The 57,073-nt window shown below is 66.4% G+C and carries 49 protein-coding genes and 2 pseudogenes; 14 read left to right on the forward strand and 37 right to left on the reverse strand.

All coding sequences use genetic code 11. The features are described 5' to 3' along the window. Positions 1-124 precede the first annotated feature (124 nt). From ULB03_RS13655 to ULB03_RS13705, 10 genes and pseudogenes are all read right to left on the reverse strand, one after another. Entirely contained in the window at positions 125-1,693 is a 1,569-nt protein-coding gene (locus ULB03_RS13655; protein ID WP_322483634.1) for an ATP-dependent nuclease, read from the reverse strand. Positions 1,694-1,971: 278 nt separating this feature from the next. Then, positions 1,972-3,165: a vWA domain-containing protein gene (locus tag ULB03_RS13660; RefSeq protein WP_322483635.1), complete on the reverse strand. Its 1,194-nt coding sequence runs from the start codon at positions 3,163-3,165 to the stop codon at positions 1,972-1,974. A gap of 100 nt (positions 3,166-3,265) precedes the next feature. Beyond that, positions 3,266-4,605, reverse strand: a pseudogene (locus ULB03_RS13665) (carbohydrate porin). A gap of 112 nt (positions 4,606-4,717) precedes the next feature. Continuing rightward, a complete protein-coding gene (locus ULB03_RS13675; protein ID WP_322483638.1) occupies positions 4,718-6,406 on the reverse strand; it encodes a methyl-accepting chemotaxis protein in 1,689 nt (562 codons plus the stop codon). A 526-nt stretch (positions 6,407-6,932) separates the two neighbouring features. Beyond that, positions 6,933-8,603 carry a methyl-accepting chemotaxis protein gene (locus ULB03_RS13680; protein WP_322483824.1) on the reverse strand — a complete coding sequence of 557 codons (1,671 nt, stop codon included), beginning with the start codon at positions 8,601-8,603 and terminating at the stop codon, positions 6,933-6,935. A gap of 163 nt (positions 8,604-8,766) precedes the next feature. Next, positions 8,767-9,360, reverse strand: coding sequence for a hypothetical protein (locus ULB03_RS13685; RefSeq protein ID WP_322483639.1), 594 nt, complete (start codon positions 9,358-9,360; stop codon positions 8,767-8,769). A 211-nt stretch (positions 9,361-9,571) separates the two neighbouring features. Further along, positions 9,572-10,417 carry an AAA family ATPase gene (locus ULB03_RS13690; protein WP_322483640.1) on the reverse strand — a complete coding sequence of 282 codons (846 nt, stop codon included), beginning with the start codon at positions 10,415-10,417 and terminating at the stop codon, positions 9,572-9,574. 122 nt (positions 10,418-10,539) lie between these two features. After that, complete coding sequence (gene alaS, locus ULB03_RS13695; RefSeq protein WP_322483641.1) at positions 10,540-13,197, reverse strand: alanine--tRNA ligase; 2,658 nt, start codon at positions 13,195-13,197, stop codon at positions 10,540-10,542. A gap of 242 nt (positions 13,198-13,439) precedes the next feature. Further along, on the reverse strand, positions 13,440-15,005 hold the full coding sequence (locus tag ULB03_RS13700; protein WP_322483642.1) for an AlbA family DNA-binding domain-containing protein: 1,566 nt from the start codon (positions 15,003-15,005) through the stop codon (positions 13,440-13,442). 51 nt (positions 15,006-15,056) lie between these two features. Then, complete coding sequence (locus tag ULB03_RS13705) at positions 15,057-16,115, reverse strand: TrbL/VirB6 family protein (RefSeq protein ID WP_322483643.1); 1,059 nt, start codon at positions 16,113-16,115, stop codon at positions 15,057-15,059. 195 nt (positions 16,116-16,310) lie between these two features. Here ULB03_RS13705 and ULB03_RS13710 point away from each other — a divergent pair, with 195 nt between their 5' ends. After that, positions 16,311-16,811 (forward strand): DUF2867 domain-containing protein, encoded by a 501-nt coding sequence (locus ULB03_RS13710; RefSeq protein ID WP_322483644.1) that lies wholly within the window; start codon positions 16,311-16,313, stop codon positions 16,809-16,811. Between the two features lie 73 nt (positions 16,812-16,884). On the opposite strand, the gene recA is transcribed toward ULB03_RS13710, so the two are convergent. From recA to flgB, 9 genes are all read right to left on the reverse strand, one after another. Continuing rightward, positions 16,885-17,961, reverse strand: a complete 1,077-nt coding sequence (gene recA, locus ULB03_RS13715; RefSeq protein WP_004272910.1) for a recombinase RecA — start codon at positions 17,959-17,961, stop codon at positions 16,885-16,887. Positions 17,962-18,371: 410 nt separating this feature from the next. After that, complete coding sequence (locus tag ULB03_RS13720; RefSeq protein WP_322483645.1) at positions 18,372-20,387, reverse strand: hybrid sensor histidine kinase/response regulator; 2,016 nt, start codon at positions 20,385-20,387, stop codon at positions 18,372-18,374. Further along, on the reverse strand, positions 20,384-20,884 hold the full coding sequence (locus tag ULB03_RS13725; protein WP_322483646.1) for a PAS domain-containing protein: 501 nt from the start codon (positions 20,882-20,884) through the stop codon (positions 20,384-20,386). The genes ULB03_RS13720 and ULB03_RS13725 overlap by 4 nt, the downstream gene beginning before the upstream one ends. Positions 20,885-21,128: 244 nt before the next feature. Continuing rightward, complete coding sequence (gene flhB / locus ULB03_RS13730) at positions 21,129-22,211, reverse strand: flagellar biosynthesis protein FlhB (RefSeq protein WP_322483647.1); 1,083 nt, start codon at positions 22,209-22,211, stop codon at positions 21,129-21,131. 11 nt (positions 22,212-22,222) lie between these two features. Beyond that, entirely contained in the window at positions 22,223-22,984 is a 762-nt protein-coding gene (gene fliR / locus ULB03_RS13735; protein ID WP_145733756.1) for a flagellar biosynthetic protein FliR, read from the reverse strand. Continuing rightward, the gene (fliQ, locus tag ULB03_RS13740) at positions 22,984-23,262 is read right to left on the reverse strand and encodes a flagellar biosynthesis protein FliQ (protein ID WP_145733757.1); all 279 of its coding nucleotides are present in this window, start codon (positions 23,260-23,262) and stop codon (positions 22,984-22,986) included. The genes fliR and fliQ overlap by 1 nt, the downstream gene beginning before the upstream one ends. A 99-nt stretch (positions 23,263-23,361) precedes the next feature. After that, a complete protein-coding gene (fliE, locus tag ULB03_RS13745) occupies positions 23,362-23,667 on the reverse strand; it encodes a flagellar hook-basal body complex protein FliE (RefSeq protein ID WP_322483648.1) in 306 nt (101 codons plus the stop codon). A 25-nt stretch (positions 23,668-23,692) separates the two neighbouring features. Beyond that, entirely contained in the window at positions 23,693-24,103 is a 411-nt protein-coding gene (flgC, locus tag ULB03_RS13750) for a flagellar basal body rod protein FlgC (protein WP_145733759.1), read from the reverse strand. Positions 24,104-24,209: 106 nt separating this feature from the next. Continuing rightward, positions 24,210-24,614: a flagellar basal body rod protein FlgB gene (gene flgB / locus ULB03_RS13755; protein WP_322483649.1), complete on the reverse strand. Its 405-nt coding sequence runs from the start codon at positions 24,612-24,614 to the stop codon at positions 24,210-24,212. 531 nt (positions 24,615-25,145) lie between these two features. On the opposite strand from flgB, the pseudogene ULB03_RS27435 reads away from it, so the two are divergent. From ULB03_RS27435 to ULB03_RS13785, 6 genes and pseudogenes are all read left to right on the forward strand, one after another. Next, positions 25,146-25,280 (forward strand): annotated as a pseudogene (locus ULB03_RS27435) (EscU/YscU/HrcU family type III secretion system export apparatus switch protein); the annotation flags it as partial. Positions 25,281-25,473: 193 nt separating this feature from the next. Then, positions 25,474-25,809, forward strand: a complete 336-nt coding sequence (locus ULB03_RS13765) for a hypothetical protein (RefSeq protein ID WP_145733761.1) — start codon at positions 25,474-25,476, stop codon at positions 25,807-25,809. Then, positions 25,799-26,173 (forward strand): FliO/MopB family protein, encoded by a 375-nt coding sequence (locus tag ULB03_RS13770; protein WP_322483650.1) that lies wholly within the window; start codon positions 25,799-25,801, stop codon positions 26,171-26,173. The genes ULB03_RS13765 and ULB03_RS13770 overlap by 11 nt, the downstream gene beginning before the upstream one ends. Positions 26,174-26,175: 2 nt before the next feature. Then, positions 26,176-26,982 (forward strand): flagellar type III secretion system pore protein FliP, encoded by an 807-nt coding sequence (fliP, locus tag ULB03_RS13775; protein WP_416211132.1) that lies wholly within the window; start codon positions 26,176-26,178, stop codon positions 26,980-26,982. 51 nt (positions 26,983-27,033) lie between these two features. Further along, on the forward strand, positions 27,034-27,504 hold the full coding sequence (locus ULB03_RS13780) for a hypothetical protein (RefSeq protein WP_322483651.1): 471 nt from the start codon (positions 27,034-27,036) through the stop codon (positions 27,502-27,504). A 135-nt stretch (positions 27,505-27,639) separates the two neighbouring features. Then, on the forward strand, positions 27,640-28,095 hold the full coding sequence (locus tag ULB03_RS13785) for an STY0301 family protein (RefSeq protein ID WP_322483652.1): 456 nt from the start codon (positions 27,640-27,642) through the stop codon (positions 28,093-28,095). Positions 28,096-28,166: 71 nt separating this feature from the next. Here the strand turns inward: ULB03_RS13785 and ULB03_RS13790 are convergent, their stop codons facing one another. From ULB03_RS13790 to ULB03_RS13840, 11 genes are all read right to left on the reverse strand, one after another. Beyond that, complete coding sequence (locus tag ULB03_RS13790; RefSeq protein WP_322483653.1) at positions 28,167-31,631, reverse strand: tetratricopeptide repeat protein; 3,465 nt, start codon at positions 31,629-31,631, stop codon at positions 28,167-28,169. Beyond that, complete coding sequence (locus ULB03_RS13795) at positions 31,628-32,374, reverse strand: OmpA/MotB family protein (protein ID WP_322483654.1); 747 nt, start codon at positions 32,372-32,374, stop codon at positions 31,628-31,630. Before ULB03_RS13795 ends, ULB03_RS13790 begins: the two co-directional genes overlap by 4 nt. Further along, positions 32,371-32,994 (reverse strand): hypothetical protein, encoded by a 624-nt coding sequence (locus tag ULB03_RS13800; RefSeq protein WP_322483655.1) that lies wholly within the window; start codon positions 32,992-32,994, stop codon positions 32,371-32,373. Before ULB03_RS13800 ends, ULB03_RS13795 begins: the two co-directional genes overlap by 4 nt. A gap of 115 nt (positions 32,995-33,109) precedes the next feature. Next, a complete protein-coding gene (locus ULB03_RS13805) occupies positions 33,110-33,769 on the reverse strand; it encodes a protein phosphatase CheZ (RefSeq protein ID WP_322483656.1) in 660 nt (219 codons plus the stop codon). Between the two features lie 99 nt (positions 33,770-33,868). Further along, on the reverse strand, positions 33,869-34,270 hold the full coding sequence (locus ULB03_RS13810; protein WP_322483657.1) for a MotE family protein: 402 nt from the start codon (positions 34,268-34,270) through the stop codon (positions 33,869-33,871). A 538-nt stretch (positions 34,271-34,808) separates the two neighbouring features. After that, positions 34,809-35,678: a DUF6468 domain-containing protein gene (locus ULB03_RS13815; protein WP_322483658.1), complete on the reverse strand. Its 870-nt coding sequence runs from the start codon at positions 35,676-35,678 to the stop codon at positions 34,809-34,811. Continuing rightward, a complete protein-coding gene (gene fliM, locus ULB03_RS13820) occupies positions 35,675-36,754 on the reverse strand; it encodes a flagellar motor switch protein FliM (RefSeq protein WP_145733769.1) in 1,080 nt (359 codons plus the stop codon). Before fliM ends, ULB03_RS13815 begins: the two co-directional genes overlap by 4 nt. A gap of 114 nt (positions 36,755-36,868) precedes the next feature. Next, positions 36,869-37,405 carry a flagellar basal body-associated FliL family protein gene (locus ULB03_RS13825; RefSeq protein WP_322483659.1) on the reverse strand — a complete coding sequence of 179 codons (537 nt, stop codon included), beginning with the start codon at positions 37,403-37,405 and terminating at the stop codon, positions 36,869-36,871. A gap of 214 nt (positions 37,406-37,619) precedes the next feature. Beyond that, positions 37,620-39,032 carry a flavin monoamine oxidase family protein gene (locus ULB03_RS13830; protein ID WP_322483660.1) on the reverse strand — a complete coding sequence of 471 codons (1,413 nt, stop codon included), beginning with the start codon at positions 39,030-39,032 and terminating at the stop codon, positions 37,620-37,622. A 153-nt stretch (positions 39,033-39,185) separates the two neighbouring features. Continuing rightward, positions 39,186-40,799 carry a peptide chain release factor 3 gene (locus ULB03_RS13835; RefSeq protein WP_322483661.1) on the reverse strand — a complete coding sequence of 538 codons (1,614 nt, stop codon included), beginning with the start codon at positions 40,797-40,799 and terminating at the stop codon, positions 39,186-39,188. 82 nt (positions 40,800-40,881) lie between these two features. Beyond that, positions 40,882-42,576: a DEAD/DEAH box helicase gene (locus ULB03_RS13840; RefSeq protein WP_322483662.1), complete on the reverse strand. Its 1,695-nt coding sequence runs from the start codon at positions 42,574-42,576 to the stop codon at positions 40,882-40,884. 1,796 nt (positions 42,577-44,372) lie between these two features. Between ULB03_RS13840 and ULB03_RS27440 the strand changes: the two genes are divergently transcribed. Together ULB03_RS27440 and ULB03_RS13850 are read left to right on the forward strand one after the other, a co-directional pair. Further along, a complete protein-coding gene (locus ULB03_RS27440) occupies positions 44,373-44,753 on the forward strand; it encodes a CidA/LrgA family protein (RefSeq protein WP_416211150.1) in 381 nt (126 codons plus the stop codon). Continuing rightward, positions 44,750-45,475, forward strand: coding sequence for an LrgB family protein (locus ULB03_RS13850; RefSeq protein ID WP_322483664.1), 726 nt, complete (start codon positions 44,750-44,752; stop codon positions 45,473-45,475). Before ULB03_RS27440 ends, ULB03_RS13850 begins: the two co-directional genes overlap by 4 nt. 6 nt (positions 45,476-45,481) lie before the next feature. Here the strand turns inward: ULB03_RS13850 and ULB03_RS13855 are convergent, their stop codons facing one another. Both ULB03_RS13855 and ULB03_RS13860 read right to left on the reverse strand, forming a co-directional pair. Then, positions 45,482-45,952, reverse strand: a complete 471-nt coding sequence (locus ULB03_RS13855) for a class I SAM-dependent DNA methyltransferase (protein ID WP_322483665.1) — start codon at positions 45,950-45,952, stop codon at positions 45,482-45,484. Then, a complete protein-coding gene (locus ULB03_RS13860; RefSeq protein WP_322483666.1) occupies positions 45,916-46,812 on the reverse strand; it encodes a tetratricopeptide repeat protein in 897 nt (298 codons plus the stop codon). The genes ULB03_RS13855 and ULB03_RS13860 overlap by 37 nt, the downstream gene beginning before the upstream one ends. Before the next feature lie 474 nt (positions 46,813-47,286). Between ULB03_RS13860 and ULB03_RS13865 the strand changes: the two genes are divergently transcribed. From ULB03_RS13865 to ULB03_RS13875, 3 genes are all read left to right on the forward strand, one after another. Further along, on the forward strand, positions 47,287-47,991 hold the full coding sequence (locus ULB03_RS13865) for a transglycosylase SLT domain-containing protein (protein ID WP_322483667.1): 705 nt from the start codon (positions 47,287-47,289) through the stop codon (positions 47,989-47,991). 111 nt (positions 47,992-48,102) lie between these two features. Then, positions 48,103-48,969 carry a 23S rRNA (adenine(2030)-N(6))-methyltransferase RlmJ gene (locus ULB03_RS13870; RefSeq protein WP_322483668.1) on the forward strand — a complete coding sequence of 289 codons (867 nt, stop codon included), beginning with the start codon at positions 48,103-48,105 and terminating at the stop codon, positions 48,967-48,969. Between the two features lie 71 nt (positions 48,970-49,040). Further along, a complete protein-coding gene (locus ULB03_RS13875; protein ID WP_322483669.1) occupies positions 49,041-49,790 on the forward strand; it encodes a protein phosphatase CheZ in 750 nt (249 codons plus the stop codon). A 291-nt stretch (positions 49,791-50,081) separates the two neighbouring features. Here the strand turns inward: ULB03_RS13875 and ULB03_RS13880 are convergent, their stop codons facing one another. Next, positions 50,082-50,825, reverse strand: coding sequence for a response regulator transcription factor (locus tag ULB03_RS13880; protein WP_322483670.1), 744 nt, complete (start codon positions 50,823-50,825; stop codon positions 50,082-50,084). Between the two features lie 596 nt (positions 50,826-51,421). Between ULB03_RS13880 and ULB03_RS13885 the strand changes: the two genes are divergently transcribed. After that, the gene (locus ULB03_RS13885; RefSeq protein WP_322483671.1) at positions 51,422-52,084 is read left to right on the forward strand and encodes a response regulator transcription factor; all 663 of its coding nucleotides are present in this window, start codon (positions 51,422-51,424) and stop codon (positions 52,082-52,084) included. 219 nt (positions 52,085-52,303) lie between these two features. Here the strand turns inward: ULB03_RS13885 and ULB03_RS13890 are convergent, their stop codons facing one another. From ULB03_RS13890 to ULB03_RS13900, 3 genes are all read right to left on the reverse strand, one after another. After that, a complete protein-coding gene (locus ULB03_RS13890; RefSeq protein WP_322483672.1) occupies positions 52,304-53,377 on the reverse strand; it encodes an OmpA family protein in 1,074 nt (357 codons plus the stop codon). A gap of 341 nt (positions 53,378-53,718) precedes the next feature. Continuing rightward, positions 53,719-54,033: a hypothetical protein gene (locus ULB03_RS13895; protein ID WP_322483673.1), complete on the reverse strand. Its 315-nt coding sequence runs from the start codon at positions 54,031-54,033 to the stop codon at positions 53,719-53,721. 207 nt (positions 54,034-54,240) lie between these two features. After that, positions 54,241-54,975 (reverse strand): hypothetical protein, encoded by a 735-nt coding sequence (locus ULB03_RS13900; RefSeq protein ID WP_322483674.1) that lies wholly within the window; start codon positions 54,973-54,975, stop codon positions 54,241-54,243. 275 nt (positions 54,976-55,250) lie between these two features. Here ULB03_RS13900 and ULB03_RS13905 point away from each other — a divergent pair, with 275 nt between their 5' ends. Beyond that, positions 55,251-56,225, forward strand: a complete 975-nt coding sequence (locus ULB03_RS13905) for an ROK family protein (RefSeq protein WP_322483675.1) — start codon at positions 55,251-55,253, stop codon at positions 56,223-56,225. Between the two features lie 15 nt (positions 56,226-56,240). Here ULB03_RS13905 and ULB03_RS13910 read toward each other — a convergent pair whose 3' ends face one another. After that, complete coding sequence (locus ULB03_RS13910; RefSeq protein ID WP_322483676.1) at positions 56,241-56,513, reverse strand: hypothetical protein; 273 nt, start codon at positions 56,511-56,513, stop codon at positions 56,241-56,243. Positions 56,514-57,073: the final 560 nt, after the last annotated feature.

Below are 57,073 nucleotides of genomic sequence, written 5' to 3' on the forward strand. Positions count from 1 at the left end.
GCCGGGACACTCGGCGGGGCAACTGTGCTTTGGGCGCCCCTGCCCCAGCGCCTGCGCGGAACGCATCACCTTGTTTTGTCAACAAACTGACAGAATGACGGCTGGTTCGCATTGGCGGGGCTAGCTAGTTGTTCGCTGCTTGGATCATCTTCACTAAGCGAGCGACGCGATCTCGCAGATCTAGGACGTCCAAATTCGCCGGCGCAGCACTTACAGCTCTAGCAACCTTCACCTTATCGGCCACCGCTGGTTCATCAACGTCCGTCGCTCCAACCCGCCGATACCACAGAGCGTGACTGAAAGGATCACCTGTGCTCGCAACTTGTCCAAACGCCTTCGGATGCACTTCTGCAATCACAGCGCTAAGCGCTGAGAATTCAATATAGTTCTCAATCTCCCGCCCTTGGGTGACCCAGGCCACGCCATCACCTTTGGCAAACTCTTCACAGATCCGCTGCTTGGTCGCGTTCAGCGGGTCATCTTCCGCATTTCGATCGCTGTCGATCAAGATCGCTGAGTTACGATTGAGCGCCTTTAGCGAGATGAAGTCTCCAACTTCGTCATCATCAACGGTGAGATGACTTAGGTTACGTCCGCCATAGAACATAATCGAATAATGTATACCCTCTTGAAGACCGGCATCCAATGCACTAATCCAATGCTTCAAATAGATTCGATCACTGGGGCCTTCACACCAGATCACTGCATTCGCTTGTACGATGTCTGAAGCCTTATAGCCAAGATCTTGGCAGATTGCGTAGCGGGATGAACGTAGTGACGCCTCCATAATCCGGGTCTGGCCATCTTCCTGGCGGACATGGAAGATTGCTGCACCCGGCGTATCTATGAACGCAGCTGAATGAGTGGCAATAAAATATTGGTTGTCCGTATAATCCATTAAATAACGTAAAAGCTTGCGCTGCAGAATTGGATGAAGATGCAATTCAGGCTCCTCAATACACGCGATCACCCCTTTATTTATGGTGCAATAGGAGGCAATCATTATAACCTCCTGGAGACCAGTACCAAGAGCCCAAAGCGGCAACACCTTTCCATCAATATGGACTAAAATATGCTCCCTATTGTGCGGTATCTCAATATACGCGCTACTATTCCCAGTGACTGTCTGCAGAAATATATTTATCTTGTCAAAAATCTTACGCTCATCGCGTTTATCGATATCAGGGATTTGCATTTCAGCAAGGCGATCAATCAATCCTTGACCACCATGCGCTTCAAATTTCTCGCCCTTCGGCCCAACCTCACGGATAGCTGGTATTAAGATCGGCTGAGGTAGGCTTTTAGATATAACTGCAAATATAACTTCTTTAATTTGGCCCAACGTCTCCGGTATCCAGTGCTCTACCAACCCACCACCTGACTGACGAGTCAGGCCATTCCAGAGCGATCGCCATTCTTCCGGAAGAAGTAATTCCCGAAAAGAAACATCAGATACCAGAAAATCTATTCTATCACCATACGGAACCGGGCCGGTTATCCAAATTAAACCATCCTTAGATAGTGCATTTATCACCGCCTCGAGATTTCCTCTATTGGACGGATGAAGATTCCGACTCAGCCGGTCCTCAATTACACTTTCGAGGACGTCGCTTTTCAGCAAGCCAAATGCCACCTCCGGTTGGCCGAAGATGCCATTTAGATAGACTTCCATCGATCCCAGTGACTGTCGCATGCCATGAAAGCCTGCGGCGTTTATAGGAAGCCACTTGCTGATAAAATTTAGGACAATCGACTTCCCGGTATTGTTCGCCCCGACAAAAAAATTAAATCCACAAAATGGTGATATTAGCTGCCAAGATGGCCCGATTCCCCGATAATTCCGAAGACCAAGACCCCTTACGTAAATCGCCATCATTTCTCCATTTTATTGTCATGTTCAATTTTCGAAGCGATTTCACGAGAAAAATTAGTAATTAAATACTTAATTGGACTACATAACAAAGCAAAAGCTTAATAACTTAACTCCCGCATGCCCGCTTCGAGGCCTTGCAGGGTCAGGGGATACATACGGCCCTCCATCAAATTTTTAATCAGGCCGATGCTGGCGGTATAGGGCCAATGACCTTCCTGCACCGGGTTCAGCCAGATGGCGCGGCGGTAGACATCCAGCAGGCGCCTCAGCCACACCTGCCCCGCCTCCGCGTTCCAATGCTCCACCGCCCCGCCGGGATGGGTGATCTCATAGGGGCTCATGCTGGCGTCGCCCACGAAGATCAGCTTGTAGTCCGCCGGGTAGGTGTGCAGCACGTCGACGGTCGACATCTGTTCCGTGCGCCGACGACGGTTGTCCTTCCACACGCCCTCATAGACGCAGTTGTGGAAGTAGAAATACTCCAGGTGCTTGAACTCCCCCTTGGCGGCGGAGAACAGCTCCTCGCACAGGCGGATGTGGTCGTCCATGGAGCCGCCGACATCCAGGAACAGCAGCACCTTGACCGCGTTGTGCCGCTCGGGGCGCAGCTTCAGGTCCAAATGGCCGGCGTTGGCCGCCGTGGCGCGGATGGTGTCGGGCAGGTCCAGCACCTCGGCCGCGCCGGTGCGGGCGAACTTGCGCAGGCGGCGCAGCGCCACCTTGATGTTGCGGGTGCCCAGTTCCACCGTGTCGTCCAGATTGCGAAACTCGCGCCGGTCCCAGACCTTCACGGCGCGGCGGTGGCGGCTGCCCTCCTGCCCGATGCGCACACCCTCCGGATTGTAACCATAGGCGCCGAAGGGCGAGGTGCCGGCCGTGCCGATCCATTTGCTGCCACCCTGGTGGCGCCCCTGCTGCTCCTTCAAGCGCTGGGCCAATGTCTCCATCAGCCTGTCCCAGCCGCCCAGCGCCTGGATCTGCGCCTTCTCCTCGTCGGTCAGATGGCGCTCGGCCAGCTTGCGCAGCCATTCCTCGGGCAGGTCGCGGGCGGCGATGTCAGCGCCCTCCCCGCCAGCCGTCCCTTCCAGCCCCTTGAACACCTGGCCGAAGACAAGGTCGAACCGGTCCAGGTTGCGCTCATCCTTCACCAGGATGGTGCGGGACAGGTGGTAGAAATCCTCCACGCTGTAGCCCGCGACATGGGCCGACATGGCCTCCATCAAGGCCAGGTATTCCCGCAGGGTGACGGGAATACGGGCCTGGCGCAGCTGGAAGAAGAAGGTGGTGAACATGGGCTTCCGTGTCTGGGACCTTCCGGGGATGACGCCTGCGGCTCCGAAATGTACGCGAGCACGGAGGCCCCAGCCAGGGAAGAAGCGCCCAGAACGGCCCTTACGGCCGGTGCCGAGGCGCCAGCCCCAGGATATCCGCGACGTCCACGGTGAACTTCAGCCCGACGACGACGGCGTCCTGGGGATTGTCGCGGGTGAAGGGGCGGCCGGTGACGTCGGGGTTGATGATGTATTGCAGGTTGGGCGAGAGGCGCACGCTGCGCGTGACCTGCATCCCGTAGGCCAGTTCCATCATCACCTCATGCCGGGCCGGCGCCACAGTGCTGCCGACACTGGCCCTGGCCGCGGTGACGCGGGCCAAGGTCATGTCGCTGAATTGCTGATCGGTGACGACGAAGCCCAGGGTGTCCTGGTCCCGTCCTTCGAATAGGCCGGTCTGCACCACGCCCAGGGCGTAGTAGCGATCCTCGACCGCGCGGCCCGAGACGTTGGCCATCGCCACGCCAAAGACGGACAGGGTTTGCGCGGGATTGGCGGAGGAGCGCCAGACGACCTGATCAAACCGGCCGAACGCGCCCCAGCGCCCCCGTTCGGTCACGCCGGGCTGGCCCGTGAGCACGGACGGGCGGCCCGACGCGTCGCTCAGGGGATCGGCGTAGGTCGAGCTGTCGTACCAGCCGCCCACCTGGTAATGGCCAGGCCGGCTGGACGCCGGGCCGCCGGGCGCGTAGCCCAGTTCGAACGGCACGACCACGCCGGTGGCGCCATCCGTGCTGAAATGCAGGCCGTGACCGGTGGGGGACTGATCCCGGGGATTGGCCTCATAGGCGCCGACATGGGCGTACACGGTATCGGTCAGCTCCGCCTTGACCCGCCCCGCCCAACTGCTGCCGGGCGCCGAGGTATAGTTGCTGACGTGGTTCACGAACACCGGATTGCCGCAGATGGCGTTGGTCTGGAAGTGACAGTACAGGGGGCCGTTCAGGAAAGAGGCGTTGGCCACCATGCGGCCCGCCTCCATATCCACGCGCCCGTCGAGCAGCTTTTTTCCAGGGTCAAGGCCAGCAGGTGCAGGTTCTGCAGGCCATAGACCTCCTGCACCGAGGTGTTGTTGCCGATGGCGTCGGCGGCGAGGTTGCGGCCATGCCGCCGGGTCAGCGCCGCGTGGAGGACGGTGGCGTCCAGACCCAGAATCCGCTCAAGATCGGCATCGACGCCGGCATGAACCTGGCCGGCGTAGGCGCTGCCCTGCCGCAACCCGCCGCTGGGATTGGCCGCCGCCTCCCCGGTGTAGTCCAACGCCAGGGACAGGCCCGCGTTGGCGAGGCGGTCGCCCAGGGACGGCGCATCCGGGGTTTCGGCGGCACCCGCCAGGGCGGGCATGAACAGGCCGGCGGTCAGCAGCAGGCCGGCGATACGGGGCAAAGAATTGGGGCGCATGGGAACTCCACCGTCCACTGGACGAAGCGGGGGCTGGGGCGCACCCGCCAGGGGCGCGCCTTCGCCAGGAGAAAAGAAAGGACAGGGAAAGGCAGCGGACGGGGACGCCGCCTTAGGCGGCGCGGATTTCCCGCAGGAAGCTGTCCACCTGCTGCTTCAGCAATTCGCCGTTCTTGCTGAGGTCATTGGCGGCCGAGTGCACCTCACCGGCACCGACGCCGGTTTCCTGGGCCGCGTCGCTGACTTGCCCGATGGTCTGGGAAACGTCGTTGGTTCCCTGGGCGGCCTGCTGGACGTTGCGTGTGATCTCGTTCGTGGTCGCCGCCTGCTCCTCCACCGCCGAGGCGATGGTGGTCGAGGCCTGGCTGACCTGGTTGATGATCTCCGCGATGCCCTGGATGGATTTGGCCGAGGTTTCCGTGGCCGCCTGCATGCCCGCGATCTGCGCCCGGATCTCATCCGTCGCCTGCGCCGTCTGGGTGGCCAGGGATTTGACCTCCGACGCGACGATGGCGAAGCCCTTGCCGGCGTCGCCGGCGCGCGCCGCCTCGATGGTGGCGTTCAGGGCCAGCAGGTTGGTGCGGCTGGCGATGTCGTTGATCAAGGTCACCACCTCCCCGATGCGCTGCGCCGACTGCATCAGGCCCTGCACCTCGGCGTTGGTGCGATCAGCCTGGCCAACGGCGCTGGAGATCATTTGCGTGGAGCGCGACACCTGCGCCGTGATCTCCTGGATGGAGGCGGACAGTTCCTCCGTGGCCGCCGCCACCGTCTGCACGTTCTGCGTCGCCTGCAGCGAGGCCGCCGCCACCGTGCCGGCCTGGCGGGCGACGTTGTCCGACGAGGAACTCAGGGTCTGCGCCGTGGCCAGCAACTCGGTGGCCTGCGCCGTGACGCCGTTGACGATGCCGCCCACGCGGTTCTCGAAGGCGCTAGCCAGATCCAGCATCGCCTGACGGCGCTCCTTCTCCGCCCGCTGCTTCATCGCCTCCTGCTCCGACCGCAGGCGCTCCGCCTCGATCATATTGTCCTTGAACACGCCGACGGCCTGGGCCATGCCGCCGATCTCGTCCTGGCGCTCACGCGCCGGGATGTCCACGCCGGTATTGCCACCGGCCAGGGTCTGCATCGCCGCCGTCATGTCCACGATGGGCCGCGCCACGGACCGGGTCAGGCTCCACGCCATGATGATGGCGAGAAGAACCGACAGGCCGCTGCTGACCAGGGCCACGGTGGTCGCGGTGCCCAGCGCATCGGCCTGGAGCACGGCGCGTTGCCCCAGCAGATCGCGTTCCACCTTGTCCATTTCCGCGACCTTGGCGCGGATGGCGTCCATGGACGCCTTGCCGGCGCCGCTGGCCTCCAGCTTGCGGGCCTGCTCCACCGTCTCCGGCTTGGCCATCAGGGCGATTTCCTTTTCCGCCACATCCTGGCGCCAGGTCTGCTCGAAACGGCGCACATCATCCAGGCGCGCCTGCTGGGCGGCGTTGTCCGCCGTCAGGGACTTCACCTCCGCCATAGCCGCGTCAAACGCCGTCTTGCCCTTGTGGTAGGGTTCCAGGAACTTGGGATCGGTGCCGACGAGATAGCCGCGCAGCCCCGTTTCCCCATCGACCATGGCCGCCATGACGTTGTTCAGCCGCTCCAGCACCTTATAGGTATGGTCTGTCCACCGCGTCGTGTCCTGGATGGTGGACAGCGCGCGATAGTTGATGCCGGAGGCGATGAGCGTGACGGCGACGATGAGCGCGAAGGCGGCCGCCAGCTTCCGCCCCACCTTCATGGACGATAAGAAACCCATAACCATAATCCTTTCAGGCTATAACATTTGGCTAATGTCTATAGCTTGGAGGATTAACAGAATGATAACGCTCTCAACGAAAGCCTGCGATTCAGCAATATACTGAAGCATACATAAGATGTATTTGTATTGAATGTTATATATTCACTTATCTTTTACTCGATGAGGCGGCGGGATATTCCAGAAAAAACAAATAAAATACATATGTAGGGATTTAGCATCGCAAGAAAAAGAACGCGACATCGAGTAAAAGAGATCTATTAATAATTGAACACATCCGATTTTCTATTCGCATCGGCCACGATCATCCCCGCCCAGCCGCTGGCCAAGGTCGGGCGTTCCAAGGGTGGAGCATCAGGCCGTGAAGGGCCATGGCGCCTCCCCGAGGAACGCCATGGCCCTTTATCGCAGCCGGCATGACCGCCGTCTTAGAGTGCGATCGCGTCAGGTGGACTCAACTGAAGCGATCACACGATGGAACAAAAGCTGAGAGTTTCCCTAACGCTTCAACGAAAGTCAGAAGACTCTAAGCGGCACGGATTTCCCGCAGGAAGCTGTCCACCTGCTGCTTCAGCAATTCACCGTTCTTGCTGAGGTCATTGGCAGCCGAATGCACCTCGCCGGCACCGACGCCGGTTTCCTGGGCCGCGTCGCTGACCTGCGCGATGGTTTGGGAAACGTCGTTGGTCCCCTGGGCCGCCTGCTGGACGTTGCGCGTGATCTCGTTCGTGGTCGCCGCCTGCTCCTCCACCGCCGAGGCGATGGTGGTCGAAGCCTGGTTGACCTGGTTGATGATCTCCGCGATGCCCTGGATGGACTTGGCCGAGGTTTCCGTGGCCGCCTGCATGCCCGCGATCTGCGCCCGGATCTCATCCGTCGCCTGCGCCGTCTGGGTGGCCAGGGACTTGACCTCCGACGCGACGATGGCGAAGCCCTTGCCGGCGTCGCCGGCGCGCGCGGCCTCGATGGTCGCGTTCAAGGCCAGCAGGTTGGTGCGGCTGGCGATGTCGTTGATCAGCGTCACCACCTCCCCGATGCGCAGGGCCGATTGCATCAGGCCCTGCACCTCGGCATTGGTGCGGTCGGCCTCGGTGACGGCGTTGGAAATCATCTGGGTCGTGCGGGACACCTGCGCCGTGATCTCCTGGATGGAGGCGGACAGTTCCTCCGTGGCCGCCGCCACGGTCTGCACATTCTGCGTCGCCTGCATGGAAGCGGCCGCCACCGTGCCCGCCTGGCGGGCGACGTTGTCCGACGAGGAATTCAAAGTCTGCGCCGTTGCCAGCAACTCGGTGGCCTGGGCCGTGACGCCGTTGACGATACCGCCCACGCGGTTCTCGAAGGCGCTGGCCAGGTCCAGCATCGCCTGACGACGTTCCTTCTCCGCCCGCTGCTTCAGCGCCTCCTGCTCCGACCGCAGGCGCTCCGCCTCGATCATGTTGTCCTTGAACACGCCGACGGCCTGGGCCATGCCGCCGATCTCATCCTGGCGCTCGCGCGCCGGGATGTCCACGGTGGTATCGCCGTTCGCCAGGCGCTTCATGACGGCGGTCATGGTCACAACGGGCGTGGCCACGGCCCGGGTCAGCCCCATGGCCATGACGACCGCCAGCAGAATGGACAGGCCGCTGCTGCCCAGCGCCACGGTGGTCGCCGTGTTGAGCGCGCCGGTCTGAAGCACGGCCCGCTGCGCCATCAAATCGCGTTCCACCTTGTCGATTTCGGCCACCTTGGCGCGGATGGCGTCCATGGACGCCTTGCCGGCGCCGCTGGCCTCCAGCTTGCGGGCCTGCTCCACCGTCTCCGGCTTGGCCATCAGGGCGATTTCCTTCTCGGCCACGTCCCGGCGCCACGTCTGCTCAAAACGGCGCAAGTCATCCAGGCGCGCCTGCTGGGCGGCATTGTCGGATGTCAGGGACTTCATCTCCGTGAAAGCCGCCTCGAACACCGCCTGGCTCTTCTGGTAGGGCTCCAGGAATTTGGTGTCGGCGCCAATGAGATATCCCCGCAGCCCCGTTTCCCCATCGACCATGGCGGCCATGGCGCCACTGAGCCGCTCCAGCACCCTGTAGGTGTGCTCCGCCCACCCGGTCGTATCCCGGATGGTGGACAACGCGCGGTAGTTAAGGCCGGAGGCGATCAGGGTGACGGCGACGATGACCGAAAACGCGGCCGCGAGCTTCCGCCCCACGCTCATCGCGGATAGAAAATTTGCCATGTAAGCCCCATCGGTTCTGTTGAGGCCTAATGGGTAATCCTTAAGGGTTAACAACCCACTAATTTGCGAATAATTTTAGATAATTAATCATATTTTTTAAGGTTTATCCCCCATAAGTTCAGCTATTAACCAAGTTGGCGCCTCAGGGGCTCACCGTCTCCGCATCCGGACGCAGCAGGCGGGCCATCCGGACCCGGCCGGTTTCTGACGAGGCGGGTTTATCCTTGGCCTCCGACAGGATCGCCACGGGGCGGTAAGCGCTGGCGGCCAGGCTTTCGCCAATCACCATCAACTGGACCGCCGCCGCGGCGCGCACCCGATCCCCGCGCACCGCCAAATCGGCGGGCAGGCTGGCCAGCAGGGCGCCGACATAATGGGTGTAGAGGCCCAGCGCGCGCCGCTCCCCCGCCAAGTCCCGGGGGGCGGCCGGTTCACCAGGGGTCGGGATGGCGGTGGCCGGTGGGGTAGCGGCGGCGGGCACCGCCGCCGGAGGCGACACCAGCGCCTCATACCCCTTCAGGCACAGGGCCGTGGGCACCGGCGTCGGGTGCGCCGGCATGAGGCCCAGCAGGCGCGCGAAGGGCGGAATGCGGTCCGGCATGGGCGCGGCGTTCACCGCGTCGGCGCACACCATCTCCAGCCCCAGGCCGGCCCCGGCCTGAGCCATCTGCGGCGCCACGGCCAGCCCAGCCAGAATGAAAGCCACCATCCACCGCCGCACGACACCGGCACCCATGACCGCGATCCTTCGCCCACTGTTGATAGATCAACAGTGTTACCGCAAACATGTCCGGATGTACTGTGATGAATGTTGCGTCGCACACAAGGCGACAAAGCCGCGAAGCCGGCACGCCCTTGATTATCCGCCGTTTTCCTGCCGTCTTGCAGTGACTGAAAGGCTGGCTTGCGCCCGACACACATGCGGCAGCGCAGCAAAAGACGCCGGTTTAATCCCGCTCCCGCCGCGCCAGGAAGGCCAGGCGCTCGAACAGATGCACGTCCTGCTCGTTCTTCAGCAGGGCGCCGTGCAGCGGCGGGATGGCTTTCTTGGGATCGCGCTGGCGCAGCACCGCCGGGTCGATGTCCTCGATCATCAGCAGCTTGATCCAGTCCAGCAGTTCGGAAGTGGAGGGCTTCTTCTTCAGGCCCGGCACCTCCCGCACCTCATAGAACAGGGTCAGGGCGTCGCGCAGCAGATCCTGCTTCAGCTTGGGGAAGTGCACCTCGACGATGCGGGCCATGGTCTCCGCATCGGGGAAGCGGATGTAATGGAAGAAGCAGCGGCGCAGGAAGGCGTCCGGCAATTCCTTCTCATTGTTGGAGGTGATGATGACTACCGGCCGCTGCCGCGCCGTGATGGTCTGCCCCGTCTCGTAGACGAAGAATTCCATGCGGTCGAGTTCCTGCAGCAGGTCGTTGGGAAACTCGATGTCCGCCTTGTCGATCTCATCAATCAGCAGCACCGGGGCCACGTCGGCCTCGAACGCCTCCCACAGCTTGCCCTTGCGGATGTAGTTGGCGATGTCGTTGACGCGGGCGTCGCCCAACTGGCCATCGCGCAGGCGGCTGACGGCGTCGTACTCATACAGGCCCTGCTGCGCCTTGGTGGTGGACTTCACATGCCATTGCAGCAGTGGGCGGCCCAAGGCGTTCGCCACCTCCTGCGCCAGCACGGTCTTGCCCGTCCCCGGCTCCCCCTTCACCAGCAAGGGGCGCTGCAAGGTGACGGCGGCGTTGACGGCGACCCGCAGGTCATCGGTCGCGACGTAGTTTTCCGTCCCTTGGAATTTCATGGTTCTTGTTCCCTCAAGCGCCGGCAGATGCAGTCGCATCCCACATTAAAGATCGCTGGATGGGAGGGCCAGAAACAAGATCGGCGTGAGGTCGCCCCCACGCCGATGTCCTGGTTCGTACTTTAACCGGCGAGCGCCGCTTCGACCGCCGCCACGGCGGCGTCGGCCTTGTCGGGCTCGCTGCCGCCGGCCTGGGCCATGTCGGGGCGGCCGCCGCCGCCCTTGCCGCCGACGGCCGCCGCCGCGACTTTCACCAGGTCAACGGCGTTGAAGCGGCCCGTGAGGTCGGCGGTCACGCCGGCCACCAGGGTCACCTTGCCCTCACCCTTGGCCACCAGCAGCACGATGCCGCTGCCGATCTGGCCTTTGATCTCATCGGCCAGGGGCTTCAGGTCCTTGGCCTCGATACCGTCCAGCACGCGGGCCGACAGCTTCACGCCGTTGATCACCTTCTCCGGCGCGGCGGCGGCACCGCCGCCCCCGCCCAGGGCCAACTGGCGCTTCAGGTCGGCCACTTCCTTTTCCAGGCGGCGGCGCTCCTCCACCAGGGTGGCGACGCGGGCCGGCACCTCCGCGGCGGAGACCTTGAGGGCGCCGGCGGCGGCCAGCAGGCGGCCCTCCTGCCCTTCCAGGTACTCGAACGCGCCCCGGCCGGTCAGCGCCTCGATACGGCGCACGCCGGCGGAGACCGCCCCCTCCGACACGATCTTGAACAGGCCGATGTCGCCGGTGCGGCGCACATGGGTGCCGCCGCACAGCTCCACGGAATACTGGCGGTTCAGGCCTTCGTCCTGGCCACCCATAGACACCACGCGAACCTCGTCGCCGTACTTCTCGCCGAACAGGGCCATGGCACCCTGCTCAATGGCCTCGGCCGGGGTCATCAGGCGGGTGACGACCTCGCTGTTACCCAGGATGCGGGCGTTCACCGCCGCCTCGACCACGCGCACGTCGTCATCAGACAGCGGCGTCGGCTGGCTGATGTCGAAGCGCAGGCGCTCCGCCGACACGAGCGAGCCCTTCTGCGTGACATGCTCGCCCAGGCGCTGGCGCAGGGCCTCATGCAGCAGGTGGGTGGCGGAGTGGTTGGCGCGGATGTCGCCACGACGGCGGCCGTTCACGCGCAACTCGACCAGTTGCCCCGGGGCCAGGGCGCCGTGGGTGACGGTGCCGATATGGGCGAAGACGGCGCCCAGCTTCTTCTGCACGTCGCTGACGGCCACCTCGACGCCACCGGCACCAAAGATCACGCCGCTGTCGCCCACCTGGCCGCCGGACTCGCCATAGAACGGCGTCTGGTTCACCAGGACGATGACTTCCTGGCCGGCGGTCGCCTTGTCCAGCTTGTTGCCCTGGCGGTCCAGCACGGCCGTGACCTTGCCCTCGGCGTTCTCGGTGTCGTAGCCCAGGAACTCGGTGGCGCCCAGCTCATCCTTCAGCTCGAACCACACGCGCTCGGTCGCGGCCTCGCCGCTGCCGGCCCAGGCCTTGCGCGCCTCGGCCCGCTGGCGCTCCATAGCGGCGGTGAAGCCGTCGACCTCGACGGCGCGGTTGCGGCCGCGCAGCACGTCCTGCGTCAGGTCCAGGGGGAAGCCGTAGGTGTCGTACAGCTTGAACGCCACCTCGCCCGGCAGCGGCTGGCCGGCGCCCAGCTTGTCCTCTTCCTCGTCCAGCAGCTTCAGGCCGCGATCCAGCGTCTGCTTGAACCGGGTTTCCTCCAGCCGCAGGGTCTCGGTGATCAGGGCCTGGGCGCGCTGCAACTCCGTGTAGTGGCCGCCCATCTCGCGCACCAGCGCCGGCACCAGGGTGTGCATCACCGGATCGCGGGCGCCGATCATGTGGGCGTGGCGCATGGCGCGGCGCATGATGCGGCGCAGGACGTAACCCCGCCCCTCGTTCGCCGGCAGCACGCCGTCGGCGATGAGGAAAGAGGAGGCGCGCAGATGGTCGGCGATCACGCGGTGCGACACGGCGTGCGCGCCGTTGGGGTCGGAATTGGTGGCATCGGCCGACGCGACGATCAGGGCGCGCATCAGGTCGGTGTCGTAGTTGTCGTGCACGCCCTGCAGCACCGCCGCCAGACGCTCCAGCCCCATGCCGGTGTCGATGGAGGGCCGGGGCAAGGACACCCGCTCCTCCTTCGTCACCTGCTCATACTGCATGAACACCAGGTTCCAGATTTCGATGAAGCGGTCGCCATCCTGGTCCGGGCTGCCGGGGGGGCCGCCGGGAATGCCCTCGCCATGGTCGTAGAAAATCTCGGAGCACGGGCCGCAGGGGCCGGTGTCGCCCATGGCCCAGAAGTTGTCGGCCGTGGGGATGCGGATGATGCGGTCGTCCGACAGGCCGGCCACCTTCTTCCACAGGCCGTGGGCCTCGTCATCGGTGTGGTAGACCGTGACCAGCAGCTTGTCCTTCGGCAGGGCGAAGGTCTTGGTGATCAGGTTCCAGGCCAGCTCGATGGCATCGGCCTTGAAATAGTCGCCGAAGGAGAAGTTGCCCAGCATCTCGAAGAAGGTGTGGTGCCGGGCGGTATAGCCCACGTTCTCCAGGTCGTTGTGCTTGCCGCCGGCGCGCACGCACTTCTGCGAGGTGGTGGCGCGGGTGTAGGGGCGCACCTCGTTGCCGGTGAAGACGTTCTTGAACTGCACCATGCCGGCGTTGGTGAACATCAACGTCGGATCGTTGCGCGGCACCAGCGGGCTGGACTCCACCTCCGTGTGGCCGTTCTTCACGAAGTAGTCCAGGAAAGCGGAGCGGATCTCGTTGGCGGTCTTCATCGGGCAACAGCCTTAAGCATGCGACGGAACACCCCGGGTATCAGACCCCGGGACAGGGTTTGTAGCGTGTAGACGCGCCCAATGTCCATGGGGGCAGAAACCACATTCCTCGCTTTTACCAACTCAGCAGCTCGAAGGACCTCTCCTCGAATGTCTATAACGGGATTAAGGCTTAGCTGTCGCGATTTCTCAACTAAGCCATTGATATTTCTCAACTAAGCCATTGATTATCTTTAAAATATTCACTGCCTCAGTGGATAGAATAGCTCATCAATTTGGCATAGCGCCCTTCGCAACCAACTCATAGCCGTCGCGTCATGAGCATGATGCGCAATTTCCATGGAGTTCTTTAATATTTCCAAGATATATTCTAGATTTATATTGTTAGTATTTGAAAAACCAAGCACAGCGTGAGCAATATCTGCAGGCCCAGCGGTAGCTATAATGGTAGAATTCCGACATTCTATAGCGTCCATTATTTTACTTGGCGTCCCAGTTGCTTTCTTATATGCTTTCTTCTTACCAGAGGCTCTGTCATTGAAAATCTTCTTACGCCCTTCGGGCGCTTGACTAAGTTGAATCAAATCCAACAATTCAGCATGCCCAATGCGCGCCGCCTGACAAAAAAAGTATATGGGCAACCAATCTCCTTGGCAGCTCTCTAAGGCTGCCCTAATATACTCCTTAGGCCCATAAGTTATCTTTTGATTTATAAAATCATTAATGAGGTCAGATCTAGTAACAACACCGGACTTCACGACTACGACGCTGTCTGATTTAGGAATAACATCACCAACTAGCTTCAGTGTCGGCGCTCCGTCCGTTTGATTGAAATCGCCATCTTTAATGAACTTCACCTTACTTAATAAGTCATCATCAATCATAATTACATTTTTTGTGTCGCCAATAACCCCTTCTTGCAAATCGAGAATCATTGATCGTTCTGGACCGAGAGAAAGAAGCCGGCTTACCATCGGAATAATCTGACTTCTGGCAAGCGCGTCTCGTTCATCAAAAATTGCTCGAAGATCGCTATATTTAATTCTGCCAGACTGTCCTGGATATCTAAAAAATATATCGCCTTCTTTGACCTGATCACCATCCTGACCTGTCGCAATTACAGGCCGACTATTATGCTTCTCGACGTGGAATACTCCTATCCCCCTACCACCAACCTCAACATATGTGCTCGAGATTCTAGGGGTTGGATCGAGAATTGATTTTATTTTCTTTGTAAAATCAGCCGGATCTGCATCCCTAAAGGAATTGCTCTCTAAACCAACGACAGCATAACTCATGTCTACATCCGAGCTAATTACTTTCTCCTTATCCCTCACACCAAAGAAAATATAGCCGCCTCTGTTATTTGCAAGAGCGGCAACCGCGCGCACCCAGGCTCCACTATACTTGAAACCGAAATTCTCCTTGCACTCATGCTGATCACTTTCACCGCGCTGAAATCGCCAAATACCAGAGGAGTCTGGCGCGAAAAGCTTCAATATATTTCGATGACTCAAAGGGTCACCATCCTGGACATCAGCTACAATTTGAGGGACATCAATTGCTGCAGAGACCTCCGATGCTTTAAACCCTGCCAGAAATTGTTCTAGAGCCTCATCAGATGAAGGCTGTATAGTGGAAGAATTGCTATATGTTCCAGATTTTATCCCGGTAATTCTCCCAGAATTAACCGACCGATCTGGCCTATTAAAAAAGAATTGAATATCCTTGTTCCTCATACCCCTAGACAACATGGCCTTAATGTGCGCTATTTCCCAGTCATCGATGCTTCTTTTCGACATAACCATCTCTTCTACTTCATATATTCGCAATATTATACAATAAATAGTCGATAATTATTAAACTAGCAGCAGCGTGTTGTTCGGCGTGGCGACGACCGTGGGCGCCGTGGGCGTGGCGGGGGTGGTGCCGGCGGCCAGGTCCTGGTCGGCGGCGTCCACCTGCTTGGCGGCGTCGGCGATGTCCCGGGCGCTGTGGTCGGCGTCCTGGGGATCGCCGGGCTTGCGCTTGCGCTCCAGGATGTTCTTGGCCTGGGCATAAACGCTGCGCGCCTGGTCCATCAGGGTCCGGACGTTGCCCATGAACTCCATGCGCTCCTTCCGCGCCGCCGTCTCCTCCTCCGTGCTGGGGACCTGGATGACGCCGGGCTTGTCGGTCTTGCCGTCGTTGGCCGCGGCCTGGGCGTCGCCCGTCTGCAGGGTGGCGTCGGCGCCGGCCCCATTGACGGCTTGAGCGGTGGCGGCCTGGCTGCCCGCCTGTGGGGTGGAGGGGTTCTGGGTACCGGCGGCGGTGGCCTGGATTTGGGCGGCGTCGCTGCCCACGCCGGCCACGTCGGTGGCGGCGCCACCGGTGGCCGCCCCGCTGGTGCCCGCCCCACTGGCACCCGAGGCGTCGGTGGCGGCGGAGGAGTCGCCGCCGGTGGTGCCGACCGTGGCGCCGTTCTTCACGGCGCCGGCATACTCTTGCGCGGCGGAGCCCAGGGACTTGGCCACGTCCGCCGCCTCGCGCGCGATGCGGGCGGCGGCCTGCTTGTCGCCCATGGCGGCGGCCAGCTGGGCGCGCATGCGCAGGGCCTTCAGTTGGCGCTTGGCGTTGTCGACCTTGTCCTGGGCCGCCTTCTTGTCGTTGTCGGCGGCCTTCTGCTTGATCTGCTTGTCCAGCTTGGTGGCGTCGGACTGCAGCTTGGTCAGCTTCTTCAGCGTCTTTTCATCGACGAAGGCGCCGATGGCGCCGGCGGTGTCCCCCCGCTGCAGGGCGTCGGCGACCTTCTGCGCCGTGATCTGGGGAGCGGGGGTGGTGGATGTGGTGGAGCGGAACAGCGACGTCTGTTGAGTCGCCGAGGACGCCAGGCTTTGCGCCTGGGAATAGACGGAGGTGCCCGAGGTCGTAACCATCATCCGCTCCCCATTTTGGGTAAGGCATTTCTCGCATTCATGCGAGGACCTGGATGATACGCTTTTTATGTCATTTATGCAACCAATGGCGGCTGCGTCGCCGGCTTCATTGCCGTGCGCTCGTCCCACGCCCTATGGTGTCGGAAACGTTCTGACCGACAGCCCTCAGACAGTCCGCAACCCCCAGGAGCACGCCGCATGTCCGTGCAGGAAGTCACCCCCGAGGCCGGCCTTTGGGCGCTATTGCCGGGCGCCCAGTTCGCCGACGCCTTCCGGCTGGTAATGCCAACGCCGGCATCCGATACGCCCGCGCTGGATGCCCTGGTGGCGGCCCGCCGCATGATGGGCACCTCCCCCGCCTGGGTCCGCTGGCTGCTGGCCCTGCGCAACGCCCTGGTGGCCCCCTTGGGCCTGAAGGCACCCCACCCGCCGGCGCCATCGGAACCCGGTGCTGCCGATCATATCGGCATCTTCCCCATCCTAAGCCGCGGACCGGACCGAGTGGTGCTGGGCATGGCGGACAAGCACCTGGATTTCCGCGCCGTGGTCGATGTGCGCCAGGACGCCGCCGGCCGCCATGTCACCGCCACCACGCTGGTGCGCACCCACAATTGGCTGGGGCGGACATACCTGGCGCTGATCATGCCCTTCCACCGCCAGGTGGTGCGGACCATGCTGAAGCAGGTCACGGCCCCCTGAGCCTCCTGCGGCCGAAATGGAAAAGGCGGACCGTCACCGATCCGCCTTTCTGCTCATCAGATGATCAGCCTGATCACTCGGGGCTGTCGGCGTCACCGTCTGCCTCGGGGGAGCCCACCATCATGGCGCCGGCCACCAGGCCGGCGTTGGCGCGGACCTTTTCCTCGATGGCCTTGGCGATGGCCGGGTTGGTGCGCAGGAACTGCTTGGCGTTCTCGCGGCCCTGTCCCACGCGCTGGCCGTCGTAGGAGAACCAGGCGCCCGACTTTTCGACCACGCCGGCCTGGATGCCCAGGTCGATCAGCTCGCCCACCTTGGACACGCCCTCACCGTACATGATGTCGAACTCGACCACGCGGAACGGCGGGGCCAGCTTGTTCTTCACCACCTTCACGCGGGTCTGGTTGCCGACGACGTTGTCGCGGTCCTTGATGGCGCCGATGCGGCGGATGTCCAGGCGGATGGAGGCGTAGAACTTCAGCGCGTTACCGCCGGTGGTCGTCTCCGGGTTGCCGAACATCACGCCGATCTTCAGGCGGATCTGGTTGATGAAGATGACCAGGCAGTTGGACTTGGAGATGGACGAGGTCAGCTTGCGCAGCGCCTGGCTCATCAGGCGGGCCTGCAGGCCGACGTGGCTGTCGCCCATCTCGCCTTCCAGTTCGGCGCGCGGCACCAGGGCCGCCACCGAGTCCACCACCAGCACGTCGATGGCGCCGGAGCGCACCAGCGTGTCGGTGATCTCCAGGGCCTGTTCACCGGCGTCGGGCTGGGAGACCAGCAGGTCATCCACGTTCACGCCCAGCTTGCGGGCGTAGGACGGGTCCAGCGCGTGCTCGGCGTCGACGAAGGCGCAGGTGCCGCCGCTCTTCTGGGCTTCCGCGATGGCGTGCAGGGCCAGCGTGGTCTTGCCCGAGCTTTCCGGCCCGTAGATTTCGATGATACGACCGCGCGGCAGGCCGCCGATGCCCAGGGCGATGTCCAGCCCCAAGGAACCGGTGGAGATGGCATCCACCTCCATCGACGCCTCCTTGGCGCCGAGCTTCATGATGGAGCCCTTGCCGAACGCGCGTTCGATCTGGCCGAGGGCGGCGTCGAGGGCCTTTTGCTTATCCATGGGTGTTTCTACCAGACGAAGTGGTGCCGACATCTTGCTGTCCCCCTCTTGTCGCATACGGCCAACGGGCGTTCAACGGCTGCGGTGAAAGGGAATGTACCTGCTATGTTCTCATTCGCCAAGGGCGAAAGTTTGCCATTTGTTCTTTTTTGTTCTTGTTATGATGCCCTCAAGGGCCGGGCGCCGGCATCCGCCGGCTTGGCTTCCTCGCTTTCCAGTCCGCTACGCTCCCCGGAAAGCTGCGGCGGCCCCGGTCGGGGCCTCGTCGCTGCGCTCCAGAGTCGGGTTATATTTCAATGCCCTCAAGCGCCGGGCGCCGGCATCCGCCGGCTTGGCTTCCTCGCTTTCCAGTCCGCTACGCTCCCCGGAAAGCTGCGGCGGCCCCGGTCGGGGCCTCGTCGCTTCCGCTCCGACTTGCTTCACGATCAGGCACTTGAGCGCGCTCACCTTGGATTCGCGGGCTCCTGCCCCGGGCGCGGCGGCCCTTCCATCACGTCCTTCACCTTGGCGGCCAGTTGCTTCAGGCTGAAGGGCTTGGGCAGGAAGTCGACCACGGCGCCGTCCTTCAGGGAATGGCGGAAGCGGTCCTCGGCATAGCCGGAGATGAAGATGACCTTCACGTCAGGGCGGAAGCGGCGCACCTGCTCGATCAGGGTGGGGCCGTCCATCTGGGGCATGACCACGTCGCTGACGATCAGGTCCACCTCCCCGCCCCGGGCGCCTTGCAGCAGGTCCAGCGCCTCCTCCCCGCTGCGCGCCTCCAGCACGGTATAGCCCTTGTTGCGCAGGGCGCGGGCGCCGAAGACGCGCACGGCGTCCTCATCCTCCACCAGCAGGACCGTGCCGATGCCGGTGAGGTCGGCGGCGCCCTTGTCCTTGGCCTCCTCCGCCGGGGCGGCCTGGGCCAGGGCCTTCTCATCCAGGCGCGGCAGGTGGATGGAGAACTTGGCCCCCTCCCCCGGCTTGCTCTCCACGAAGACGAAGCCGCCCGTCTGGCGCACGATGCCATAGACGGTGGACAGGCCCAGCCCCGTGCCCGACCCCACCTCCTTGGTGGAGAAGAAGGGCTCGAAGATGCGTTGCAGGTTTTCCGGCGGGATGCCGATGCCGGTGTCGATCACCTCCACCACCACCCAGTCACCGGGCGGCATCTCCTCCGTCTCATGACGGATGGGCTCGGTGGTGTGCAGGTTGCCGGTGACGATGGTCAGCCGCCCGCCTTTGGGCATGGCGTCGCGGGCGTTGACCGCCAGGTTGATGATGACCTGTTCCAACTGCCCCTGGTCCACCCGCACCAGGCCGGTGTCGCGGCCGTGCAGCATGCGCAGCTCGATATTCTCACCGATCAGGCGGCGCAGCAGGTTGGACAGTTCCGCCAGCACGTCGGTGATGCTCAGCACCCGGGGCTGCAGGGTCTGCTGGCGGGAGAAGGCCAGCAACTGGCGCACCAGGTTGGCGGCGCGGTTGGCGTTCTGCTTGATCTGCATGATGTCGCTGAACGACTGGTCACCCGGCTTGTGCCGCAGCAGCAGCAGGTCGCAGAAGCCGATCATGGCCGTCAGCAGATTGTTGAAGTCATGCGCCACGCCGCCGGCCAACTGGCCGATGGCCTGCATCTTCTGCGACTGGACGAACTGCGCCTCCAGGTTCTTTTGCGCGGTCATGTCCACCAGGTGAAGGATCAGGCCGCGGTCGCCATCGCCATCCCCGTCGAAGCGGCGGGAATAGACATGGACCACGGGCCCCTGGGCACCGCGCAGCCGCGCCTCCACCGGCGTCCCGGCCTGGCTGCGCCCCTCCAGCACGTCGGCCAAGCGGGCCATGAGGTTGGCGCGGTGTTCCTGCTGGAACAGGCTGGCGATGGGCTCCCCCTGCACATCGCCCAGGCGCAGGTCGGCCATGGCGAGGAAGGTGGGGTTGCATTCCGCCAGCCGGAACTCCCCATCCACGAAGGCGAAGCCGGTGGGCGCGAACTGGAAGAAGCGCTGGAAGCGCTGCTCGGCCCGGCGCAGCTCCTCCTCCCGCGCCGTCTCGCGGGTCAGGTCGCCCAGGAAGATCAGGGTGCCGCCGGGGGACACGGCCACATGCAGGACGCTGGCGCGCAAGGGGGCCGCGCGGGCCGCCGCCAGATCCACTTCCGCCATACCGGCCAGGCGCTCGGGAAACAGCTCCCCCTGCGGCGGGGTGGCCAGCAGGTCGCGCAGATGGCGGCTGCCGTCCTCCAGCCCATCGCGGCCCAGGCCCAGCCAATCGGCCAGGGTGAGGTTCACGCGCAGCAGCGTGCCAGCCCCATCGACCAGCAGAACGCCCAGGGGCGCCAGATCCCACAGCTCACGCCAGGGATGGCCGCCGGCCGCAGGCACGGCGCCACCGCTGCGCACCCGCCATTCCACCAGGCCGGGCCGCCTGGCCACGGTCAAGGGCCGCGCCGTCACCAGGCAGGGCGCCAGCCGGATCATGCCCCCACCCGGGCCAACCGCTGGGCCACCCATAGTGCCGCCCGCTGGCCCCCCCGCTGGGCCGCCGGGGGTATCGTCAACGAAGACGACGGGCGCCTCCCCCCTTCGCCCCGGCGCGCCGCCTCCTGCACCTCCTCCAGGCGCTGGGCGTCGGCGTCCGCGCGGCAGCGCCGGGCCAGGATGTCGACGACACGCCCCCCATCCGCGCCATCGGCAGGCCTGGCCAGCGCGGCGAAGGCGCCATTGGCGGCGAGAACCCGTCCATCCGCCCCCGCCACGGCCAGGGCCTCCGGCACCGCCTCCACCACGGCGCGCAGCACAGCGGTATGCGCCGTGGTCTGCCGCAACCAGAGAACACCCAACAGGGCCATCAACAGGAAAGCGCCGGCTGCGACCAGGGCGACCGCTAAAGCCAGGGGATGGTCCAACACCCCCCAAGCCAGGGCGGCCGCCAGCAACAGGGCCGCGACCATCAAGGCCCCCCCCGCCACAAGCATCAGCCCCACCTGCGCCGGGCCAACGCCTGTGCCGCCCTCCGGGCTTTCCGGCGGCGGCACGGGCGGGGGAACGAGGGGCGGGAGGGGAAGGCGGGCACCGACAAGCACCTCTGAATCGGAAGGGCCCGATCCTACCAGTCCCGGTCCCCCGGGACGAGATGCCGGACGGAAATAAATTTGAATCAATAAAGGTCGGGTGGTGGGGAACGTCCAGCCGCCCCACCTCGTCATCCGCGGAGCGGAATTAGCGCTTGGGGAAGGTCTTCTTCTTCAGCTTGAAGACATAAGAGATGACCTGGGCCACCGCCTTGTAATGCTCCGCCGGGATTTCCTCATCCACCTCGGCGCTGGCATAGAGGGCGCGGGCCAGGGGCGGGTTGGGCACCAGGGGAATGCCATGTTCCTCCGCCAGTTCGCGGATGCGGGCGGCGATGAAGTCCACGCCCTTGGCCACCACCATGGGCGCCCCCATGCTGAGGGGGTCATACTTCAGCGCGATGGCGTAGTGGGTGGGGTTGGTCACCACCACGTCGGCCTTGGGCACGTTCTCCATCATGCGGTTGCGGGCGCGCTGCATGCGCAAGGCGCGGATCTTGCCCTTGATCAGCGGGTCGCCTTCGGTCTGCTTGTGCTCGTCCTTCACTTCCTGCTTGGTCATGCGCATGTCGCGCATGAACTTCCAGCGCTGATACCACCAGTCAGCACCGGCCAGCAGGCCCAGCGCCACCAGCACGCGGAAGATCAGGCCCACCGCCTGGCTCTTGGTCTCGTTCACCAGGCCCATCAGCGGCATGCCGATGAAATGGTCCACGGAATGGGCCAGCGGGAACAGGCCGGGCAGCACCACCACCGACACCACCACCAGCTTGACCAGCGACTTGGCGAATTCCAGCAGGTTGGCGACCTTGAACTTGTTCAGCAGGTTGGTGACGAGGTTGAAACGGTTGAGGTCGAAGCTCAGCACCCGCTCGAAGCTGAAGACGAACCCGACCTGGAGGAAGGAGCCAAGGACGGCGGCGATGACCAGCAGGGCGAAGGGCACCGACATGGCGACCCCCACCTGGCCCAGCAACTCGGTCAGCAGGTGCCCCAGGCCCCCCCTGTCCACCGGCAGGGTTTCCGGCCGTTCTATGAAAGGGACCAGCACCGTGTGGATGCGCCCGAAAGTCCAGGGCAGCACGCTGACCACCATCACCAGGATGGCACCCAGCATGAAGAGGTGCGGCACCTCTTGCGATTTGGGGATGTTGCCCTTGGAGCGGGCGTCCGTCAGCCGTTTGCCTGTCGGCTCTTCTGTTTTGGAATTTGGATCCTGGTCTTCCGACATGGCCCCGCCCCTTACGACGACAGGAAGGGCATCATCTGCCCCTGGAAGGCGCGCAGCCAGTAGACCATGAGCCCCGACAGGCTGCCACCCAGCAGCAGCAGGCCCAGGACGATCTGCAGGGGCTGTGTCACGAAGAAGACCTGGATGGAGGGCACCAGCCGCGCCACCAGGCCCATGCCCAGGAAGAACAGCAGGCCGATGATGACGAAGGGGGCCGACATCTGCAGGCCGATGCTGAAGCTTTCCGAGAAGATGCGCGTCAGATGCTCGGTGAAATCACCCAGCGGGATGGCCCCGCCCGGGGGGAACAGGCTGTAGCTCTGCACCGCCGCCAGGATCAGCATGTGGTGCATGTCGGTGGCGAACAGCAGCAGCAGGCCCAGAATGCCCAGGATGGAGTTCACCACCGTGCTCTGCTGTGACATGGCCGGGTTGAAGGCCTGGGCGGAGCTGAGGCCGACATGGTTGGCGATCAGGCTGCCGGCCGTTTCCAGGGCGCCCATCATGGTGCGGGCGATGGTGCCGATGAAGATGCCGATCAGCGCCTCCCCCGCGATGAGCACGGCCATATTGGCCGGCTGCGCCGGTTCCGGCGGCAGGGTCCCGCCCACGGCGGGCGCCACCGCCAGGGCCACGATCAGGCCGAACAGCAGGCGGATGCGGGTGGAGACGAAGGTTTCGCCCACGGTGGGCATGATGAGGAAGGCCGCCCCCAGCCGGACGAACACCATGAGATAGGTGTAGAGCTGGCTGAGGAGGAGGGTCTGCAACATCACTCGTTGCCCGTCCCAACCCCGACGATCTTGTCCATGATGCCCTCGGTGAAGGTCACCATGTGGTGCAGCATGAAGGGCGCGAAGAACACCAGGGCCACGAACATGGCGATGATCTTGGGCACGAAGGTCAGCGTCTGTTCCTGGATCTGGGTCAGCGCCTGGAACAGCGAGATGGCCAGGCCCACCACCATGGACACGGCCATGACGGGTCCGCTGACGATGATGACCGTCAGCAGCGATTGGCGCACGAGTTCGATGATTTCCTGTTCGTTCATGCGCACGATCCGGCAAGCGCGGGCCCGCCGATGGGCCAGCCCCTCAAGATACCCCAATAGACGCCAGGGCGCGGGCCGGGCGCAAGCCCCGCCGCCGCCTCACATCGGCATGCGCATGATTTCCTGGTAGGCGGAGATGACCTTGTCGCGCACGGCGGTCACCGCCTGCAGCGTCACCTCGGCGTTGCTGACGGCGTTCACCACGTCGGTCAGGTCGGCCTTACCCAGGACGCCGGCCGCCGTCATGCGTTCCCCCTGGTGCATCGTGTCGACGGCGTCCACCGCCGCCTGCTTCATCAGCTCGCCAAAGCTGGGGCCGGCGGCGGGGGCGGCCATGCCGGGGCCGGCCCCCTGGCGGGCGGTGTTGGCGTAGGCGGCGATCGCGCTGGGAAGGGGAATGGCCATCGTGGAAATCAGCTCCTAAGCCCGCTCAGTTGCGCAGCAGGTCTATGGTCTTGGTCAGCATGGTGCGGGTGGCGTCTATGACGCCCAGGTTGGCCTCGTAGGAGCGCTGGGCCTCGCGCATGTCCATCGATTCCACCAGGCCGTTGACGTTGGGCATCAGCACATAGCCCTCGCTGTCGGCGCTGGGGTGGCCGGGATCGAACTTGCGCTGGAAATCGCTGCGGTCGACATCGACCTTCTTCACGTTGACGGTGTCGATGCCCAGGGCCTTGTTCAAGGTGTTGGCGAACAGCACCACCTTGCGCCGATAAGGCAGGTCACCGGGGCTGGCCGCCGTGCTGTCGGTGTTGGCCAGGTTCTCCGCGATGACGCGCAGCCGCGTGCCCTGCGCCTTCATGCCGGCGGTGGACAAGTTCAGGGCGTTCATCAAATCCATCGGAACCCTCTTCCCCAAAACCGTAAGGCCCAAAACCGTGAGGCCCAAACCTTGAAACCTAATTTAGCGGGCGAACCATCAAGAAGGCGTTAACCAGACCGCCGCCTCAGCTCCCCTTGCCCAGGGCCATCTTCAGCATGCCGATCTGCTTGCGGTACAGGTTGGTCAGCGCCTGGAAATCGATGGCGTTCTGGCCGATCTTGGTCATCTGGTCCTCCAGCACCACGGCGTTGCCGGTGGGCGAGGTCTCATAGGCCGTGCGGTCCTTGGCGGCACGGAAGCCGCCGGCGCCCGTGCCGCTGGACGCCAAATGCGCCGGGTCGGTCGCCACCAGCTCGAGCTTCCCGGCCTCGCGCAGTTGATTCTTGAAGTCGAAGGGCACCAGGTCGCGCGCCTGGTAATTGGGCGTGTCGGAGTTGGAGACGTTCTGCGCCAGGACCTCCTGGCGCTGGTTGTCCCAGGCCATCTTGTCCGACATCAGCTTGAAGATACCCAGCCTGTTCAGATCCATGATCCGCGCTCACCACCCCGGTGGGGTTAAACCGAAAGGCCCCGTCAGGACCGCTCTCGTCGCAGGACGCCGTCACGATCGGCATCCAACACCAGGCCCAGGCACCACTATTGCCATAGATGAGTTATATGCAATCTGCAAGCCATCGCTTGGAGAATCGCTCTAAACCAACGGGGATTCCAGCGTTATTTGCCGGTCTCCAACCAGGCCCGTCCGCCCCATCCCGGGCGGCCCATGCATTTTACAACGGATTCCGATCCAAATGGACCCGATTCAAATGGGCCGACACAAAGGGGCCCGACACAAAGGGAATAGAGCGTGGCTCTCAACCGGCTGCCCATTTGCGTATCACGGCGGAGAGTTATACCCTGGCCCCGGCCCTGCATGGGCCCTACCCCACACCCGGAATCCAGGCATACCGCAGCCCGGATATGGGCGACGGCCCCCGCTTCAACAAGGATCGATCCGCCTTTGCCCCCCACCGACGACAGCGACAAGCCCCGACGCCAGGTGGCCGTGGCCTTGCAGCACATGGCGGAAGGCCTGCCGCGCATCGTCGCCACCGGGCAAGGGGCGGTGGCGGAACAGATCCTGGAACTGGCCTTCGCCAACGGCGTGAAGGTCCGGCAGGACGCGGATCTGGCGGAAATCCTGTCGGTCATCGACATCGACAGCGAAATCCCCATCGAGGCACTGGCCGCGGTGGCGGAAATCCTGGCCCATGTCTACCGTGCCAATGGCCAGCTCAGCAGTGGGGCGGCCCTGGACAATGTTCCCCGCCCGCCACCCCCTATGGCCCCACCCCCTATGACCGGGCCCCCACCGGACCCGGCGCCACATCCGGAACACCGCCGCTCAGATGACCACGCCCGCGCCCTCCCCCGAAGCGGAAGCCCTGGCCGACGCCATGGACGGCCTGCTGTCCATCCTGAATCGCACCGCCGACCTGGTCGCCGCCGGCGACGCGGTGGAATTCGCCGGCCTGGAGGATGAGGCTACTGCATTATGCAATGCAGTTGTCCAGTTGCCCCCGCCGGAGGCGCGCGCCTTCCTGCCGCGGCTGGAGGCGGTGCTGGCGGCGCTGGAACGGCTGGAAACGGTGGTGAAGAAGGCCAACGAGCTAACCCAAGGCAAGGCCACGGTCGGCCGGGCCGCCGCCGCCTATCGCCGGGCCGAAGATCCGGATGTCGGCTGAACCCATGGTCACCTCGGCTGCCTATTACCTGTACGCCGCCCTGATGCTGGGCCTGGTGCTGGGCTTCATCCTGGTCGCCGGCTGGCTGGTCCGCCGCTTCGGTGGCGGCGCCCTGCTGCGCCTGCCGGGCCGCACCCAGCGCCGCCTGGGCGTGGTGGAGGCCATGGCGCTGGACCCGCGCCGCCGGCTGGTGCTGATCCGCCGGGACGGGGTGGAGCACCTGCTGCTGCTGGGCGGCACCCAGGACCTGCATCTGGAGGGGCCCTTTCCCGCCACGGGCCCCAACACGGGCGACAGCCACCAGACCTTCCAAACCGTTCTGAACGAAACCGCCGCCCCGCCGGCGCCCGCCCCGGGGCCTTAGTCATGAGCACCACCGCCCGACCCTCGCCTCATCAGTCCACTTCCCGGTCCGGACAGCCATCGCGCCTGTTCCGCTGGGGCGCGCCGGCCCTGGCCATCCTGCTGACGGTGGCGGTGTCGCTGCTGGCCGGGGTGGCGCACGCCCAGAGCCTGAACCTGGACCTGGGCTCCCAGGGCGGCAGTTCCACCAGCCGCATCATCCAGTTGGTGGTGCTGATCACCGTGCTGTCGGTGGCGCCCAGCATCCTGGTGATGATGACCAGCTTCGTGCGCATCATCATCGTATTGGGCTTCCTGCGCTCCGCCCTGGGCACGCAGCAGGTGCCGCCCAACCAGGTGATGCTGAGCCTGGCCCTGTTCCTCACCTTCTTCATCATGGCGCCCACCTTCCAGGCGGCCTATGACGCCGGCATCAAGCCCATGATCGACGAACAGGTGGATGAGTTGACGGGCTTGAAGAACGCGGTCGTGCCCTTCCAGGACTTCATGCTGAAGCACACGCGCGAGCGCGACCTGCAACTGTTCACCGACATCGCCAAGGTCGACAAGGTAACGACCGCCAAGGACCTGCCTATCCAGGTGGTGATCCCCGCCTTCATGATCTCTGAACTCAAGCGCTCGTTCGAGATCGGCTTCCTGGTGTTCATCCCCTTCCTGGTGATCGACATGGTGGTGTCGTCGGTGCTGCAATCCATGGGCATGATGATGCTGCCGCCCGCCATGATCTCCCTGCCGTTCAAGATCATCTTCTTCGTGCTGGTGGACGGCTGGTACCTGATCGTCGGCAGCCTGGTGAAAAGCTTCGGGTAGTGCGGTTACCCGATGCCGGCGCGCCACAACGGAATAAGGATCTGGTCTGCGGTGTCCATCCACAACCTGCCTGAGCCGCCTGGCATCCTTGCGCTGATTGGCCTCCTGAAAAGAAGCTATGCGGCAAACGTTGGCGTTTTCTTCAGCCTTATTTTGATGCTTGCATTCATTCTGAATTGTCCGGGTGTTTTAATAGAAGAAACAAACATCATATTTCATATTTCAGCCCCCGCTCTGTTGCTGGTCGGCCTTTTGGGTAGCGTTTTAAGAATTTGGCCGCTACGGGCGGTGGGCTGGCTTGGAATCATTTATTCCCTTCCGGCTGTGATGTGTGCCGCGCCGGACTTGGATCACTTCACGCCTGAACTCCAGGGGTTTCCGACTTTGTGGCGGCTATCGTTAACCGCCTCGGTATGGCTGGCGTTATTGACCTTTTTCAAGGTATTGGCGATGAGGCGTTGGGATGGGCAACGACGGTCGTTCGTCGCGGCAAGCATCCGTTGCGTCGCCGGCAGTAAGTAAATCACCATTAGGAATGGGGCAGTTTGCCGCTGTGCGTCAGGTTCTCGACCCCTAAATTCGTATAAGGCGTTGGCACTAACGCCTTATACGACCCCACGTCACACGATTCCAATCACCATGGCCCGAGTGAGGAAAATGAAGAAGGTTCTGACCAGCGGTCTGCTATCCCTGTTCGCCGTCACCGCCGTCACCGGGTTGGGGGCCGGCCAGGCCGCCGCCCAGACGGGCCCGCAATGCCCCAAGACCCTGCCGGTCACCGAGATGGTCAAGGACGTGCCGGCCGGCTTCAAGGCCTATCAGGACGGCAACCCGCCCAAGGCCCCGGACGGCAGCCCCCTGCCCCTGCCGCTGGCCGCCATCCTGTTTTGGAACGGCGAACCGGGTGGCCAGCCGCCCCTGCCCCCGGCCAGCCAGTCGCGCACGGCCCTGACCTGGCGGTTCACCCCGGCGCAGGCCCAGAACCTGTGGATGGCCTGCGCCTACGACGCCACCGCCATCATGATCGCATCCAAGATGCCGGCCAGCGTCCACACCTGCACCGTGACCCTGTCGCCCGACGGCAACATGGCCGCCGGCCTGACCTGCCAGTGATAGACCAACCCAGAAAGACCAGAAGGAACGGGAGGGCGCATCCGCCCTCCCGACAGGATGGCTGCCGAAGGTCAGCGCCGCTGGCCTTCCGGCGCGGGCGGCGCGGCGGCGGCGCTGGAGGCGGCGGGCGGTTCGCCTGCCGGCTTGGCTGACTCCGGTGGCGCCGTGGCGCTGGGCGCGGCCTCGCCCCCGGCCGCCGAGGCCTCGCCCGGCACGGCCGCTCCCTGGGTCTGGCGGGTGCGGTAGCTGTCCAGGAAGCTCTTGAACAGGTCGATTTCCTTGACCTGGTTCTGGATGGTGGTGGCGTCCAGCAGGCCGGCGGCCTCGGTGGGGCGGGTCATGACCTGGAACATGTTGGAGTCCGGGCCCTTGTCCATGGACGGGCCGAAATCGGCGCGCAGCTTCTGCAGCCCCGCCATATCCTGGGCCAGAGACAGGGCCACCGCGCGGTTCACCACCAGGCGGGAGATGGTGGGGTCGATGGGTTGCCCCGCGGCGGGGGGCGGGCCGATGACGTCGGCCAGCGCCTGGGCCGCCAGCGGCCATTGCTTGGCATGCCAGGCGATGTCAATGCGCAGCAGGTTGGCGGGGCGCGACTTGTCCGGCTGCAACAGGGCCACGGCTTCCGGCCCCTTGTCGGTGCGCGACAGGGCACGGGCGCGCAACAGCCGGCGTTCCGCCGCCATGGCGTCGGGGATGCCCGCCACCTCCGACTGGTCCAGGGCGGCCAGCGCCTTGTCGGGCTGGTTGTTCAGCAGGCGGATGGCGGCCTCGCGCGTGCCCACCTGGGCCTTTTGCTCCCCTTGAAGGCGATACTGCACCTGGCGGTCCAGCAGTTCAGCCGCGCGGTCCAGCAGGTCTACGTCCACCAGTCGCTCCGCCAGCACGCGGATGACCGTGTCGCCATCGGGGCCCGGCGGCGTCAGCTCCTTGTACTGCTCATAGAGTGACAGCGCCTCCAAGGGCGGCATCTTGTCGGCGCCGTTGCGCACGAACAGGCCGGTGAAGGTGTCCGTCATCTGCTTGGCGATCAGCGGCGCCTCGGGACTGTTGGGGAACAGCGTGAGGGCGCGCTTCATGGTGTCGAAGGCCTGCGGGAAGTTGCCGGCCTTGATGTGCAAATCCGCCAGGCGGCGCAGGATGTGCAGCTCCAGATCGTCGCCGGTCCAGGCGAAGCGCATCTTTTCCATCTGCTCCGCCGCCTTGGCCGGCGTCAGCTTGCCGGCGGCCAGCTGCTCATCCACCAGGGCCATGCGCGCCTTGGTGCGATAGAGGCGGTCCGGCCCCTCCGTCGCCTCGCGGTAGGACTCAATGGCCTTCTCGTGGTCCCCTTCCAAATGGGCCGCCTCGCCGCGCAAATAGTTGACGGCGGTCTCGGCCGGCCCTTTGGTGGCCCCCCGCTTGACCAGGCGGTCCAGCAGCGCGTTGGCCGTGGTCACATCATCCTTGGCCAAGGCGGCTTCGGCGGCGGCCAAGCCAAAGCGTGTGTTGAAGGGCTCGGGATAGGTGCGCAGCAGTTCCTTGCGGCTCTGGAACAAGCGATAGGCGGTGTCATCGTCGCCGGTGGTGTGGGCGGCATAGGCGCGCCACAGGGCCACGTCGGGCTCGTTCTGCAAGGCCGGCGCCGTCAGGTCGTCCAGCCCGCCCTTGGCGTCGCCCGTCAGGATGCGGGCGGTGCCGCGCACGGCGGCGAACTCCGCCCGCTTTTCCAAATCCGGCTGGTCCTTGCGCGCCATCTCCAGCAGGCCCAGCGCCTCCTGCCCGAAGCCGTTGCCGGCATAGAAGCGGGCGAGGTCCAGGCGCAGCTTGGGCCGGTCGTCCGGCGGGGCCTTGGAAATCTCGTTCATCAGCCGCTGGCGGCCGGCGATGAAGCCATTGGGGTCCACCTTGGCCCAGCGCTGGAAATCAAAGAAGCGGTCGGGCTCCACCACCGGCGGGGGCGGGGCGGCGACGGCGACATCGGTCGATGGCGACAGGCGCAGGCCGCCGGGCACGGTCAGTTCCACGCCCTCCTTGGCCGGCTGCACCAGCAGGCGTTCGTCGATGGGACGAATGACCACGCCCTGGGCGGTGGGCAGGAACTGCGCCTCGGCATAGCGCAGGGGGGCCGGCGTGCGCTGCGGCGCCGGGCTCAGGGGCACGACCTTCAGCGTGTCCCCCACCACCGGGTCGGTGAAGGTGAAGACCTTGGCCGGCTTGGCCGTCTTCACCACCAGGCGCGGCCCCAGGGCGAAATCGGGATCGGTCGTCACCGGCACGCCCGCCGGCGCGGAATCCGATGGTGCGGCCAAGGCATGGTCGAAGGTGATGCGGTAGCCCGTCGCCCCCTCCCCCGTGACATGCGGTTCCAGAACCGCCGGCGCAGGCAGGCGGAAGCCACCGCCACCGGGCAGGGCGACCGGCTCAATCTGGCCCAGGAAGGCGGGCTCGCCCGCAGGGGTGGCCGGGGCGGCGGCCGGCGCCGTGGTCGCGGGCACGGGGCGATCGAACAGCACGTACAGCCATCCGGCGCGGGCGAACACCGCCACCGCGGACGGCTGCCCCGGATCGAACACCAGGCTGGGCGCGGGTGCCGCCGCAGCGCCTTCCGCCGGCTGGCCCGCCTCCGCCCCCGGCGCCGCGGCTTCAACGGCGGGCGCGCCGTGCGGGGCTGCCGCCTTGGTCTCGGGCGCGGTCGGGTGGCCGGTGGGCTTGGCCTGGGCTTCCTTGGTTTCCTTGCCTGGCTCCTTGCTGGGTGGCTCTTTGCCGGGGGCCTCCTTCGCGGCGGGTCCCTTGGCATCCTTGGCCCCCTTGGCGTCCGCAGGGGGCTGTTGCTGCAGCAGGTACAGCGGCCGCCCTTCCTTGGCGGCGCGGGGATCGGCCGGCGCGGCCGCCACCGATGGCGGCTCCCCACCACCGGCGACGGGTGGCGCCAGGGAGGGCGCCGGCGGAGCCTTTCCCTCCGTCGGCGCTTCGGCCTTGGCCACGGACGGGGCGGCGGCGGACGGGGCGGCAGCAGGTGCGGAGGTGGTGGTGCTGGCGGCGACGGGCGGTGCGCCCGGCTTGCCATCGCCCACGTCGATGACGACCTTATCGCCGGACCGCGACTGCTCCACCGTCGCATTGGCGGGAATGGTCAGCGCCACGGTCAGGCCGGGGGTTCCGGCAACCGTCTCCACCCGCGAAATGCGCGGCGACCCGGCCCGGCGCGGGGCGGCCAGATCGGCCTTCGCCGGCTTGTCGAAATGGATCAGCAGCTTGGCGCCGTCCCGCTCCAACGTCGCCTTGACCGGCGTCGACCAGTCGAACACCAGGCGGCTGCGGCCGGGATGCTCCCCCGCCCGCACGGTCACGGTCGGTAGGGTCGCCGTCGCGGCGGCCTCCGCCGGTGGCGGGGTGGTGGCGGACGCCGCGGCCGGCGGCTCCTTCGCCTCCTGGCGGGCCGCCAGGGCCGGCGATACCGCCAGGGCCAGCATCAGGGCGGCGCCCAGGATCCGTGATCGATTGCGCCAGGAAGGGCGGGCCGGGAAACAGGGCTGGGAGGCGGAAGTGGTCATGACGGGCCCTTGCCGGCCTGGGCGGCGTAATCGCGGATGACGATATCGACGCGGCGCTGCTGCGCCCTGTCCGCTTCGGCATCGGAGAGGGATTCTGCCCCACGTCCGGCGGCGGCGGCCGGGTCGGCGCCATCCGCCTGCCCGCGCACGGTGATGGGCGCGGCGTATCCCGAGCGTGCCAGGGCCAGGGCGATGGTGCGGCCCCGGGCCAGCGACAGCTCCCAGTTGGAGGGATAGGCCGCGTTGGCGACGGGGCTGGCGTCGGTATGCCCCACCACCTCCACCGCGTTGGCGATGTTGCTGACCACCCCACCCAAGGCGAACAGGGTGGCGGCACCGGCGGAGGACAGGGTGGTGGAACCGGGGGCGAACAGCGCAGCCTCCGGCAGGATGGCGACCAGGCGGTCATCCGACCGGGTGACCCGCACGGCGGCCAGGGCCGGAACGGTGGACAACTGACGCTCCATCACCCGGCCGAGGTAGCCCAGGTCCGTGGCGCGGCCCCGGTCCAGGTTGCCGTTGCCATGCTGCTCGGCGGGGGAACCGCCGAACAGGGCTTGCAGCACCTGGTCCCGCCGCGCGTCCGGGGCCGTCATGCCATACAGCATGACAAAGAAGGACAGCATCAAACAGACGAAATCGGTGAAGGAGATCAGCCAGATGCGCTTGGGCGCCTGCGCCTTGGGCGCCAGCGACGGCAGGAAACCCGGAACCGGTGGCGGCAGGATGTCGGGCCCGCTCATGGCTGCCCCTCCGGCCCTTGGTTTGGGACGGTGGCGGGTTGGCCAGCGTGCGGCGGCCGGGCGTGGAACAGGAAGCGCACCTGGTCCGCCGTGCCCTTCTCCACCCCAACGGTCATGGCGTTGGCGTGGACACCGGCGGCGGCCAGGGTGCGGGCCATGGCGCCGGCCTGGAACACCGGCAGGCTGGCGCCCGGGTTGCCGCCGTCGGCCACCAGGAACTCAAGATCGATCTCCAGCCCCGTCTCCTCATCCGGGCGCACCGCCTCGGCCATCTGGCGCCACAGCCCCTCGCGCCCGGGCAGGACGGTGACGACCGTACCACCCCCATCCGCCGTTGTCGTGGCGAACAGGCTGGACGCCGGCATGGTGGCGACCAGGGTTCCGCCTTTGCCGCCCTGGTCGATCACGGCATCCGGCACGACGGCCACCAGACGGCGCCCCACGGCGCCCAGCCGTTCATCCGCCCGGGCCAAGGCCGCCTGCGCGGCCGGCCCCTGCGCCATGGTCACACCGAAGGCGTCCTGCACCGCCTGCACGACGGCGTCGAACTTGCGGTTCTCGAAGGTGGACAGCGAGGTCAGCAGGATGAAGAACGCCAGCAGCAGGAAGAAAACCGACAAGTAGAGGACGAAGACACCGCCCTCTTCCTGGACGATCCTTTTCCCCCCGACACCAACCCCGCCATGGGCCGGTTCCTGGACGCCCCCACCGTCATGCCGATCGCCTTCAGGGATATCAGTCGAAGCTTGCCAGCAGGCGGTCGATCTCATCCTGGTCGATGGCACGGCCGGGCAGCTGGGGCCCATGCAACAGGAAGTCGTCATCCTTGGCGCCAGCGGCAGCGTCGGCCGCGGGCGGGCCATCGGGGTGGCGGCGCTGCACATTCTCGCCGAAGGCGACCAGCATGGCCTCCACCTTCGCCTCGATGTGCTTCAGGGCCTTCACCACCTTGCTGATGCGCTGGCCGGTGATGTCCTGGAAGTTGCAGGCCTCATAGATGCCCGTGGTGATGTCCATCATCTTGGACGACACCTCGGGGCTGACGTCGCCGGCCATGCCCATCAGTTGGTCGCAGGCGTCCATGATGCGGTTGGTGGCATCCTCGGTGGCGCCCACCACCGCGTCCAGCTCGTCCGTGGCGCGGGGAATATGCTCCGCATGGATGTCGCTGGGCTGCAGCGCCGCGATTTCCTTCTTGGCGTTGTGGATGAAGCGGGCCAGGCCCTCCAGCTCGCCATAGAGCTTGATGTCGTGCTGGCTCACGTCGCCGCCCATGGAGGCGACGACGGTGGAGACGATCTGGGCGACCTCTTCCCGCGACAGCGGCTGGCGCGCCTGGGAGCGGGCGGCGTCCAGCCGGTCCTGAAGCATCGGGTCGGCGGCGTGGCGGATCATGGCGGCTCTCGTCTCGTCAAAATGGGGCCGGTTGTCGCCGGGCCCGGTGGCATCTGGGTGGGGATCAAGGCAGGCAAGGGGTCGGTGGTCGTCGTCGGCTCATTGCGGCACGTTGGGCAGTCGCTTGCGTTCGGCCAGCATGGTGGTCACCTGCTCCGCCCGCTTGGGCGTCATGGCGGCCAGCACGGGCGCCGTCTTGGCCTCCTTCATGCGGCTGATCACGTTCAGCAGGACCTTGTCGTCCATGGCCTCGAAAATCCGGGCGGCCTCGGCCGGCTTCATCGTCTCGTAAATCTTGACCAGGCTGTCCAGCTGCTGGGCCTGATCGGCGTTCACCTGGTTGACCAGGCCGTCCAGCTGCTTCTTCAGCGCCTGCATCTCCGCCAGCTTCTGGTCCAGGCGCTGGGTCGCCACCTGCAACATGGCCTCGCGCTGGTCCAGGTCGCGCTCACGGTTGTCCAGCGCTTCGCGCCGTTCCGCCAGGCGCTGCAGCAGCTCCACATCCTTGGGCGTGAAACTCTGGCCGTCCGACGGGCTGCCCGACGGTTCGGGCTTGCCCGCCTCCGCCTTGGTGGCATCGCCCTTCTTGGCGTCCCCCCCTTGGCGTCCCCCTTGGCGGCCTCCCCCTTCGCATCACCGGCGGCGTGCGGAGCGGCGGTCTCGGCTGGCTTGGACGGTGGCTGGCCTTGCGCGGCGGGGGCCGGCTTCTCCGGGGATGGGCTCTGCGCCTTGGCGGCCGGCACGTCCGGCGGTGCGGCGCCCATGGTAAGGGTCCACCAGATGTCGCCCGCCCGCGCGCCCAGCAGCAACACGGCGGCGAAGATGGTGACCGGCAGCAGGCGGATGCGCAGGCGGCGCCAGAAGGGCGCCTTGGGCTCGGCCCGCGCCGGGCCACGCACGCCTTTGCCAGCACCGGCGCGCGCACCGGCCGGCGTGGGACGCTGGGTGCGCGCCGCGGTCAGCGTCGGCTTCGAGGGGGCCGGGGCCTTGGGTACGGCCGCAGGAGGCCGTCCTTGCCGGGGGGCCGAGGGTTCCGCCGTCATTGACGCATGTTCTCCAAGGCTTGGAGCAGCTCACGCTCCGCGCGCGACCGCGCCTCCGGCTGGCCGGCAGCCGCGTCCCCACCGGGACCGGCGCCACCGGGGGCGGGTAGGCGCGCCGGCGCCGAGCGCGGGGCGGGGCGGCCATCGTCCAGGCCGGCGTCCGTGCCATAGCGGTCGGCCGATCGCTCCGGCCGGGGTGCGCGCTCCGGGGCACGCCCGTCATTCAGGGAATCGGCCAAACGGTGGGCCTCAGGCAAACGCTCGCCCGCCAGACGGTCCGGCACCGGTCGCTCCATCCCGCGCTCCGGCTCCAGATGCGCCGGCAGCGGGCGCGCCGGCACGGGGCGGGGATCGGGGCGGATACCGGCGGTGGCGCGGGGCGTCTCCGCCCGATGGCCGTTGACACCACCAGGGACGAGACCAGGGGCGAGGCCGCCCACCATGCCACCGGCGGCGCTGCCGCGCAGGGCTTCGGCCCGGGGCAGGTCGCGGGGCTCAGGCCGGGTATCGCGCGCGGGTTCCGGCGCGCCGGCGCGGGCGCGCCCGGCGGCACTCTCCAGCCGTCCGGCCAGGGCGTCAGCCGCCTGGGTGATCTGCTCCAGCTCTTCCCGCATCTTGTCGGCGCGGCCGATCAGGTATTGCAGCGCCTCACCGGACTCGGCGGCGGCCTTGCGCATCCCCTTCACCCCGGCATCGGCCTGGGCGGTGGCCTCGCTGAATTCCCGCACCAGGGCCTCCATCTCGCCCCGGCTGTCGCGCAGCTGGGCGATCTGGCGGTTCAGGCGCAGGGCATAGATGATGGTGGCGACCAGCAGGCCGCCCACCACGACATCCAGGGCCAGGGACAGCAGGATGGTCAGGCTCATGTCGGCGCGGCCTCCGGCTTGGGCGCTTCACGGTCGATGCGGACGGCGATGTTGCCGCCCTTGCGCCCCATGCGGCCCAGGAACATGGGCACGTCGCCGCACCGCAGTTCGATGGTGTCGTCGGGCGCCACGTTCAGCAGCACGCGCGACCCCACCTTCCAGTTCAGCACGTCGTACAGCGACAGCGTGATCTCATCCAGCACGGCCGACAGGTGGACATCGGTCATCCACAGCTCGCTGGCCAAGTGGGTTTCCCAGATGCTGTCGCGGCCGAACTTTTCACCCATGAACATCTGCAGCAGCAGTTCGCGCACGGGTTCCAGGGTGGCGTAGGGGATCAGCAGTTCCAGCCGGCCGCCGCGATCCTCCATGTCGATGCGCAGCTTCACCAGCACGGCGGCGTTGGCCTGGCGGGCGATGGTGGCGAAACGCGGGTTGGTTTCCAGCCGGTCGAAGCGGAAGGTGACCGGCGACAGGGGGTCGAACGCCGCCGACAGGTCGGACAGCACCACATGCACCATGCGCTCCACCAGGTTGCGCTCGATGGTGGTGTAGGGCCGGCCCTCGATGCGCATGGCCGCCGTGCCGCGCCGGCCGCCCAGCAACACGTCGACGATGGAATAGATCAGCGCCGAATCGATGACCATCAGGCCATAGTTGTCCCATTCCTCCGCCTTGCAGACGGCCAGCATGGCGGGCAGCGGAATGGAGTTCAGATAATCGCCGAACCGCACCGAGGAAATCTGGTCCAGGCTGACTTCGACGTTGTCGGAGGTGAAGTTGCGCAAGGAGGTCGACATCATGCGGACCAGGCGGTCGAAGACCACCTCCAGCATGGGCAGGCGTTCGTAGTTCACCAGCGCCGAGTTGACCAGCGCCATGATGCCGGAATTGTCGCCGTCGCCGGCGCCATCCTTGTCGAAGCCCAGCAGGCTGTCGATTTCATCCTGGTTCAGGACGCGGGTCGCCCCGCCGCCCATGTCGCCGAAGCCACTGTCGCCGGCGCCCTCGTCCGCCAAGGCCGCCCATTCGGCGGCCATGCGTTCCTCTTCACTCAGCTCCTGCGGATCCGGCATTGGTCAACGCTCCAGCGTCCAAAACTCACCTGCGGGGCACCGGCGCCCCGCCATCCTTCCATTCAACGCCTGGTCCATAAGCCCCTGGCGGCCCCCGGCAGTCCGGGCATCATGTCACTGTGATTGTACCAGAATTTCCTCAAACAACACGTCTCTCACCCGCACCGGTGCCGCAGCCGCGTTCACCCGCTGCAGCAATTCCTCGCGCAGGCGGTAAATACCGGCGGAGCCCTTCAGATCGTCCAGCCGCAACTCGCGCAAATAGGTCTGGAAGGTGTCGATGATGCGTGGCGTGGCCACGGTCAGCTTGGCCTTGTCCTCCTCCTTATAGATCTCAAGCTGGATTTTCAGCTTGAGGAAGGCGGGCCGGCGTTCATTGGTCTGCAGGTTGATGAGCAGTTCGCCCAGGGGGAAGAAAACCGGCGGCGCCTTGGGGTCGAACGCCTCCTCCGCCGCGGCGGGCTTCTCCTCCACCTCTTCCGCCTTCTTCTTGCCGAGCAATCCGTCCAGCAGGCCGCTGAAGATCAGGCCACCGGCGATGAGCGCGATCAGCAGCAGAGGCACCACCACCCACATGACGATCTTCTTGCCGCTGAACTTCTTTCGCGGCAGTTCCTGCTCGCCCCCACCATCCGTCTCGATGGCCGTCATGCTACCCCGCAACGCTCGTGCACGGGCCCTTTTGGACTTGCGTCCAGGTAGGGCCCACCGTCCCGCCCCGGTTTAGGGCAGGTTCATATAATCATGAAGGCGTTAACCCTTCCTTTCAACAAAATCGGCGGATGGCGGCCTGGCGCGGGCTCAATCCCATCCTTTATCGTTTCGCGGGGGTGACAAACCAACCCCGGCTGGCCGGCGCGGGCCGTCAGGACGGCAGGGCCAGCACCCGCTGGGCCGCCGCCATGCCCGTCTCATAGGCGCCGGGCAACCAGCCGGGCCAGGACAGGGAACAGGCCTCGCCGGCGAAGCACAGGCGGTCGCCCACCGGCTCCGACAGGATGCGGCGCGCCTCGGCATGGCCGGGCTTGGCCGCGGTCATCGACCCCAGGGAATAGGGATCGGCGCCCCAGCGGCTGACATGCCAGGCGGTGGCCTGACGGCGGGTGAGCGATCCGAACACATCGGCCACGGCGTCGCGCACGAGGTCCACCGCCTCCTGGTCGCTGGCCTTTTCCAGCTGGCGGGCCAGGTCGCCGCCCACGGTGGCGATGGCCAGTTCCCGGCCGAAAGGCCGCAGGCACAGGTCCAGCACCCGCCCGTCGGCGCGCACCTGGTCCAGGGCGGTGAAGGGGTCGCAATCCAGGCTGTCGGGCTTGTAGCCCAGGGCGATGCGGTTGACCACGCCGGTGGCCAGCCCGTCGAACGCGGTGCGCACGGTGTCGGGCAGCGGCGGATCGAACGTGACGCCACCCGACGCCAGGACGGCGATGGGCACGGTGATGATGGCGGCGTCGGCGGTGACCACGCCCTTGGGCGTCGTCACGCGCACGCCCGTCCCCGACCAGTCGATGCGGGTGACCGGGGCGGACAAGGTTATTTTCACATCCCGCGCCATGTCCTTGGCCAGGCTGGCGACGGCGGTGCCGATTCCCCGCGGGAACCACAGCGCCGCCTCCGCATCCGGCCGGCGGGCGGCGTCCAGGCTGGACAGGTCCTTCAGTTCCACCCCGAAATCCAGCGGCCCCACCAGGGCGGTGGCCAACTGGCCCAGGTCGCCCAGGTCCGGCACCAGCTCGGCGGCGGAGCGGTCCATCTGGGCGCGGCCGGCATCCTTCACCGCCCGTTCCAGGCGGTCGATGGCGTCGGCGGCAGCGGCGGCCGTGTCGGCGTCCACCTCCTTGTCCCCGAAGAACAGCAGATCATCCGCGCCGTCATCCGGCACCGACTCCAGGCCCTTCTCGTCCACCAGGCGGCGCAGCGGGTTGTCCGCCGTCGCCTCCAGCGAGGCGCAACCGATATCGTAGGGGAAACCGAACGGCCGCGCCTCGGTCCAGGCCCGGCCGCCGACGCGGGCGCGGGCCTCCAGCACCGTGACCTCGGCCCCCGCCTGGCGCAGGGCGCCGGCGGCGGCCAGACCGGCGAGGCCGGCACCGATGACCACCACCGTGCGGCCCGGCCGGATGGGGCCGGGGCGGTTGGCCACGGCGCCCGCCAAGCCGGGAATGCCGCCGGCCAGCAGCGGGGAGAGCGCCAAGCCCCCCATTAGGGCGCGCCGCGACAGCGCGCCGCCCCCGCTCAAACCCAGCGACCGGCCCAATAACCGGGATGCACCCGACATGTCACGCCTTCCGACTTACCCATATTTGGCGCGAATGATACCGCCGGCCGGATGGCGCTGTCACCGCGCCATCCGGCCGATGTGCCATTTCGTCCTTTTCGGATAATGGCTTCACGGGTATTGGCCGGACGGCGGGCGATAGCGGAACACGCCTCAGCCCAGGGCGGAGGTCGTCACCGCGCGGCTCTGCTCCCGCGTCTTCTGGAAGCGGATCTTGGGGTAGTCCTCCTGGGCGCGGTTCAGCTGCCAGCCGTTGCGCGCCAGGAACACCAGGGCCCCGTCGTGATCCTCCGCCAGGGCGGAGCGGTTGCTGTCCAGGAAGGACTTCAGCACCACGGGATCGTCGCATTCGATCCAGCGGGCCGAATCATAGCCACAGCTCTCGAACTTGGCCTTGATGTCGTATTCGGCGTCGATACGCGCGGCCAGCACTTCGAACTGCAGCGGACCGACGACGCCCACCACCCAGTCGGCGCCGATCAGCGGCTTGAACACCTGGCTGGCGCCCTCCTCCGCGAAGTGCTCCAGCGCCTTGCGCAGGTGCTTCATCTTCATGGGGTCGTCCAGCTTCACGCGCTGCAGCAGTTCGGGCGCGAAGCTGGGCACACCGGTGTAGCGCAGGTCCTCGCCCTCGGTCAGCGTGTCGCCGATGCGCAGCGTGCCGTGGTTGGGAATGCCGATGATGTCGCCGGGGTAGGCGTCCTCCGCCAGTTCCCGGTCGCGCGCCAGGAACAGCACGGCGTTGTTCACCGCCAGCAGCTTGCCCGAGCGCATGTGCTTCAGCTTCACGCCCCGGCGGAAATGGCCGGAGCACAGGCGGAAGAAGGCGATGCGGTCGCGGTGGTTGGGGTCCATGTTGGCCTGGACCTTGAACACGAAGCCCGTGACCTTGGGCTCCTCCGGCTGCACCGTGCGGCTGTCGGCCTGCTGCGGCCGGGGCGACGGCGCATAGGCGGCCAGGCCCAGCAGCAGCTCGCGCACGCCGAAGTTATTGATGGCGCTGCCGAAGAACACCGGGGTCTGGTGGCCCTCGCGATAGGTTTCCAGGTCGAAGGGCGGGCACAGTTCCCGCACCATCGCCACGTCCTCGCGCAGCTTGGCCACCTGGTCGGCGGGCAGCAGCTCATCCAGCTTGGGATCGTCCAGGCCGTCGCACTGGATGCCCTCGCTGGCGACATCGCCCTGGCGGCGGTCCAGCAGGACCAGCCGGTCGCGGATCAGGTCGTAGCAGCCGCGGAAGTCGGGGCCGGAACCGATGGGCCAGGACCCGGGCGTCACCTCCAGCTGCAGGTCGCGCTCCACCTCGTCCATCAGGTCGAAGGGGTCGCGGGCCTCGCGGTCCATCTTGTTGACGAAGGTGATGATGGGCACGTTGCGCAGGCGGCAGACCTCGAACAGCTTGCGGGTCTGGGCCTCGATGCCCTTGGCGGCGTCGATGACCATGACCGCGCTGTCGACGGCCGTCAGCGTGCGGTAGGTGTCTTCGGAAAAGTCTTCGTGGCCCGGCGTGTCCACCAGGTTGAAGGTGCGGTCGGCATAGTCGAAGTTCATCACCGACGCGGTGACGGAGATGCCGCGCTCCCGCTCCACCTTCATCCAGTCCGACCGGGCGCGCCGCTGCTCGCCGCGGGCCTTCACCGCGCCCGCCATCTGGATGGCGCCGCCGAACAGCAGCAGCTTTTCCGTCAGCGTGGTCTTGCCGGCGTCGGGGTGCGCGATGATGGCGAACGTCCGACGGTTATGGACTTCCTGGGGGAGCGCGCTCATGGGACCAAACGTAAGGCTGAAGTCTTAAAAGGCGAAAACGGGGCCGTCCGGTGCTGGACGGCCCCGTCATCAAACGCGGGACTTAATTGGCGGAAGAACGCGGGCGGCGCAAGCCCCCCGTCCCGCCGTCACTCTGCACCCGGGCCGGGCGCGGGCCGTTGCCGTGCTTGCGGGCCCCGTCGCGGGCCGGCTTGGCGCCGTCCAGCGGGTGGAAACCGCCACCGTTGCCGCCGCCGTGACCGGCGCCATGGGCGCGGGCCGGACGATCCTGGCGGTGCTGGCCCTCAGGACGGGGATGGCCGTCACGGGGACCGCCGAACTTCTTGAAACCGCCCTCCGGACGATCACCACGCTCCCCGCGCGGGCCTTCGCCCCGCGGAGCGTCGGCGCGGAAGCCGCCTTCGGACTTGGCGCCGCCGAAGCCGCCGCCCTGCTTGAAACCACCCTGCTTGAAGCCGCCGCCGTGACCGCCGAACGACTTGCGCGGGCGGCCGCCGGGGGCGCCGCCGGGACCACCGGCCGGACGCTTGGGCATCTCACGCGGCTCCAGGCCCGGGATGACGTGCTCGACGGCGCGGGTCTGGGTGTAGCCCTCGATGCCGCGCACCAGGCCCCACTCATGACGGGTGTACAGGCTGAAGGCGTTGCCGGTGTTGCCGGCGCGGCCGGTGCGGCCGATGCGGTGCACGTAGTCCTCGGCCTGGCGCGGCAGGTCGAAGTTGATGACGTGGGTCACGTCCGGCACGTCGATGCCGCGGGCGGCCACGTCGGTGGCGACCAGCAGACGGACGCGGCCGTTGCGCAGGGCCTGGACGGTGCGGTTACGCTCCTGCTGGCGCATGTCGCCGTGCAGGGGGGCGGCGGCATAGCCCATCTCCGACAGGCTGTCGGCCAGGCGGTCGGCGTCGCGCTTGGTGGCGGCGAAGACGATGCCCTTGTTCATGGACGGGTCCGCCACCAGGTGGGCCAGCAGCTTTTCCTTATGCTCCAGGCCATCGGCCCGCAGGAAGCGCTGCTCGATGGCGCTGACGTTGACGCTGCCGCCGGCCACGTCCACGCGCTCCGGGTTCTTCAGCAGGTTGCCGGCCAGGCGCACCATGGCCTTGTCCACCGTGGCGGTGAACAGCAGGGTCTGGCGGTTTTCCGGGCAGGCGTTGGCGATCATCTCCACGGGCTCCAGGAAGCCCATGTCCAGCATGCGGTCGGCCTCGTCCAGCACCAGCATCTCGACGGTGGAGAGGTCCAGGCGGCCACGCTCCAGATGGTCGATCAGGCGGCCGGGGGTGGCGACCACCAGGTCGACCCGGCGGCGCAGCATCTCCAGCTGCTGGCGGTAGGGCATGCCGCCCAGGATGGCCAGGGTATGGATGCGGCTGTACTTGGAATAGCCACGGACGGCGTCCATCACCTGGGTCGCCAGCTCACGGGTGGGGGTCAGCACCAGCAGGCGCGGCCCGAAGGTCTGCAGGCCCTCGGCGCTCAGCGGGCGCGGGGTGGTCGCCATGCGGTGCAGCGCCGGCAGCACGAAGGCCGCGGTCTTGCCGGTACCGGTGTTGGCGGACGCGATCAGGTCGCGGCCCTGCAGGGCGACGGGGATCGCCCGCTCCTGAATGGGGGTGGGGAACTTGTAGCCGACCTCTTCCAGCGCCTTGGTCAGGGCGGAAGCCAGGCCCAGGTCGGCGAACGTGGTGCGGCCGTCGTCGACCATGTCGACCTCGGCGGTTTCCAGGATTTCGGTCTCGATCACTTCATTCTCAGCGGAAACGGGCAAATCCAAGGGACTTTCCTTCACGGTATAAAACGGCGCCGCGCCCTTCCCGCCCGGGAAAGGCACGCGAACAAACAAGCCGGCACAGGGCCCGCCGATTAAACAGCAGGCTGCACCAGCCAACGAAAGAGCGGCGCAACGTCGGAACGTGTGGAAAGCCGGACCTATCCGGCGATCACAACCCCGAAAGAGGCGGGGCTATGGAAGCGGCGCTGGTGTCATCTCCTGGAACGCGGAGACGACCATGACCATGCGCCAGGGGGCCCCTCGGCCACTCAGGCGAAGCGGACCATACGGGCATGAACCGCAAAAGCCAAGGTTCGCGTGCCATATCAAGACGCAACGCAGCGTGGCGCCAGACGCGCGGCGCTGTCGGCCGCCAGACGCGGGTCCGTTTTGGGTGGGTCCGCTTAAGATATAGTGTGGGCGCTTGCCCCTTGCGCCCGGCGGGGCCCCTCGTCCATGGTCCGCCGCCATGACGCGCCGCCCCACCCGCTCCCGACGGCCCGCCCAGCCCGTCCTGTCGCTGGGCCCCCTGCTGCTGGCCCGTGGTGGCCAGGGCGACCGCTGGCGTATCAGCGCCGTGATCGTCACGGAAGGCGGGGAGGAGCCGCCGGACCTGACGGTGACGGGGGTGAGCCTGCCCGTGCCGCCCCGCTGGCTGGGCAAATTGCCCGAAGGCAAGGGCATCGCCTGGCGTTACGACTTCGCCGTCCCCCGGGGTGCCCAGGACGGCCGCGCCGACTATGGCTTCCTGGACCTGGGCACGCCCTGGTCCTTCGCCGTCCCGGGCATGGCGGTGCCCCCGCGCCTGGTGCTGGCGGACGCCGCCGGCGATGCGCCGCCGGGCCCCTCCCCTTGGTCGGCCCTTCTGTCACGCCATCGGGTGCAGCCCTTCCACCTCTTCATCGTCAGCAGCCTGGTGCCGGCCGATTCTTTGCTGGGGGGCTTGGCGCCGGATGGCCGCCTGACCGGCCCCGCCCAGGCGGAGCGCCGCGCCCTGATGGCCAGTGTGCCCCACCTGGCGGCCTGGGTGGGACCCGGGACGAAGACAGCCAAGGCGGCCGCCCCCCGCGCGCTGCACCGCCTGTTGGCCCTGGGCCTGGGGGCGGAGGACAAGGCCGAGAACGCCTGGGCCGGCGCGAACGACCTGGTGCAGGGCCTGACCCTGAACCGCCTGGGCGTGCTGGCGCTGGACGCCGCCGTTGATCCGGACACGCTGGCGGAACGGCTGGACCGACTGCGCGGCTGCCGCGCGGCCTTGGTGCTGACACGCGGCCCACGCGCGCCCATGACCGGCTGGCGCGCCCACCTGGCCCGCCTGCGTCCCGCCGGCGGCGGCGGCGATCCCCTGGGCGCGGCGTTGGACCGTTTCCGCCAGGCCAGCGGCATGACCGTCGTGCATCTGCGCCCGGGCGCGCCGCCCATGGCGGAGGAGGGCAGCGCCCCCCTGCCCACCCTGGCCCTGCCCACCCTGACGACGGATGCCCGCTGGCTGGAGGCGCGGCTGGGCGCCCAGGGGCTGGACCTGACGACGCCGGAGGCGCGGCCGCTCCCCCCTCCGCCACCCCCACCGCAGCCGATACGGATACTAGCGGCCGGTAGAAATCGCGGGACACCCCCGCGTCCCACGCCCGTTGACCCCGGCGGCGCAATCGGGTCAGCCTGCCCCCAACAATCCCCTCCACCAAACCCACCGCGTCAGGCGTGCCAGGCTTTCAAGCCTGAAACCGCCTCACATGCCGGAGTACGCTATGGTCGGCGCGCTTGCCACGCTGGTTGTCTGTCAGCTTATCGGGGAAATCATGGCCCATGGCCTGCACCTGCCGGTGCCGGGCCCGGTGCTGGGCCTCCTGCTGCTGGTCGCCTGGTTCGCCTGGCGCGGTGGCCCGGACAAGACCATGGGCACCACGGCGGATGTCATCCTCAGCAACCTCTCCCTGCTGTTCGTGCCCGCCGCCGTTGGCATCGTGCAGCACGGCCAGCGCTTCATGACCCAGGGGCCGTCCATCGTGGCGGCGCTGTTCGGCAGTTCCGCCCTGACCATCGCTGTCACCGCCTACGCCTTCCTGTGGGCCGACCGGCGCTTTGGCGGCAAGGCGGCATCGCCAGCCAATGAGGCTGATGGCCACGATCCTTTCGATACCGATACAGATATCGATACGGATAGCGGGAGGGCGTCATGATGAGCCATACGGGCCTGGGCGATATCTGGGTTTACCTGTCGGCCAGCCCCCTGCTGTGGCTGGCGGCGACGCTGGTGGCCTATCTGGTGGGCGTGTGGATCCATGTCCGCACCAACCGCAGCCCCTTCGCCAACCCCGTGGCGCTGGCGGCCCTGTTCCTGGTCATCCTGCTGGTGGTCACGGACACGCCCTATCCCACCTATTTCAATGGGGCGCAGTTCATCCATTTCCTGCTGGGCCCCGCCACCGTGGCCCTGGCCGTGCCGCTGTGGCGCCACCGGGCGGACGTGCGGCGCGGCGCCGTGCCGCTTGCCATCGCCCTGGTCGCGGGCTCCGTCACCGCCGCGGCGTCCGCCGTCTTCATCGCCCATGCGCTGGGGGCGGACCGGCAGACGGTGCTGTCGCTGGCGCCCAAGTCGGTCACCACGCCCATCGCCATGGGCATATCGGAGACCATCGGGGGCATCCCGTCGCTGACCGCCGCCATGGTCATGGTGACGGGAATCATCGGCGCCGTGTTCGGCCCGCTGCTGCTGCGCTGGCTGAAGGTGCGGGACGACCGGGCCAAGGGCCTGTCCATGGGGGTGGCGGCCCATGGCGTGGGCACCGCCGTTTCCTACACCTTGAGCCCGCTGGCCGGCAGCTTCGCCGGCATCGCCATGGCCTTGAACGGCCTGATCACCGCCCTGCTGGTCCCCCTCCTGCTGGCGCTGCTGCTCTGAGGCCCCTCAGGCGCCGGCCTTGCGCAGGATGAACAGCAGGCCGTCCACCGGGCGGCCTTTCTCCCAGCGGGGCGCCACCGGCGCCAGGTGTTCCACTGCCAAGCCGGCGGCGGCCGCCGCGGCCAGCACGTGCCCCTGCGCATGGGCGTAGCGGCGGCTTTCGCGCAGGGCGTAGGCCCCCTCCCCCTCCCAGTGTTCCACCGTGGCGGCCAAGCGCCCGCCCGGCTTCAACGCCACGGCCGCGGCCTGGAACACCGGCGCCAGGTCGCCCAGGTAGACCAGCACATCGGCCGCCAGCACCAGATCCCAGGCGCCGGGGGCCTCGGCCAGGGCGCCCATCAGGTCGGCGTCCCACAACCGGTCATAGAGCCCCCGGGCGCGGGCATGCTCCACCATGCGGGGCGACAGATCCACGCCGGCGAGATGGCGCGCCAGCGGCTTCACCTCCACACCGCCCAGGCCCGTGCCACAGCCCACGTCCAGGATGTCCAGGTCCCCCCGACGCCCACCGCGTCCAGCGCCTGGCGCAACAGGCGCGGCGCCTGGTAGCGCAGCTTCTGGGTCAGGTCGCTGTCGAAGCGATCGGCATAGCGGTCGAACAGCGCCTTGACGTAGGTGGGCGTCAGGTCGCCCCCGCCTGCCGCCGCCGCGGCCTCCAGCCCGGCCAACAGCCGGGCGGCGCCGCCGGCATCCTCCGGATCCGCCTCCAGCGCCTGGCGCCAGCGGCGGGCGGCTTTCTCCCCCTCCGCCAGGGCAGCCCAAGCGCGGCCTTGCAGCACCAGCGCGGCGGCGCGGGCGGGGTCGGCCGGGTGGGCATGGGCCAGCAGGGGTTCCAGCATCTCGGCGGCGGCCAGGGGATCGCCGGCGTCCACCAGCACCTGGCCAACCTCGACACTGCCCTCGAGGTCATGAGGCGCCAGGAAGCGGGCCTCGCGCGCATGGGTCAGCGCCCCCGCCGCGTCCCCCTGCGCCAACCGCAGCCGGGCGGCCAGTCGGTGGCTGGCGGCATCGTCGGCGCAATCCGCCACCAGGCGCGACACCAGGGCCCAGGCGCCATCGACGTCGCCGCCATCGGCCAGGCAGCGGGCGCGCTCCAGCGCCCAGGACGGGCGCGCCGGCTCGGCCGCCGCCGCCGCCGCGAAATGCCCCTCCGCCTCGGCATAGCGGGCCTCGCGGCGCAACAGCGCGCCCAAGGCGCCCCGCGCCTCCGCCGCGTCCGGAACGAGAGCGACCGCCTCCATCAGCGCCGCTTCCGCCGCGACCGCATCGCCCTGGTCCAGGGCGTCGTAGGCCCGGACCATGCAGTTCTCATAATCAGACAGGGGATCGGAGGGCATGACGGGAATCGGCCTTCATGGTGGGGCGACAGGAACCGGACGAGCGCCTCTTATGGCGTCTCCATTCCTGGGCGGCAAGCCATGCCGGCACGCTATTCGTAGGCCCCAAACAGTTCACACGGGGTCAACATGACGCACGCTAAGGGCTTGGAATCCAGGGCGACATGGGGCAAGGTGCCCCGGCTGACAGCGCGACGGCGTGGCAAGCGCGCCACACTCCGGTCATATTTTTTATTGACCTGCTGCGTTTTGTCTGCAATTGCTATGCGGCCGATGCATGGATATAGGCCTTACGGACATCCATCACCGGCTGTTTGACCCATTCGGTTAGGGAGCGGTCACCGCACTGAGTATCGGTGACCTGACGGAATGACCCGCCCGCCAGCGGGAATGTGCCACGGGAAACCGGCACAAACGCCTTGTGGACGTGACGGCATTGGGCCGATACGCCACCGACGATGATGGAGGACTCTCATGCAGATCGCGCGCCGCCAGAGCGACGCCCTTCTAAGCCGGGAGTCAGAATCCGTCTCAGACAGCGCCTTCCGTCCCGCCCGTCGTTCCTTCAAGACCGCCATCGCCGGCCTGCTCATGGGCCTGGGCCTGCTGAGCGCCGCCCCCGCTGGCGCCGCGTGCCTCGATCATATCCTGCAGGCGGAGAAGGAGGCCGGCGTTCCGTCCGGTCTGCTGCTGGCCGTGGCCTTGGTGGAAAGCGGCCAGTCGATCTCTTCCGAGGCGTACGCCGTCAACGTCAAGGGCACCGCCCATTTCGTGTCGACCCCCACCGCCGCCGCCAAGTACCTGCGCGACCCCAAGGGCAACCTGCGCCAGGATGTGACCGCCGGCTGCATGCAGCTGTCGCTGTCCGACCACAAGGCCGCCTTCCACCCGGTGGAAAAGATCGTCGACCCCAAGGAGAATGTGCAGTACGCGGCCCGCATGCTGGCCCGTCTGCGCGCCACCGCCGGTAGCTGGGCGGCCGCCGTGGCGCGGTACAATGGCGGCAGCGGCAAGACCGCGCACGCCTATGCCTGCAAGGTTCGCAGCAACCTGGTGAGCCTGAACTCCGTCAACGCCTCGCTGATCGATGGCAACGGCTGCTCGGATGAAACCAGCACCGCGGTGACGCCGCGCACCCGCCGCGTTTACGAGAACGCCACCAGCGAACCGGTGGGCTGATCCCACCGACATTGCTGTTGATGAACCAGGCCGCCTCCAGGCGGCCTGTTGTTTTTCCGGAATGCCGCCGGGATTGCCGCTGACGTCGGTTTGCTGGCATGCTCCCGGCCCATGAACTACCGCCACGCTTTTCACGCCGGAAACCCGGCCGACGTCATGAAGCACGCCATCCTGGCGCTGCTGATGACCCGCCTCACCGCCAAGGCCAGTCCGTTCGCCGTGCTGGATACGCACGCCGGCATTGGCCGCTACGACCTGACGGGGGATGAGGCCACCCGCACGGGAGAGGCCGCCCAGGGCATCCAGCGCCTGCTGCGGGCCGCCGAGGCCGGTGACCTGGATGCGACGACAGCCGCCACCCTGGCCCCCTACCTGGACGCCGTGCGCGCCGCCGCCGGGGCGGGCCCCATCACCACCTACCCCGGTTCCCCCTGCCTGGCCCGCGCCTTCCTGCGCCCCGGGGACCGGCTGGTCCTGGCGGAGTTGCACCCCGAGGACGCGCGGACGCTGAAAGAGGTGTTTCGCGGGGACCGCCAGGTGGCCGTACATCACATGGATGGGTGGACCGCGCTGAAGGCCCACCTTCCCCCCAAGGAAAAGCGCGGGCTGGTGCTGATCGACCCGCCGTTCGAGGCGGCGGATGATTTCGACCGCCTGGTGGCCGGCCTGGCGCTGGCCCACGGCCGCTGGCCCACGGGCATCTACGCCCTGTGGTATCCCATCAAGGACCGGGCCGTCTCCTGGCGTCTGCATCAGCGGCTGGAAGACAGCGGCATTCCCAAGATTTTGGCGGCGGAACTGACCTGGAACGATGACGGCCGGGTGGATCGACTGAACGGTTCGGGCATGATCCTGGTGAACCCGCCCTGGCAATTGGATGAAACTTTGCAGCAAATGCTGCCCGCCCTGCATCAGGCCCTTGGCTTCACCCAAGGTATCGCCCATGTTGAATGGGTCGCCGGGGAAAGTACCGCCTAAGGACATAGCCTTTAGGTTAGGCCGCCCCACAGCGACAGAGGTGGACGAGACGGGAAAAGAGGATCCTGCGGATGGCGAACGGTCAGCGGCCTTTCATGGCGGAGATACAGCGGCAGCGGCGCGCTCAGGAGCAACCCGGCACCGTTGACTCCTTGTCGCTGTCATCCACGGCCTTGAACCCGGCCAGCCTGGCGCCCCTGACCCCGGCGCAGGAGATCCGGCTGGACACGTCGGAGGTGATGGAGGCCATCCAGCACCTGGGCCAGAAGCTGGACCGCTTCCTGAACACCGACCATACCCAGATCGAGGCGATCCACGTCGAAATCGCCGACATCGCCGGGCGCATCAAGGCGACCAAGCTGGAAATGGCGGCCCTGCGCCACCCGCTGGCCAAGGACGACACCTTCATGGAGGCCAGCCAGCAGCTGACCGCCGTCGTCGCCTCGACCGAGGCCGCCACCAACAGCATCATCCAGGCGGCGGAAGAGATCGACGACATCGTCAACGAGGTCCGCTCGCAGCTGCCGGAGGGCTATCAGAATTCCCGCCTGAAGGATCTGAACGAAGTCACGCTGCGCATTTTCGAGGCCTGTAACTTCCAGGATCTCACCGGCCAGCGCATCACCAAGGTGGTGCAGGCCCTGAGCTTCATCGAGGAGCGGGTGGAGGCCATGATGTCGGTCTGGAACACCAAGGAGTTCGAGACCATGCCCCTGCCCCCGTCCATCCATAAGCATGATGAGGGCCTGGAACTGCACGGGCCGGTCAAGAATGGCGGCCAGACGATCTCACAGGCGGATATCGACGCGCTGTTCGATTGATCCCCCCTGCCTCGCCCGGCATGAGACTCGTCTCATGCCAGCGAACCGGCCAACGAGATCGGCCGGCCGAGTTCGACCGGCGGCGAGTGGGTCTTGCTTAGAGTTTTTCTGACTTTCGGTGAAGCGTCAGGAAAACTCTAAGCTTCGTTCCGTCGTGCGCTTCACGCTCCAATGAGTCCATCTGAAGCGACCGCACTCTAAGCGGATGCCCGAAAACGGCAACAGGGGCCCAAAGGGCCCCTGCACCGTATCCCCGGCCCCTGGTGGACCTGGGCTATCTGACGTGATGCGCTAGTTGGTCAGCGTGCCGGCCATGAAGGCCATGCTGCCAAAACCGCTGCGCGCGGCGGCCACGGCCACCTGCGTACGGTTCTTCGCGCCCAGCTTCTGCATGACCGCGCGCACGTGAACCTTGACCGTGCCTTCCAGCACGCCCAACTCGCGGGCGATTTCCTTGTTGGAGCAACCGGCCAGGATCAGGCGGAAGATATCCTGCTGGCGTTCCGTCAGGCGGTCGGCCAAGGCGGCCTCGCGACCAGCGGGCGCCTGCCCCATGGCGGGACCCGACGCGCCCCGCACCCCCGCCAAAGCGGCGGTCAGGGCCTGGCGCGGCATGGCCACGTAATTCTCACCCGACAGGATGAGGGTCAGCGTCCGCTCCAGCACCTCGGTCGGGCCGGTCTTCAAAACATAGGCGCGGGCACCGGCACGGATGGAGGCGATGACCTCATCCCCCTCCTGCACGGCGGACACCGCCACGACAGGCACGGAGCCCAACGCGGATGTCAGCTGAGCGATCGCCTCGATCCGGCTGCCGGACAGGCTGTCCAGGTCCAGCAGCACGAGATCGATACCGGGGGCGGACATGGCCTGCGCCAAAGCCTCCTCCACAGTGCCGGCCTCAAGCGCCGAAGAGCCAGGGAACTGGCTGGTCAGCATCAGGGCAGCGCCACGACGCACCAGGGCCTGGCCATCCACGACGAGAAAAGTGCGGTGGCGGGGCGAGGCGCCCACACCGGCGATTCCGTTTTCCAAACCATCCTCGGCTAGACTGCTGACAGTCCCGGGAAAACGCGCGGTCATGCTCATCATCTGAAACCCCACGTTCGAGTCCGGCCACTTCCGGCCCAGGCCATCTAAAACCGCTTCATCGGGCATCAGGAACGCGAATGCGCCCCGTGATGATCGCCCGCCGACACCGATACCTTTTGGCACCTGATACCGACATTGTCGATGAACGCGTGACCCTGACTGGTTAGCGACATCATCACCATTATGACCATCGGATCACGGCCAAAATGGGGCGCGCCTAACCTTTTTTCTCCGGAACCCCATCTCCGTCGGGGTACTCCCCAACAGACCTCCGATTCCCGGTCGGCCAAACGATCCATCTCGCGATGTGATAGACTGTGACCCGTTTTCAGACATGCCGCAACAGAAACATGGCGCTGAGGGTCACTTTCCCATAGGATTGTCGCAATAGAACTGGCGATCTATTACCTAGCGATGGGGCGAATAAGCCGTTAACAGGTTAGCGCCGTCATTTCATGAGTATCGGGGACAATGTTAGTAAAATTTTTAATAAACAGTCTCCGGTGGGGGAGACAGCAATCACCATGGGGGAATTGGCAATGACGGCCCGCATCGTTCTTCTGATCGACCAGGATCAGTTGTTCGGGGCGGCGCTCGGTACATTGCTAGGGGAAGACAGCTTCCAGCTGTTACCGCCCGTGCCCTCGGTCGAAGAAGCAATACGGGTGCTGCGGGACATCCCGGCGCCGGACTTGATCATGGTCGACCCGTGGGGCATCGATCCGCCGCGCGTCGCCAGCGAGTTGCGACGCCTGCGCGCGGCCGCCCCCCAGCCCCGAATCGCGGTGCTGACCTCGGACACCAGTGACTCGGTGCTGAAGGCCGGCCTGTTCTCCGGCATGGACGGCCACCTGTCCAAATCATCCGGCGTGGCCACCCTGCGCGACGCCCTGGAACTGATCCTGGCCGGCGACGCCGTGTTCCCGCCCCGCGCGACGGCCCTGGTGACCCAAGCGCAGCAGCCGCAAGGCCCCACCCCGGCGGACCTGGTGGCCGCCACCGCGGATCTGTCCCGCCGCGAAATCCAAATCCTGGGCTGCCTGCTGGCGGGCCAATCCAACAAGTCCATCGCCCGCCGGCTGGAGATCACCGAGTCCACGGTGAAGATGCACTTCAAGAACGTGATGCGCAAAATCGGCGCGCAGAACCGCACCCAGGCCGCCGTCTGGGCCATCCAGCGCGGCATCGGCCCCCTCACCTGAGTCCCTTGGCCCTGAGTCCCTTGGCCTGATTCTTTCTGGCGGTCCCCGTTTCCCACGCCAAAAGAAAGGGGCGCTACCCGGTCCGGGTAGCGCCCCTTTCTTTTGTCGACCGTCCGGCTCCAGTCCCAAGGGACCGATCCGGAAGCGTCCTCATCATGCTCGGGCTTGCCGGGTCAGAGGACATCCCCTGGCCCGGCGGTCACCCGTTTCCCTGTTGGATCAGGGGAAAATGATGACGGCGCGACGGTTGGACGGCTCACGCACACCGTCCGCGGTCGGGACCAGCGGATCGGACTCGCCCTTGCCGTCGGTGGCGATGGAGGCGCCGACGCCCTTGGACGTCAGGTAAGCCTTCACAGCCTCGGCGCGGCGCATGGAGAGCTTCAGGTTGTAAGCATCCGTACCGGAACGGTCGGTGTAGCCCGTGACCTGAATCTTGGTGATGTGGCCGGTGGCAGCGTCCTTGGCGGCGTTGTCCAGAACGGTCTTGGCGTCAGCCGACAGGTCCGTCTTGTCCCAGTCGAAGAACACCGTGAAGTTCCGCGAAATGGACGGAGCCGGCGGCGGGGGCGGCGGGGGCGGCGGGGGCGGAGGAGCGGGCGGGGCCACGACCGGGGCCGCCGGCTTCGGCGCCGGGGCCGGCGGGGCGCCGAAGGTGTAGCGCAGGCCGACCAGGACCGAGTGGTTCTGGTAACCGGCCTTGAAGCGCGGCGCGTTCGACGGCTCGTAGGTCGTCTCCGGCGTGCCCATGAAGCGGTAGCCGACGGTGAAGTCCAGGTTGTCGCTCAGCGCGTAGGCGACGCCGGCGGCCAGCTGGTAGGTGAAGGCGGTGGTGGAGGTTTCCACCGACAGGCCCGGCGTGTACAGGTCGCCCACGCCGTCGAACTTGTAGCGGCCGAAACCGATACCGGCGCCGACATACGGACGCAGCGGGCTGTCGACGTTGAATTCGTAGTAGGTGGTCGCCATGAAGGTCAGGGCGGTCACGTCACCGGCGCCGCCGGCGCGGCCCGGGCCACCGCCAGTGATGTCGCCGACGGTGCTGCCGCCGTAACCCACTTCCAGGCCGACGCGGACGCCATTGCCGAACTTGTAGCCACCCTCGACCAGGCCGGTCGGGGAGGTGGTGAAGTCAGCCTTGTCCGTGTAGGTCGAGCCCTTCAGGTCGGTCTTGTCGGCCCAGTTCACACCGGCCTGGGCACCCAGGTAATAGCCTTCGTTGGTCTGCGCCAGCGCGGTGGCCGGCAGACCGAGCGCGAACACCGCGCACAGTAATGAATGACGGAGTTTCATTCGTCTTTTCTCCTCCTTCTGACCGAGGGTTTAGTTCTTCCCGAAGGAACCCTCAGTTGAATTAAGACTACCCTTCGCGCCAGGACGTGGCGCCTTTGATTGTCCCGCCGTCAGGCAGGGTTAGACAACGTCCTGAGTTAATTCAATCCTTCAACACCGAAGCGGGAGCAACCCAGCCTTGTGAGCTACGCCGTTCGGCCCATCGGGACAGACCGTTAATCGGATGGAATTAAGGTTAAACTGAGGCAGGATTTTTCAAGGGGCGCGGTTTGCATAAGTAGCGGGTGCGCCATCCGCATATCGCATATTGCACGGTCTTAGGGCTTTAGTTAGCCCCAATGTCATTCACGACCATAAAAAGCCGATTCTGCCGCAGCGCGAGCGGCCGCAGCGTCGGTGAAGACTTGCCCCTCCAGCGCCGAGGCGCGCATGTCCACCGCGTGGAAGGACACTCCCTGAGGATGGGACGTGACCAGCCCCACCGCCTCGTCGTCGATTTCAATGACATAGGCCGTGGGTTCCGGCAGGGCCGGCGCCGGGCGCGCGGCCTCAACGCCCTGGAGGCGCCCATGGGAATGGGCGGTCAAAAATTCAAGGCTGCCACCGCCGGCCGGAGTAATATCCATGTCCTCGCGGAGGGCTGCTGTACTGGGCATAACCCGTTCTCCTTTAATCGGGCGCGCCTCCCGTGGAGGGCGCCGACTTGCAGGCGGGATTAAACAGCCCAGAGCATTACGATTTCCAGCACGCTTAAGGGCATAGCGTTACTTTGTCACCCATCCCTTAGCCATCCGCCACCTGGCTTGGCCGATTGGGCCCCGTCCGGGTATCCGGGCAGGGCCCTATGACCTGTGGCGGTATCCTTAATGCGAGGCGCCGCTGGCGGCGCCAGCACCATCCTTGGCGGCGGGGGCGACCGAGGGGGCGGCGGCGGACACGGCCGGGGCGACAGCGGGCGTGGGCCCCGTGATGCGGTCGCTGGCCGTGGCGGCGACCATGACCGGCGGCGGCAGGTCGCAGCGCGGCAGCTCGGACACGCGGATGACGGCGTCGTTGGTGACGGCCTTCACCACGTCCGCGTCGCTCATCAGCTCGGCCTGCGCCAGGCTGGGGGCATGCTGGGCGCAGTACACGTCGGTGGAAACCGCCGCGATGTGCTGCGACATCTCATTGGCCAGATGGGTCCGCAGGGTATCGAGCGCGCGGTTGGGGTTGCCCTTGGACGTCCGGCGATAGCGCGCGATCAGCGCGTCTTCCCAGGCGATGATCTGGGTCTTGTGCGCCAGCGTGAACTTCTTGTAGCGCACATAAAGGCCTTCGTAGTTGCCGCCCAGCTGCTGGCAGGTCAGGCCGATGACCATCAGGCGGGTGTGGAAGCGGATGGCCTGCTCGGCGTCGAACTCCGCCGGGGAATAGCACGGGCCGGACACCTTAGGCGTCTTGGCGGCCTTTTCCGGCGCGGCCTTGCCCTTCTTCTTGGACGTGGCGGCGGCCTTCTTCGCCGGCGTCGTATCGGCGGCGAAGGCGGGGGCGCCTACAGCCGTTACAGCCAGCACCAGGGACAGAAGGGGGGCGGCGAACAAACGGGCACGCGTCATGGCGCGGGGTTCCATCTTCATTGGAAGGTCGGTCATTATCGTGGCGGCGGCGCGGCACATCCCCATGAAGACATCCCCCTGCCCGTCAAGGCCTGGGGGAACGCCCGCGATCAGGCCCCCGCATCCACCACATCTTGTACATTTAGCGCCCCAAGCCCACCATGAGCAAGAGTCGGGGCACGGCATAGCCCATAAGGGAGGGTTGCGGCCACCAGCGACGGCCATTTCCGCCGCCGCCCCGAGAGGATTGCCCGACAAGATTAAAGGAAGAACGCATGCCCCGCATCGGCATCGACCTGGGCGGCACCAAGATCGAGGGCCTGGCCCTGGATGACACCGGGCGGGAATTGGCCCGCCGCCGCATTCCCGCCCCACGCGACGACTACCGCGCGACGATCGAAGCCGTGGCGGGCCTGGTGGCCTGGCTGGACAGCGCGATCATGCCGGTCAGCGCCCCGGCGACCGGCGGCGCGCAGGCGAGCACGCACCCGATGGTGGCCAGTGTCGGCATCGGCATTCCAGGCGCGATATCGCCCCTGACCGGGTTGGTGAAGAATGCGAATTCCACCTGGTTGATCGGCCATCCCCTGGACCGTGACCTGGCGGCGCGCATCGGCCGGCCGGTGCGCTTGGAAAACGACGCCAACTGCCTGGCCCTGTCCGAGGCCGCGGATGGCGCGGGCGCCGGCTGCCGCACCGTCTTCGCCGCCATCCTGGGCACCGGCTGCGGCGGCGGCCTGGTGGTCGACGGGCGCATCATCACCGGGCGGCATGCCGCCGCCGGGGAATGGGGCCACAGCCCCCTGCCCTGGCCCCAAGCGCCCATGACACCGGATGGGGAGGATGAGCGTCCCGGCCCGGACTGCTACTGCGGACGGCGCGGCTGTCTTGAAACCTGGCTGTCCGGCCCCGGCCTCGCGCAGGACCATGCCCGGGCCACCGGCCTCACCCTGCCGGCCGTCGAGATCGCCGCCCTGGCCGCGGCGGGTGACGCGGCGGCACAGGCGACATTGGATCGCCATGTCGACCGGCTGGCGCGGGGCTTGGCCGGGGTGGTGAACCTGCTGGACCCGGATGTCATCGTCCTGGGCGGCGGCTTGTCCAACATGACCCATTTGTATCAGCGACTGCCCGGGCGCCTGGCCGCGTGGTGCTTCTCCCCCGATGTCACGACGCCGGTGCGACCGGCACGCCACGGCGATTCCAGCGGCGTGCGTGGCGCGGCCTGGCTTTGGCCCGTCCCGCGCTGACAGATCCGCGAACGGTCACGCCCGGCGCGCCAGGACCAAGGTTCCGGCCGCCCCCGCGAACAGCGCCAGGGCGAGGATGGCCGCCCACAGCGCGGGCGACGCGAGGATCAGCACCGCCCCCGCGATGACCAAGCCGGCCGCCACCATGTGCAGGCGGGCCTTGGGCGTCAGCCGGGCCGACGCGGGAACGGACGACCGTGGAGCGGGGCGCGACGGCATGCCCCCGCCGCAGCGCTTGCCGCCGGGGCGGACGGGGCTGGAACGGAACGCGGAAGGTCGTTTGGTCATGGGTCAGGGCATAACAGCGCCGACCGCACCCGACAAGGCCGCCGGGCCAATTTTCACCTGAGTCGCCCACCGCACGGTGCGTCGGGGCGCGGACTGGGCCCGGGCGACGGGAGTGGGGCGACGGAAATGGCGGCCCACCCCCAGGGCAAGCCCCGGAACGCGTCCTTTCCGTCTAGGCCGCCCCGCCGACAGGGGGCTCACCATGGGCCTTCGCCAGGGGCATCCGGAGGGTTGTGGGCGAGTCGGTGGTTGGGTTTTTAAAAAAGAGTGACAACCGCAGAATCAGCGCTTGCAGTCCGGGGATTTTCTTTTAAATAAAGGTCAGGACTTGGGTGTCATTGGCCAGCCCTGGCGGACATTCGCAACGGCGACCCGGCACTTCAGTTCAAACGGATTTTCATAAACCTGGCGTCGACGCCCTTCGGGCGGCAACCCGTATGGCGTGACGTTGGTATTCTTGGTCTTTTTTGCAAAGACTATCGAATACTTCAGGGTTTTGAATATCGCCTTTTAAAGGTGTGGCCCGCCAGTCGTAAAGGAACGGCGGCGACATCAGGGAA

It is taken from the genome of Nitrospirillum goiasense, from assembly GCF_034427435.1.
Taxonomy (GTDB): Bacteria; Pseudomonadota; Alphaproteobacteria; order Azospirillales; family Azospirillaceae; genus Nitrospirillum.

Excerpts from the sequence above, each read along its gene's own strand:
- ULB03_RS13790 (WP_322483653.1), bottom strand. The coding sequence starts at position 31,631 with ATGACCACTTCCGCCTCCCAGCCCTGTTTCCCGGCCCGCCCTTCCTGG.
- ULB03_RS13685 (WP_322483639.1), bottom strand. The coding sequence starts at position 9,360 with ATGGGTGCCGGTGTCGTGCGGCGGTGGATGGTGGCTTTCATTCTGGCT.
- ULB03_RS13690 (WP_322483640.1), bottom strand. The coding sequence starts at position 10,417 with ATGAAATTCCAAGGGACGGAAAACTACGTCGCGACCGATGACCTGCGG.
- ULB03_RS27440 (WP_416211150.1), top strand. The coding sequence starts at position 44,373 with ATGGCCCATGGCCTGCACCTGCCGGTGCCGGGCCCGGTGCTGGGCCTC.
- ULB03_RS13815 (WP_322483658.1), bottom strand. The coding sequence starts at position 35,678 with ATGAGCCTGACCATCCTGCTGTCCCTGGCCCTGGATGTCGTGGTGGGC.
- ULB03_RS13870 (WP_322483668.1), top strand. The coding sequence starts at position 48,103 with ATGAACTACCGCCACGCTTTTCACGCCGGAAACCCGGCCGACGTCATG.
- ULB03_RS13865 (WP_322483667.1), top strand. The coding sequence starts at position 47,287 with ATGCAGATCGCGCGCCGCCAGAGCGACGCCCTTCTAAGCCGGGAGTCA.
- ULB03_RS13885 (WP_322483671.1), top strand. The coding sequence starts at position 51,422 with ATGACGGCCCGCATCGTTCTTCTGATCGACCAGGATCAGTTGTTCGGG.
- fliE (WP_322483648.1), bottom strand. The coding sequence starts at position 23,667 with ATGGCCATTCCCCTTCCCAGCGCGATCGCCGCCTACGCCAACACCGCC.
- fliM (WP_145733769.1), bottom strand. The coding sequence starts at position 36,754 with ATGCCGGATCCGCAGGAGCTGAGTGAAGAGGAACGCATGGCCGCCGAA.
- ULB03_RS13890 (WP_322483672.1), bottom strand. The coding sequence starts at position 53,377 with ATGAAACTCCGTCATTCATTACTGTGCGCGGTGTTCGCGCTCGGTCTG.
- ULB03_RS13765 (WP_145733761.1), top strand. The coding sequence starts at position 25,474 with ATGACCACGCCCGCGCCCTCCCCCGAAGCGGAAGCCCTGGCCGACGCC.
- fliR (WP_145733756.1), bottom strand. The coding sequence starts at position 22,984 with ATGTTGCAGACCCTCCTCCTCAGCCAGCTCTACACCTATCTCATGGTG.
- recA (WP_004272910.1), bottom strand. The coding sequence starts at position 17,961 with ATGTCGGCACCACTTCGTCTGGTAGAAACACCCATGGATAAGCAAAAG.
- ULB03_RS13725 (WP_322483646.1), bottom strand. The coding sequence starts at position 20,884 with ATGCTTGTGGCGGGGGGGGCCTTGATGGTCGCGGCCCTGTTGCTGGCG.
- ULB03_RS13770 (WP_322483650.1), top strand. The coding sequence starts at position 25,799 with ATGTCGGCTGAACCCATGGTCACCTCGGCTGCCTATTACCTGTACGCC.
- ULB03_RS13805 (WP_322483656.1), bottom strand. The coding sequence starts at position 33,769 with ATGATCCGCCACGCCGCCGACCCGATGCTTCAGGACCGGCTGGACGCC.
- ULB03_RS13700 (WP_322483642.1), bottom strand. The coding sequence starts at position 15,005 with ATGGTTATGTCGAAAAGAAGCATCGATGACTGGGAAATAGCGCACATT.
- ULB03_RS13795 (WP_322483654.1), bottom strand. The coding sequence starts at position 32,374 with ATGAGCGGGCCCGACATCCTGCCGCCACCGGTTCCGGGTTTCCTGCCG.
- ULB03_RS13720 (WP_322483645.1), bottom strand. The coding sequence starts at position 20,387 with ATGATCCGGCTGGCGCCCTGCCTGGTGACGGCGCGGCCCTTGACCGTG.
- alaS (WP_322483641.1), bottom strand. The coding sequence starts at position 13,197 with ATGAAGACCGCCAACGAGATCCGCTCCGCTTTCCTGGACTACTTCGTG.
- ULB03_RS13850 (WP_322483664.1), top strand. The coding sequence starts at position 44,750 with ATGATGAGCCATACGGGCCTGGGCGATATCTGGGTTTACCTGTCGGCC.
- ULB03_RS13905 (WP_322483675.1), top strand. The coding sequence starts at position 55,251 with ATGCCCCGCATCGGCATCGACCTGGGCGGCACCAAGATCGAGGGCCTG.
- ULB03_RS13710 (WP_322483644.1), top strand. The coding sequence starts at position 16,311 with ATGTCCGTGCAGGAAGTCACCCCCGAGGCCGGCCTTTGGGCGCTATTG.
- ULB03_RS13895 (WP_322483673.1), bottom strand. The coding sequence starts at position 54,033 with ATGCCCAGTACAGCAGCCCTCCGCGAGGACATGGATATTACTCCGGCC.
- ULB03_RS13910 (WP_322483676.1), bottom strand. The coding sequence starts at position 56,513 with ATGACCAAACGACCTTCCGCGTTCCGTTCCAGCCCCGTCCGCCCCGGC.
- ULB03_RS13875 (WP_322483669.1), top strand. The coding sequence starts at position 49,041 with ATGGCGAACGGTCAGCGGCCTTTCATGGCGGAGATACAGCGGCAGCGG.
- ULB03_RS13830 (WP_322483660.1), bottom strand. The coding sequence starts at position 39,032 with ATGTCGGGTGCATCCCGGTTATTGGGCCGGTCGCTGGGTTTGAGCGGG.
- flgB (WP_322483649.1), bottom strand. The coding sequence starts at position 24,614 with ATGGATCTGAACAGGCTGGGTATCTTCAAGCTGATGTCGGACAAGATG.
- ULB03_RS13705 (WP_322483643.1), bottom strand. The coding sequence starts at position 16,115 with ATGATGGTTACGACCTCGGGCACCTCCGTCTATTCCCAGGCGCAAAGC.
- flgC (WP_145733759.1), bottom strand. The coding sequence starts at position 24,103 with ATGGATTTGATGAACGCCCTGAACTTGTCCACCGCCGGCATGAAGGCG.
- ULB03_RS13675 (WP_322483638.1), bottom strand. The coding sequence starts at position 6,406 with ATGGGTTTCTTATCGTCCATGAAGGTGGGGCGGAAGCTGGCGGCCGCC.
- fliQ (WP_145733757.1), bottom strand. The coding sequence starts at position 23,262 with ATGAACGAACAGGAAATCATCGAACTCGTGCGCCAATCGCTGCTGACG.
- flhB (WP_322483647.1), bottom strand. The coding sequence starts at position 22,211 with ATGTCGGAAGACCAGGATCCAAATTCCAAAACAGAAGAGCCGACAGGC.
- ULB03_RS13900 (WP_322483674.1), bottom strand. The coding sequence starts at position 54,975 with ATGACGCGTGCCCGTTTGTTCGCCGCCCCCCTTCTGTCCCTGGTGCTG.
- fliP (WP_416211132.1), top strand. The coding sequence starts at position 26,176 with ATGAGCACCACCGCCCGACCCTCGCCTCATCAGTCCACTTCCCGGTCC.
- ULB03_RS13660 (WP_322483635.1), bottom strand. The coding sequence starts at position 3,165 with ATGTTCACCACCTTCTTCTTCCAGCTGCGCCAGGCCCGTATTCCCGTC.
- ULB03_RS13825 (WP_322483659.1), bottom strand. The coding sequence starts at position 37,405 with ATGACGGCCATCGAGACGGATGGTGGGGGCGAGCAGGAACTGCCGCGA.
- ULB03_RS13835 (WP_322483661.1), bottom strand. The coding sequence starts at position 40,799 with ATGAGCGCGCTCCCCCAGGAAGTCCATAACCGTCGGACGTTCGCCATC.
- ULB03_RS13860 (WP_322483666.1), bottom strand. The coding sequence starts at position 46,812 with ATGCCCTCCGATCCCCTGTCTGATTATGAGAACTGCATGGTCCGGGCC.
- ULB03_RS13785 (WP_322483652.1), top strand. The coding sequence starts at position 27,640 with ATGAAGAAGGTTCTGACCAGCGGTCTGCTATCCCTGTTCGCCGTCACC.
- ULB03_RS13655 (WP_322483634.1), bottom strand. The coding sequence starts at position 1,693 with ATGCGACAGTCACTGGGATCGATGGAAGTCTATCTAAATGGCATCTTC.
- ULB03_RS13680 (WP_322483824.1), bottom strand. The coding sequence starts at position 8,603 with ATGAGCGTGGGGCGGAAGCTCGCGGCCGCGTTTTCGGTCATCGTCGCC.